Raw genomic sequence first — 44,569 nt, forward strand, 5'->3', positions numbered from 1 at the left:
CAGGCAGCCTGTTGAGGCTTGCCCTGTACCTTGCGAACGTGCGCTCTACACGCATCGCCAAACGCCTGGAAGATCTTGATCGAATCAGGATTCTTGGCAGCTTGCCACTCTGGGTGCCATTGCACGGCAAAGAGGAAGGGCGAAAGGCTCGGGGCATGAATGGCCTCGACGAGCCCGTCTTCGGCGTGGGCAATAGCTTCGATGCCCTGGCCCAGGTTGCGCAGCCCTTGGCCGTGCAGGGAGTTGACGCGAATCTCATCCGTGCCAAGGGTGTCGCGCAGCCAGCTACCGGGCTTGATCTTCACGCTGTGGGCCTGCGCGTACTGCACCTCGACAGGGTCTTCGGGGTTTTCGCGGTGATCATTGAAGCCAGGCTCGGCGTAGACCTTCTGGTAGATGTCCCCGCCCAGCGCCACGTTGATTTCCTGCATGCCCCGGCACACGCCGAAGATGGGCAGGCCGCGCTTGATTGCGGCCTTGACCAGCGGAATGTCGAACAGGTCGCGGTTCTTGTCCTGGCCCTTGCCCGGGGTCTCGTTCTCCTGGCCATACAGCGCTGGGTCGATGTTGCTGCCCGCACCCGTCAAGTACACGCCGTCGGCCATGTCCAGGTAGGTCTCCAGTGCCTCGGAGCCACAGCAGGTGGGCACCAGGACCGGGACGCAATCGGCGAAGTCGACCAGCGGGGTGATGTATTTGTGTGTCATGACCTGGTAGTCATGGCCTTTGCGCTCTTGAGTACCCATGGTCATCAGAACGATGGGTTTGCGCAGGGAAGGTTGCTTGTTGCCAATGTTGCTGTTGGACATATGTCACCTTGGGACAGGTTGAACCTGTCGTTGTTGTGCAGGTGCAAGGCGCGCGGCGCTGGTGCAACCTGGAGCCCCGAGCACTGCCGACTCGTCGGCGTCGACGATGTCGGTCGGGACTTGGTGTTAGATTGCCAGAGCCGTTTGATATGTCAAACGGCTGCAGCCGGCTCCCAGGCCCCAATTACGGGGGCGGGCGGGCTGCAAGGCAGCGCCGGTGCGGGTTTGATTGGGATGGTGGTCAATAATACTTAACGACGCAGTCGACTCATTGCAGCGGCGCAATGATTCAAGGGTTCCATGGGCTGCACGGTCAGGCTTTGCGGCTGACCTGGCCGGATCGCGTGGTCCTGCCCGCATGCGTGGGTTAGTCTGCTGAGCTGTTGCGGCGCAGCTCAACCCTCCATGATCAGAAGAAGGATATTTTTGATGGCCATTCCCACCCGCGAACCCGTCGTGCATGTTCCCTTTGCTGAGCTCAAAGCCTTGCTTGAGTCGATCTTCGAACGTCATGGCTGCACGCCGGCAGTGGCTCGGGTACTGGCCGCCAACTGTGCCAGCGCCGAGCGGGATGGCGCCCATAGCCATGGCGTGTTCCGCATGCCCGGCTACGTCTCGACCTTGGCCAGCGGTTGGGTAGATGGCAAGGCTGCGCCCGAGGTCAGTGATCTGGCGGCCGGCTATATCAGCGTCGATGCGCGGGGTGGTTTTGCGCAGCCTGCACTGGCGGCTGCCCGGGACTTGTTGGTAGCCAAGGTGCGCGCTGCTGGGATCGCAGTGCTGGCCATCCACAATTCCCACCATTTCGCCGCATTGTGGCCGGACGTGGAGCCGTTCGCCGAACAGGGCCTGGTTGCCCTGAGCGTGGTCAACAGCATGACCTGCGTCGTACCGCACGGTGCACGCAAGCCGGTATTCGGGACCAACCCGATCGCCTTCGCTGCGCCCTGCGAAGGGCATCCGCCCATCGTATTCGACATGGCGACCAGCGCGATGGCCCATGGCGATGTGCAGTTGGCAGCCCGCGCCGGGGAGGCAGTGGCCCTGGGGGTAGGCGTGGACGGGCAGGGCCAGGTGACTCAGGACCCGGCCAAGATCCTGGACGGCGGTGCCCTGCTTCCGTTCGGCGGGCACAAGGGCTCAGCCCTGTCGATGATGGTAGAGCTGCTGGCAGCTGCACTCACCGGCGGGCATTTTTCGTGGGAGTTCGACTGGTCCGGCCATCCCGGGGCCAAGACGCCGTGGACGGGGCAGTTGCTGATCGTCATCGACCCGCAGGTTGCACAAGGTCAACGGTTCGCCCAGCGCAGTCGCCTGCTGCTGGAGCAAATGGAGGCGGCCGGTGTCAGCCGCATGCCAGGTGCGCGGCGGCACTTGGAGCGTGAACGGGCGCAGCGCGAAGGGGTGGCGATCACCGCCAGTGCCCTGCAGGCGTTGCGCGATCTGCTCACCTGATCGCGGCCGGGCAGGGTAGGCGGACCCGCGCCCGATCATGCAGTGTTGCATATCCCCCTTGCACGATAGTTGGTGCCCATTCCCAGCCAGTACGGGTATGCTCTTGGCTGCCTTTTTGACTCGTCCTGATCCCAAGGAGCTGCACGCTGTGTTCAAACATGTCGAAGCCTACGCCGGCGACCCGATCCTCTCGTTGATGGAAACCTTCAAGGCCGATCCGCGCGCCGACAAAGTCAACCTGAGCATCGGCCTGTACTACGACGAAGCCGGAGTAGTGCCGCAGCTCGCTGCAGTGGATGCAGTGGAAAAGCGCATCGCAGGTCAGGATCACGATGCTTCGCTGTACCTGCCGATGGAAGGCCTTGCCAGCTACCGCCAGGCCATTCAGGCCCTGCTGTTCGGTGCCGACCATCCGGCGGTTGCTGGCGGTCGCGTGGCGACGGTGCAGACGGTCGGTGGTTCCGGGGCCCTGAAGGTCGGTGCCGACTTCCTCAAGCGTTATTTCCCGCAGGCGCAAGTCTGGGTCAGCAACCCCACCTGGGACAACCATCGCGCCATCTTCGAGGGTGCAGGCTTCACCGTTAACACCTACCCGTACTTCGACCAGGCCACCCGTGGCGTGGACTTCGAGGGCATGCTTGCCACGTTGCACACTTTGCCTGCCAACAGTGTGGTGCTGCTGCACCCCTGCTGCCACAACCCGACGGGTGCCGACCTGGATCAGGGCCAGTGGCAGCAAGTGGTAGAGGTGGTCAAGGCCCGCCAGTTGATCGCCTTCCTGGACATCGCCTACCAAGGGTTTGCCCAGGGTCTGGTCGAAGACGTGTTCGCCATCCGCGAGATGGCCAGCGCAGGCGTGCCATGCCTGGTCAGCAACTCGTTCTCCAAGATCTTCTCCCTGTATGGGGAGCGTGTGGGCGGCCTGTCGGTGGTTTGCGACGATGCAGCCACGGCGCAGAGCGTGCTCGGCCAGCTGAAGGCCACCGTGCGCCGGAATTATTCCAGCCCGCCCAACTTCGGCGCCCAACTGGTCGCAGGCGTGCTCAACGATCCCGCCCTCAATGCCCAGTGGGCTGCGGAAGTAGAGGTGATGCGCACCCGCATCCTGGACATGCGCCAGGCGCTGGTCGATGCGCTGGGTGTGCTGCTGCCGGGGCGTGATTTCCAGTTCCTGCTGCGCCAGCGGGGCATGTTCAGTTACACCGGCTTTAGCGTGGAGCAGGTGCGCCGTTTGCGCGATGAGTTTGGCGTTTACCTGATCGACAGTGGCCGCGTGTGCATGTCAGGCCTGCGGCCGGCGAACCTGCAGCGGGTTGCCGAGGCCTTCGCGGCTGTACATCAGTAAGCACCCCAGGCTTGACGTTTTGCAGCAACCCTCGCCGAGGCCGCCCTGTGGCTTCGGCGATTGCCTTTCCATCTCCCATCCCGTCCCCACGGACGCCTGTGCCAGCCAGGGCCTTCTCCACGCGCAGCGCGCTGGGCCGCCCGGCTGCACCTACCGCTTGTACAGACAAGTGCAACCGCCCCTCCGAAAAAGGCTTCGCAAGTGCAACCTTTCCGTGCACAATCGCGCCCCTCTTTTTCCGGTTGAGTAGGGCGTAGCCAATGCTTCGTCATTCTCAGCCTGTTGCAGTCTTGCGAGTGGAGCGTCACCCGGATGAATGAGCAGGCCTCAAGCGTAGAACAGCGTTACGAACAAACGACCGCCGCCAGCCTCGGCAAATGGGCCCGGCAGGACACCACCTGGATGCTCGGCCTATTTGGCACCGCCATTGGGGCAGGTACGCTTTTCCTGCCGATCAATGCCGGCCTTGGCGGGTTCTGGCCGTTGCTGGTGCTGGCGGTGCTGGCCTTCCCGATGACGTACTACGCCCACCGCGGGCTGACCCGGTTCGTGCTTTCGGGGCGCGAAGGGGCAGACATCACCGACGTGGTCGAACAACACTTCGGCATCAAGGCTGGCGCCTTGATCACAGTCCTGTACTTCTTTGCCATCTTCCCCATCCTGCTCATTTACAGTGTGGCCCTGACCAATACCGTCAGCAGCTTCATGGAGCACCAGCTGCACATCGCGCCTCCATCCCGTGCGCTGCTGTCATTCGTGCTGATCCTGGGCCTGCTCGCGATCGTACGCTGCGGCGAACAGGCCACCGTCAAGGTCATGAGCCTGTTGGTCTATCCATTCATCGTGGCCCTGGCGCTGCTGGGCCTGTACCTGATCCCGCACTGGACCGGTGGTATTCTCGACAGCGCCCACACGGTGCCCAGCGGTTCGGCCTTCCTGCACACGGTATGGCTGGCCATCCCGGTCATGGTGTTCTCGTTCAACCATTCCCCCATCATCTCGGCCTTCGCGGTCGACCAGAAACGCCGCTATGGCGATCATGCCGACGCCCGCAGCGGCCAGATCCTGGCACGTGCGCACCTGCTGATGGTGGCCATGGTGCTGTTTTTCGTCTTCAGCTGCGTGCTGACCCTCGATAGCGCGCAACTGGCCGAAGCCAAGGCGCAGAACCTGTCGATCCTGTCGTACCTGGCCAACCATTTCAGCAACCCGACCATCGCCTTTGCCGCGCCCTTGATCGCCTTCGTCGCTATCGCCAAGTCATTCCTGGGCCATTACATCGGCGCCAGCGAAGGCCTCAAGGGTATCATCGCCAAGACTGGCGCGCGCCCGGGTGCCAAGGCCCTGGACCGCGTGGTGGCGGCGCTGATGCTGGTGGTGTGCTGGATCGTTGCCACGCTCAACCCCAGCATCCTGGGCATGATCGAGTCCCTCGGCGGCCCGATCATCGCAGTATTGCTGTTCCTGATGCCCATGTATGCCATTCGCCGCGTGCCTGCCATGCGCAAGTACAGCGGGGCGCTGTCTAACGTGTTCGTCACCCTGATCGGCCTGGTCGCCCTGACCTCGGTCGTCTACGGCCTGTTCGCATAAGCCCGCAGCAGCAGGCCCGCCCCGGTGCCCGGCAAGTGCGCCAGGGCGGGCCGTTGCCTCACCGGCAACAAATTCACCTTGCCCCATAGGCACATGCTGGCCTTCATGGTTAACTCTTGATCCTTTTCCCAACCCTAGATCAAGGATTTCGTCATGGCTCAAGTGACTCTCAAAGGCAACCCCGTCCAGGTCAATGGCTCGCTGCCACAGGTTGGCGCCCAGGCGCCGGCGTTTTCCCTGGTAGGCGAGGGGCTGGCCGACAAGTCGCTCAAGGACTTCGCCGGCAAGCGCAAGGTGCTGAACATCTTCCCAAGTGTCGATACACCTACCTGCGCCACGTCCGTGCGCAAGTTCAATGCCCAGGCCAATGACCTGGCCAATACTGTCGTACTGTGCGTTTCCGCCGACCTGCCATTTGCCCAGGCTCGCTTCTGCGGTGCCGAAGGCCTGGAAAACGTCAAGAACCTCTCCACCTTGCGTGGCCGTGAATTCCTTGAGCAGTATGGTGTGGCCATCGCCGACGGCCCATTGGCTGGGCTGGCTGCCCGCGCCGTCGTGGTACTGGACGAGCACGACAAGGTGCTGCACAGCGAGCTGGTAGCTGAAATCGGCGACGAGCCCAACTACGAGGCAGCCCTTGCCGCATTGAAGTGACGGCGCCGGGTAGGGATCGAACCTTCCGCCTGCCCATTGCTCCAAGCTATACCCTGTAACGGCCCGGAACGCTTTTCCGGGCCGTTTTCGTTTAAAGTTCAGGGTCTTGGCAACGTCAGGCAAAGGTAAACCTCTGGTAAAGGCGCTTTGCTTGGCCGTCGACAGTGCTTATCGTTCACCCTCCTGAATCGTCAATCCGAACAAGGTTCGTTCAACCCATGCAAGCGCCAAAATCCCGTTCTCCCCGTCGCTGGCTCGTCACGCTGCTGATCGTGTTGCTGGTCGCAGTGCTGGCCTGGTGGCTATGGCCTGCCACGTCAGCCACCGACCAGGCTGCTGGAGGGCCGGGCGGCAAAAGCGGGCGGCCCGGTTTCGGCGGGTCTACCGACCCGGTCCCGGTGAGGGTGGAACCTGCACGGGTGGGTGATTTCCCGCTTTACTACAAGGCGCTTGGCACGGTGACCGCGACCAATACCGTGAATGTGCGCAGCCGTGTAGGCGGTGAGCTGGTCAAGATTCACTTCAAGGAAGGGCAGCAGGTAAAGGCCGGTGACTTGCTTGCCGAAATCGACCCGCGTGCCTACCGCATCGCCCTGCAACAGGCCGAGGGCACCCTGGCCCAGAACCAGGCGCAACTGAAGAATGCCCAGGTCGACGTCGCTCGCTACAAAGGGCTGTATGCCGAGGACAGTATCGCCAAGCAAACCCTGGACACCGCACAGGCGCAGGTCGCGCAGTTCCAGGGGCTGGTCAAGACCAACCAGGCACAGGTCAACGATGCGCGCCTGAACCTTGAATTCACCCAGATCCGCGCACCGATCAGCGGCCGCGTCGGCCTGCGCCAGCTCGACCTGGGCAACCTGGTGGCCGCCAATGACACCACGGCGCTGGTGGTGATCACCCAGACCGAGCCGATCAACGTGGCGTTCACGCTGCCGGAAACCGAACTGGGTACCGTTCTTGAACGCTATCGCACCGGCGCCAGCCTGCCTGTGGAGGCGTGGGATCGGGGCGACAGCAAGCTGCAGGCCACCGGCGTGCTGGGCAGCATCGACAACCAGATCGACACTGCCACCGGCACCCTCAAGTTCAAGGGCCGTTTCGAGAACAAGGACCTGGCGCTGTTCCCCAACCAATTCGTCAACGTGCGTCTGCTTGCCGATACGCTCAAGCAGGTGGTGCTGGCGCCAGCCGCCGCCATTCAGTTCGGTAACGACGGAACGTTCGCCTATGTGATCAACGGCGAAAATACCGTCAACGTGCGCAAGCTGAAGGTCGGCCCCAGCGACGGTGAAAACAGCGTGATCCTCGACGGCCTGGCGGCCGGTGATCGCCTGGTGCTCGAAGGCACCGACCGCCTGCGTGAAGGCACCAAGGTAGAAGTGGTCGATGACAGCGTCCAGGTGCCGACCACGCCAGGCCAGCATTTGCAGGGCCAGGAAAGCAATGCGCCGGGCCAGGCCGATAGCACCGCAGGCAAGGCGGGCGCATGAACCTCTCGCGCCTGTTCATCCTGCGGCCAGTCGCAACGACCTTGACCATGCTGGCCTTGGTGCTGGCCGGTTTGATCGCCTACCGCATGCTGCCTGTCGCCGCGCTGCCGCAGGTCGATTACCCCACGATTCGCGTCATGACCCTGTACCCCGGGGCAAGCCCCCAGGTGATGACCAGTGCCGTCACCGCGCCACTTGAACGTCAGTTCGGCCAGATGCCCGGCCTTGAGCAGATGGCCTCGACCAGTTCAGGGGGCGCGTCGGTCCTGACCCTGCGCTTCAACCTGGACATGAACATGGACGTGGCCGAGCAGCAAGTGCAGGCCGCGATCAACGCCGCCAGCAACCTGCTGCCCAGCGACCTTCCGGCCCCTCCGGTCTATAACAAGGTCAACCCGGCCGATACGCCAGTGCTGACGCTGGCCATCTCCAGCAAGACCATGCCGCTGCCCAAGCTCAACGACCTGGTCGACACCCGCGTGGCCCAGAAGCTGGCCCAGACCAGCGGGGTGGGCATGGTCAGCATCGCCGGGGGCCAGCGCCAGGCTGTGCGCATCAAGGTCAACGTGGATGCACTGGCGGCCAACGGGCTCAACCTGGAGGATGTCCGCACACTGATCGGGGCCTCCAACGTCAACCAGCCCAAGGGCAATTTCGATGGCCCTACACGCGTCTCGATGCTCGACGCCAATGACCAACTGCGCTCGCCCGAGGAATACGCCAACCTCATCCTGGCCTACAACAACGGCGCCCCGCTGCGTTTGAAGGATGTGGCGCAGATCGTCGACGGCGCAGAAAACGAACGGCTGGCGGCCTGGGCCAACCAGAACCACGCAGTGCTTCTGAACATTCAGCGTCAGCCAGGTGCCAACGTCATCGAAGTGGTGGACCGCATCAAGGACATGCTGCCCTCGATCACCGACAACCTGCCCGCCGGCCTGGACGTGTCCGTGCTCACCGACCGTACCCAGACCATCCGCGCCGCCGTGCGCGACGTTCAGCATGAACTGCTGATCGCCATCGCCCTGGTGGTAATGGTCACCTTCCTGTTCCTGCGGCGGGTCAGCGCTACGATCATTCCTTCGATCGCCGTGCCGTTGTCATTGGTCGGCACCTTCGCCGTCATGTACCTGGCAGGGTTTTCCATCAACAACCTCACCCTGATGGCGCTGACCATCGCCACCGGTTTTGTGGTGGACGATGCGATCGTGATGCTGGAGAACATTTCACGGCACATCGAGGAAGGCGAAACGCCGCTGCAGGCGGCGCTCAAAGGCGCCAGGCAGATTGGCTTTACCTTGATCTCGCTGACCTTCTCGCTGATCGCCGTGCTGATCCCGCTGTTGTTCATGGCCGATGTAGTAGGGCGCCTGTTCCGGGAGTTCGCCATCACCCTGGCGGTGGCCATCCTGATTTCCCTGGTGGTCTCGCTGACCCTGACGCCGATGATGTGTGCCCGCCTGCTCAAGCGCGAACCCACCCCTGACGAGCAAGGCCGTTTCTACCGGGCCAGCGGTGCCTGGATCGACTGGTTGATCAAGCACTACGCCAGCGCCCTGCAATGGGTACTCAAGCGCCAGCCCCTGACCCTGCTGGTGGCGGTGGCAAGCCTGGCGTTGACGGTGCTGCTGTACATGGTGGTGCCCAAGGGGTTCTTCCCGGTCCAGGACACGGGCGTCATTCAGGGCATCTCCGAAGCACCCCAGTCCACCTCGTTCGCGGCCATGAGCGACCGGCAGCAGGCCCTGAGCCGCGTCATCCTGCAGGACCCTGCCGTGCAGAGCCTCTCGTCCTACATTGGCGTGGACGGCGACAACGCCACCCTCAACAGCGGCCGTATGCTCATCAACCTCAAGCCTCATGGCGAGCGCGATGTCACTGCAAGCGATGTCATCCAGCGCTTGCAACCCCAGCTCGACAAGCTGGTGGGCATCCGCCTGTTCATGCAGCCGGTGCAGGATTTGAGTATCGAGGACCGGGTCAGCCGCACGCAGTACCAGTTCACATTGTCATCGCCCGATGCCGAACTGCTGGGGCAGTGGAGTGGCAAACTGGTCCAGGCCCTGAACCTGCGCCCCGAGCTTGCCGATGTGGCCAGTGACCTGCAGGAGAATGGCCTGCAGGTGTACCTGGTGATCGACCGGGACATGGCCAGCCGGCTGGGCATCAGCGTGTCGCAGATCACCAACGCGCTCTACGATGCCTTCGGCCAGAGGCAGATTTCGACTATCTACACCCAGGCCAGCCAATACCGGGTGGTGCTGCAGTCGCGAGACGCGGCCGTGATCGGTCCCCAGGCACTGGAGTCGATCCACGTCAAGGCCAGTGATGGCGGGCAGGTGCGTCTGTCGGCGCTGGCGCGCATCGAGCAGCGCCAGGCGCAGCTGGCCATTTCTCACATCGGTCAGTTCCCGGCGGTCACCTTGTCATTCAACCTGGGGCAGGGCGCCTCGCTGGGCAAAGCCGTGCAGGTGATCGAGCAGGTTCAGCAGGACATCGGCATGCCGTTGGGCATCCAGACCCGCTTCCAGGGCGCGGCGCAGGCGTTCCAGGCATCTCTGTCGAGCACCTTGCTGCTGATTCTCGCGGCGGTGGTGACCATGTACATCGTGCTGGGTGTGCTCTATGAGAGCTACATCCACCCGGTGACCATCCTCTCGACGCTGCCTTCGGCTGCCGTGGGCGCCTTGCTGGCGCTGCTGATCAGTGGCAACGACCTGGGCATGATCGCCATCATCGGCATCATCCTGCTGATCGGTATCGTCAAGAAAAACGCCATCATGATGATCGACTTCGCGCTCGAAGCCGAACGCCACCAGGGCATGAACCCGCGCGATGCCATCTACCAGGCCGCGCTGCTGCGGTTCCGGCCAATCCTCATGACCACGCTGGCCGCCCTGTTCGGTGCCGTGCCGTTGATGTTGGCCACCGGGTCCGGCGCCGAACTGCGCCAACCCCTGGGCCTGGTGATGGTGGGTGGGCTGCTCGTGAGCCAGGTGCTGACGCTGTTCACCACGCCGGTCATCTACCTGTACTTCGACCGGCTGGGGCGTCGTTTCGGCAAGCGCGACCTGGCGCAGGAACCAGTATGAATACGCGCAGCGCTTCAGTAGGGGCGGCCCGATGAACCTCTCTGCGCCATTCATCCGCAGGCCCGTGGCAACCATGCTGTTGAGCCTGGCGATCATGCTGCTGGGCGCGGTCAGCTTCGGTCTGCTGCCGGTCTCGCCCCTGCCGCAGATGGATTTCCCGGTGATCGTGGTGTCGGCCAACCTGCCGGGTGCAAGCCCCGAAGTCATGGCCTCGACCGTGGCAACGCCGCTTGAGCGCAAGCTGGGCAGCATTGCCGGGGTTACCACATTGACCAGCAGTTCCAACCAGGGCTCCACGCGGGTCATCATTGGTTTTGAGCTTGGGCGCGACATCGACGGCGCTGCGCGCGAGGTGCAGGCCGCAATCAATGCCACCCGCAACCTGCTGCCCAGCGGCATGCGCAGCATGCCGACCTACAAGAAGATCAACCCGTCCCAGGCGCCGGTCATGGTTTTGTCGCTGACCTCCAGCGTGCTGCAGAAAGGGCAGCTATACGATTTGGCCGATACCATCCTGTCCCAAAGCCTGGCCCAGGTGCCTGGCGTGGGCGAGGTGCAGATCGGTGGCAGCTCGCTGCCGGCCGTGCGCATTTCGGTCGAGCCACAGTTGCTGAACCAATATGGCCTGGCGCTGGACGAGGTGCGTACCGCGGTGGCCAATGCCAACCAGCGCCGGCCCATGGGTTTTGTCGAGGATGCCGAGCGCAACTGGCAGGTGCGGGCCAACGACCAGTTGGAAAGCGCCAAGGATTACGGGCCGGTCGTGATTCGCCAGGAGAACGGCACGGTTCTTCGGCTATCGGATGTGGCAACCATCACCGATGGGGTCGAAAACCGCTACAACAGTGGCTTTTTCAATGACCAGAGCGCGGTATTGCTGGTCGTGAACCGGCAGGCAGGTGCCAACATCATTGCCACCGTGGACCAGATCAAGTCGCAGCTACCTGCCCTGCAATCGCTACTTCCGGCGAGCGTCGAGCTGAACGTGGCCATGGACCGTTCGCCGGTGATCAAGGCCACGCTCAAGGAGGCAGAGCATACCCTGCTGATCGCCGTGGTGCTGGTAATCCTGGTGGTCTACCTGTTCCTCGGCAGCCTGCGTGCTTCACTGATTCCAAGCCTGGCGGTGCCAGTGTCGCTGGTTGGAACCTTCGCGGTCATGTACCTGTGCGGCTTCTCGCTCAACAACTTGTCGCTGATGGCGCTGATCCTGGCGACCGGCCTTGTGGTGGACGATGCCATTGTCGTGCTGGAGAACATCTCCCGGCATATCGAGGACGGGCAGCCACCGATGAAGGCGGCCTTCCTGGGCGCCAAGGAAGTCGGCTTCACCCTCCTGTCGATGAACGTGTCACTGGTGGCCGTGTTCGTGTCGATCCTGTTCATGGGCGGCATCGTGCGCAGCTTGTTCCAGGAATTTTCCATCACCCTGGCGGCCGCCATCATGGTTTCGCTGCTGGTGTCGCTAACCCTTACCCCCATGCTGTGCGCCCGTTGGCTGACGGCGCACCAGGCCGAGCAGACTCGCCTGCAACGGTGGAGCGATGCCGTGCACCGGCGCATGGTGGCCGGCTATGACCGCAGCCTGGGCTGGGCGCTGCGGCATCGGCGCCTGACCCTGATCAGCCTGCTGGTGACCATTGCAGTCAACGTGGCGCTGTATGTCGTGGTGCCCAAGACACTGATGCCCCAGCAGGATACTGGCCAGCTCATGGGTTTCATCCGCGGTGATGACGGTTTGTCGTTCAGCGTCATGCAGCCCAAGATGGAAACCTACCGGCGCGCCTTGCTGGCAGACCCTGCCGTACAGAGTGTTGCAGGCTTCATCGGCGGCAACAGCGGTACCAACAACGCCATGGTGCTGGTCAGGCTCAAGCCCATCGGCGAACGCAAGCTCGATGCCCAGAAGGTGATTGAACGCCTGCGTAAGGAGATGCCCAAGGTGCCTGGCGGGCGGCTGTTCCTGATGGCCGATCAGGACTTGCAACTGGGCGGTGGCGGGCGCGATCAATCGTCCTCGCAGTACCTGTATACCTTGCAGAGCGGCGACCTGGCAGCCTTGCGCCAGTGGTTCCCCAAGGTCGTCGCGGCCATGCGCGCCTTGCCCGAGCTGACCGCCATCGACGCACGCGACGGCGCGGGCACCCAGCAGGTGACGCTGGTGGTGGACCGCGACCAGGCCAAGCGCCTGGGCATCGACATGCAGATGGTCACCACCGTGCTGAACAATGCTTACAGCCAGCGGCAGATCTCCACCATCTATGACAGCCTCAACCAATATCAGGTCGTGCTGGAGATCAACCCGAAGTACGCCTGGGACCCCAGTACCCTGGAGCAGGTGCAGGTGATTACCGCCGAGGGCGCGCGGGTGCCGCTGTCGACCATCGCGCACTATGAGAACAGCCTGGCCAACGACCGGGTCAGCCACGAAGACCAGTTCGCCTCCGAGGACATCGCCTTCGACGTCGCCGAAGGGTACAGCACCGACCAGGCGCTGGCGGCAGTCGAGCGTGCCGTGGCCAAGCTCGGCCTTCCGGAAGGGGTGATCGCCAAGCTTGGCGGCACGGCCGATGCCTTCACCAAGACCGCACAGGGGCAGCCTTTCATGATTCTAGGCGCACTGGTGCTTGTGTACCTGGTGCTCGGGATTCTGTACGAGAGCTACATCCACCCCCTGACCATCTTGTCCACGCTGCCCTCGGCCGGCGTCGGTGCCTTGTTGGCGCTGTATGTGACCGGTGGCGAATTCAGCCTGATCTCCCTGCTGGGGCTGTTCCTGTTGATCGGGGTGGTAAAGAAAAATGCCATCTTGATGATCGACCTGGCCCTGCAACTTGAACGTCAACAGGGGCTGTCGCCTGAGGAATCCATTCGCCGCGCATGCCTGCTGCGCCTGCGCCCGATCCTGATGACGACGCTGGCGGCCATTCTCGGCGCCTTGCCTCTGCTGCTGAGCCAGGCAGAAGGGGCGGAGATGCGTCAGCCGCTGGGGCTGACCATCATCGGCGGCCTGGTCTTCAGCCAGGTCCTGACCCTCTACACGACGCCTGTGGTCTATCTGTACCTGGACCGTTTGCGTCACCGCTACAACCGTTGGCGCGGTGTGCGCACCGACGCGGCCTTGGAAAACCCGCTATGACTTTTGCCCAGACTCCGCTTCATCGTGCCCTGCAAGTGCTCAGCCGTGTTCGCGGCTCGCGTTTGCTGGGGGCAGCCTTGGGGGCCGCCTTGCTCAGCGCCTGTACATTGGCCCCGGACTACCACCGCCCGGAAATGATCGGCACGGCGCAATTCAAGCATGCCGAGGGCTGGACGCAGGCAACGCCTTCTGACGCCATCGCCCGTGGTGCCTGGTGGGAAATCTATGGCGACGCGCAACTCAATGCACTGGTCGATGAGCTCAATCGCAACAACCAGAGTGTGGCGCAAGCCGAGGCGCAGTATCGCCAGGCCCAGGCGCTGGTGCGCAGCAGCCGCGCCGGGCTGTTTCCAAGCCTTGACCTGAGCGTGGCCAAGAACCGGTCGGCCCAGGGCACTGGCAGTTCCAGCTCAAGCCTGTCCAATAACAGCAGCGGCATTCGGGACACTTACAACGCCCAGTTGGGGGTGAGCTGGGAAATCGACTTGTGGGGTAAGTTGCGCGAGACGCTCAATGCCAACCAGGCCAGTGCCCAGGCCAGCCTGGCCGACCTTGCCGCCATGCGCTTGAGCCAGCAGTCGGAGCTGGTGCAGAACTACCTGCAACTGCGCGTCATCGATGAGCAGAAGCGCCTGCTGCAAGCCACGGTGGCCGCATACGAGCGCTCGCTGCGGATGAATCAGAACCAATACCGCGCAGGCATCGCCGGCCCCGACGCGGTGGCCCAGGCGCGCACCCAGCTCAAGAGCACCGAGGCTGACCTGATCGACCTGATCTGGCAGCGCGCCCAGTTCGAGAACGCTATTGCCGTGCTGCTGGGCAAGACGCCTGCGCAATTTGCCCTGGCCGACAGCCAGGCGATTCCCGCATTGCCGCAAATTCCGGTGGCGCTGCCATCGCAACTGCTCGAGCGGCGGCCCGACATCGCCGCTGCCGAGCGCAATGTGATGGCTGCCAACGCCAATATCGGCGTATCGCGCGCGGCCTATTTTCCGGATTTCAGCCTGAGCCTGAACGGCGGTTACTCAAGCAGCAGCTTCAACAACTGGATCGAGTTGCCCAACCGTTACTGGTCGGTCGGCCCACAGCTTGCGCTCACCCTGTTCGATGCGGGCAGGCGCAGCGCCGAGGTGGACCGTACCGTAGCCGTATACGATCAGACGGTCGCCCAGTACCGCCAGACCGTGCTGGATGGTTTCAAGGAGGTGGAGAACCTGCTGGTGCAACTGAAGGTGTACGGGGACGAAGCCGTGGTGCGCCAGGAGGCCCTGGAGGCCGCCCGCGAGTCGCTGCGGCTTACGGAAAATCAATACAAGGCCGGCTTGATCGGCTATCTGGATGTGGTCAATGTTCAGGCCACCGCTCTGAGCAACGAGCGCAGTGTGCTCAACCTGTTGCAGGGACGCTTGGTCGCCAGTGTCCAATTGGTAGCAGCGCTGGGCGGTGGCTGGGATGCACGAGGGGCATTCGCCGATCAGGATTGATGCGTAACCTTGACCCATGTCGGCGCACAGACCTGCTGTCGACATGGCCATTTGATATGCCGAAACACCGTGCGTTTTACCAAAGCTTGAGTACAATGGTCGGCCTTTCGTGCCTACCTCTGCCGGCTCCTGGTACTCCGCAAAATGCTGACCGCTAGCTACTCCTCTTCGCTGGTGTTGATTTCCCTGTGCGTGGCCATCCTTGCGTCCTACACGGCCCTGGACCTTGCCGGACGCATTGCCACCGCCAGGGGGTATGCCGCCTCGCTGTGGATGATCGGCGGGGCGCTGGCCATGGGAACCGGCATCTGGTCCATGCATTTTGTCGGCATGCTCGCCTTGCAGCTGCCTATCGAGCTGGGCTATGACCTGACGTTGACCGCATGCTCGCTGCTGATCGCGGTGCTGTCCTCGGGCTTCGCCCTCTGGCTGGTCAGCCAGCCCAGCTTGCCCGCCCTGCAGCTTGCCCTCGGCGCGCTCATCATGGGAGCCGGTATCGCCAGCATGCATTACACCGGCATGGCAGCGCTGCGCATGACACCCGGCATCGACTACGACCCGAGCCTGTTTCTGGCTTCGCTGCTGATCGCGGTGGGCGCTTCGGCGGCGGCGTTGTGCATCGCGTTCCGGCTACGCAGACAGACCCCCTACGTGCGTCAGATCCGTGGGCTGGCAGCGGTGCTCATGGGGATCGCCATCGTTGGCATGCACTACACCGGTATGGCGGCCGCTGGTTTTCCCCAGGGTAGTTTCTGCGGTGCGCTGCCCGGTGGCCTGGAGGGGGATGGCCTGGTGTCGCTGGTTCTGGTCACGACCTTTGCGGTGCTGCTCGTGACCTTGCTGACCTCCGTGCTGGACGCGCGCCTCGAGGCCCGCACGGCGGCGCTGGCCAGGTCGCTGACCCTGGCCAACCAGGAGCTGACTCAGCTGGCATTGCACGACACGCTCACAGGCCTGCCCAATCGCAGCCTGCTGGCTGACCGCATCGAACTGGCCATCGCCAAGGTAGCCGAGCAGGGCGGTTGCTTTGCGCTGATGTTCATTGATCTGGACGGGTTCAAGCCGGTCAACGATGCCTTTGGCCATCATGCCGGAGACCTGCTGCTCAAAGCTGTGGCAACGCGATTGCGCGGGCACCTGCATAGCCAGGACACACTGGCGCGCATCGGCGGGGATGAGTTTGTGCTGTTGGTCGAGTTACAAGACCCGAGCGACGCCATGAACGTTGCCATCAAACAGGTAAACCTGGTCTCGCGGCCTTTCAAGGTGGCTGAGCATGACCTGCAGCTTTCGGCCAGCCTGGGTATCGTCCTGTACCCCGGCAACGGTCAGGACCAGCACGAACTGCTGCGCAACGCCGACGCTGCCATGTATCACGCCAAGCGGGTAGGCAAGAATGGCTACAGCTTTTTCGACGCCTCGATGAACAGCAATGCCCGGCAGCAGTTGCAGTTGGTGCAGGATTTGCGCCTGGCAGTGGCGGCGGGGCAATTTCGTCTGCATTACCAACCCAAGTTCGACGCCAAACAGTGTCAACCGATCGGCGCCGAGGCGCTGCTGCGTTGGGAGCATCCGCAGCACGGGCTCTTGGCCCCTGACCGTTTCATCAGCCTTGCGGAAAAGACCGGCCTGATCATTTCCATCGGTGACTGGGTACTGGACGAGGCATGTCGCCAGATGCGCCTGTGGCTGGATGAAGGTATCGAGGGTTGGCGGATCGCGGTCAACCTGTCGGCCATCCAGTTTTGCCACGCGGGGCTGCTCGATAGCGTGGCGCGCGCTCTGGAACGCCATGCACTGCCCGCCAACTGCCTGACGTTGGAGATCACCGAAACCACGGCGATGTCGGACGTGGAGATGAGCCTGACTGTCCTTCAGCAACTCTCGGACATGGGCGTGGACCTGTCGATTGACGACTTTGGTACAGGCTATTCCAGCCTGATGTACCTCAAGCGCTTGCCGGCCAACGAGCTAAAAATCGACCGAGGGTTCGTACGCGAGCTGGAGGATGAGGGCGAGGATGCGGCCATCGTGTCGGCCATCGTAGCCTTGGGCCGCGCACTGGGGTTGCGAATCGTTGCAGAAGGGGTCGAGACCTCCGGTCAGCAAGCCTTCCTGACGCGGCTGGGCTGCGATGCGCTTCAGGGCTACCTGCTCGGCCGACCCGTGCCGGCCGAGCAGTTGCTGGGGTCGAGCCCTGGCCCGGCCATGGGTTAACTGGCGTTGCGCAGCAGGGGCGCGGGCTGGAAGGCTTCGAGTTCGGCTTCGACCGCTTCGATGATGCGCTCGACATCGCTGGCGGCCATGATGGCCGTGCAGGGGATGCCTGCTATGGCCAGCAAGGTTTCGCCCGTGCTTCTGTCGAACAGCCGCGCCACCATGCTGCGCGGCGCATCCATGTTGGCTTCGAAGCCCAGAGGATGGAAGTGCCAGCGCATGACCTGGCAGGCGTTGGGGAAGGTCATCTTGTTCATCCGAGCCTCCTTGTACGTGACTGAAAGCTGGTGAAAGGCGGCCGCGTACTGTGGCTGCCGGGAAAGTAACCATAGCACCTGGTTGACGGTATTCTCACTTGCAAATGTGACAAATGTTGCAGGGCATGATCTGCATCACAGCGCAGAGGATTTTCAGAAGCAGGTCAAGGCGCATCTTCACATTTTTTGCCCCCTGGCGAGCGCACCGAGCGCCCTGATCCAGGCCCGGCGTGGGTACGCGCGACGGGCTCTTGGAACCTATAGGGCCGAGTAAGGCTTGAATTCGTGAAATCCGATCGGCGGAAGGTCACCCAAGCAATCCAGCCGCGATATTGATGGTGAAACCGAGGATGGCGGTGTTGAACACGAACCCCACGAGCGAGTGGGCCAGTACCACCCGCCGCATCGCTCTACCGGCTACGCCTACGTCGGATGTCTGGACGGCCACGCTGATGGTGAACGACACGTAGTGAAAGTCCCAGTAGTCCGGCTGGGTTTCTCCATCGGCGAAGCGTAAAGGCGGCGCCGTGGCGGTCTCTGCATAGAACAGCCGCGCATAATGGAGGCTGAAGATGCAGCCGATCAGCAGCCAGGAACCTGCGACGGTGAACCCGGTGTACAAGTAGTGAGCCGTCAATGCGCTGCCATGCAGCCCGCGGCTGGACACCAGCTGCAGTGTCACGGCAACCAGGCTGGCGATTGCCGCGATGCAGACGGTAAGCAGCACCAGGCCTGCGTTTTCGTCTTCGCTGTGGGCCACCCTGCGAACCTTTGCAGGGCTTGCGGCGCAGCTGAGCCAGAGTACCAGCATCAGGTACAACCAAACGCCAATGTTCCAACCCGCCAGCAGGCGTTGCACAGGGTCAGTGACAGGGACCAGCCAGGCGCCCAGCAACCCTACGCCTGTGGCCAGGCTCAATCTAGGATGGGTGCGCGTTAGACGATAGAAAGCCATGGTGCCTCACAGCAGGGGTGTGCTCGACAAGGTTTCTGACCGCTTGGCGTGTGCCAAGATCCGCATGGACAGTGCCTTGATACGCTCCTTGGGCAGCGACGGCGGTAGGCGTCGAATTCCCCTTGAGCGATACCCACGGTTTCTTTCGTGCACTGCATCGCGCGCACTTGCAACTCTCAGTACACTGCACGCTCTAACCCCCACATTTCGCTGAACTCGAGGTTAATGCATGACGCTCAGTCCTTTGGCAGGCAAGCCGGCTCCAGCCAGCGTGCTGGTCGATATTCCCCGCCTGCTCACGGCCTACTACACCGGCCGGCCCGATGCTGGCGTGGCGAGCCAGCGTGTCGCTTTCGGCACATCGGGGCACCGGGGTACTTCGCTCGAGTTGAGCTTCAACGAACACCATGTGCTGGCCATCACCCAGGCCATCTGCCTGTACCGCCAGGAAAAGGGCATCGATGGCCCGCTGTTCGTCGGTGCTGATACCCATGCGCTGTCGGCGCCTGCCGCGGCGAGTGCATTGGAAGTGCTGGCTGCCAACGGTGTACAGGTGATGTTGTCCAAGGACGACGAATACACCCCGACACCGGCGGTTTCCCACGCCATCCTCTGCTACAACCGTGGGCGCCAGGACGGCCTGGCCGACGGCGTGGTGATCACGCCCTCGCACAACCCGCCGCAAAGTGGTGGCTTCAAGTACAACCCGCCCAACGGCGGCCCGGCCGACAGCGACGTCACCAAGTGGATCGAAGCCAAGGCCAACGAATTGCTGGCAGCCGGGCTGGCGGGGGTCAAGCGCATCGACCACGCCCAGGCCCTGCAGGCTCCTACCACCCATCGTCACGATTACATCAGCCACTATGTGGCAGACCTGGAAAACGTCATCGACTTCGAGGTCATCCGTGCAGCCAAGCTGCGCTTGGGCGTGGACCCGCTGGGTGGGGCAGGGGTGCGCTATTGGTCGGCCATTGCCCAGCACTATCAACTGGACCTGGAAGTGGTGAACACCGAGGTCGACCCGACGTTCCGTTTCATGAGCGTCGACTGGGATGGCCAGATTCGCATGGACCCTTCGTCACCCTACGCCATGCAGGGCTTGATCGGCCTGCGCGAGCGCTTCGACGTGGCCTTTGCCTGCGACCCGGACCATGATCGCCATGGCATCGTCACGCCCGACGGCTTGCTGCAACCTAACAATTACCTGGCCGTTGCCATCGACTACCTGTACCGCAACCGTCCACAGTGGCGCACCGACGCGGCCGTCGGCAAGACGGTCGTGTCCAGCGGCCTGATTGATCGGGTGACCGAGCGGTTGGGCCGCGAGCTCTACGAAGTACCCGTGGGCTTCAAGTTCTTCGCTCAAGGCCTGTTCGATGGCTCGCTGGGCTTTGGTGGCGAAGAAAGTGCGGGCGCCTCGTTCCTGCGCCGCGACGGCTCGGTATGGGCAACCGACAAGGATGGCCTCATCCCGGCCTTGCTGGCTGCGGAGATGACCGCCCGGACGGGACGCAACCCGAGCCAGGCGTACGCCGAGCTGACCCAGGCGCTGGGCAAGCCGTTCGCCACCCGCGTCGAGGCCAAGGCCGATGCCCGCCAGAAAGGGTTGTTGAGCAAGCTTGCGCCTGAGCAGGTGACCTCTACCGAGCTTGCTGGCGAGCCGATCCTGCAGATCCTGAGCCACGCGCCGGGTAATGGGCAGGCGATCGGTGGTCTTAAGGTCATCACCGCCAATGGCTGGTTCGCGGCCCGCCCGTCTGGCACCGAGGACATCTACAAGATCTACGCGGAAAGTTTTGTCGACGAAGCCCACTTGCAACGATTGGTGCAGGGAGCCCAGGTGCTGGTGGATGCGGCCATTGCTTAAGCCGTGATAAAGGGCTTGGCCCTGCGATGAGATGTAAATTAGAATTAATCCTATTTACATCATCGCAGGGACTTGTCCATGTTCGAAGCCGCGCCGCCGCCCACGCAAAGCTTCCCTGACCTTTACCGGGAGCACCGTGGTTGGCTCGAAGGCTGGCTACGACGGCGCATGGGCAATGCCTGGGATGCGGCCGACCTGAGTCAGGATACCTTCCTTCGCGTGATGGCCAGCGCCCAGCCGTTGACCGACATCCGCGAGCCACGCGCCTACCTGCTGACGGTCGGCAAGCGGCTTCTAAGCAACCTTCATCAACGCCGCAGCCTCGAGAAAGCCTACCTTGAGGCCCTGATGCACCTGCCCGAACAGCACGCGCCTTCGCCCGAACAGCGCTGGTTGTTGCTCGAAACGCTGCAAGCGCTCGATCAATTGCTGGACGGTTTGAAGCCGGTCGTGCGCAAGGCTTTTCTGCTAAGCCAGCTCGAAGGGCTGAGCTACGCCGAAATCGCCAGCCGGCTTGGTGTTTGTGAGCGTTCGGTCAAGCGCTACATGGCGCAGGCCTACGAGCACTGCCTGTTGGCCGAACTTCAGTGAGCCCACCTGTGCACCAACGGGAGGCGTTGCGCGAGGCCGCCCAGTGGCTGGCGCTCATCGATTCAGGCGATACCCGCGAGGCGGACTTGATCGGGCTTGAGCAGTGGCGGGGGCAAAGCGCTGTGCATGAGGCTGCCTGGCAGCAGGCGCTGCGCTTGCGTGAGCGCTTTACCGGGTTGCCTGCCAGTTTGGCCATGGCCTCGCTTGACCGTCCCGATCACGGCCGACGTGCCGCGCTTGTTCAAATGCTCGGTTTGGCAGCGCTGGTGCCTACGGCTTGGTGGTTGAGCCGCGAATTGCCCCTTGAGGCCTGGGCTGCTGATCTGCGTACGGGTGTGGGTGAACGGCGGCTCATGACGCTGGGGGATGGCACTAAGGTGCAGTTGAACACCGACAGCGCAGTCGACGTGGACGCTGCCAATCACAGGCTGTGGTTGCGACGCGGCGAAGTTTCAGTCGACACGCCTGGCCTTCAACCCCTGACCATCCAGGTGCCTTCAGGCCAGGTGACAGTGGGTGGTGCAACCCTTGGCCCGGGGCAGGTGTGCATCCGCCTGGTCGAACCAGGGTGTCAGGTTGCAGTTGTCCAGGGCCGGGCAGACGTTCAGCCGCTGAAAGGAAATCGCCTGCGCCTCAACGCCGGCCAGCAAGCTGCCGTTCTGGCGTCAGGTCTGCGAAATGTCGGTCCTCTTCAAGCTTGGCGACTGGGGTGGCGAGATGGCTTGTTGCGCCTGGACGATCAACGCCTAGGCGACCTGCTGGTGGAGTTGAGCCGCTATCGCCCAGGCGTGCTGCGCTGGGATCCGGCGCTGGACAGGCTCAGGGTGACCGGCACCTTCCGCCTGGATGACACCGACCGGGTATTGGCGCTGCTCGCGGCGAGCCTGCCGGTGCAGGTGGTGGCCCGTACCCGCTATTGGATCACGCTGGTGCCGCGAGCAACGACTGCCTGAGGCTCGAACCCGAGCGCTGCGTTGCGGCGCATTGCACGTGATATCAACGCGATGCTGTCCCCTTTTTCGTGCTCGCCTGTCATTACCCATAGAACACCATAAAGGGGAGCCTCATCGATGCCTGCAGTAAAGTCCATTCACTTGCGCCCATGGGTGCGCGCAGCACGCCCATTGTTCGCCATGAGCCTGCTACTGGGCATTCCCGCCTGGGCCGACGAGCCAGCCCGGCGCACGTACCAAGTGCCAGCGGCGAGCCTGGGGGCGGCCTTGACTCGCTTCGCCGATCAAGCAGGGGTCAGCTTGTCGCTGGACCCGGCGCTGGTCAAAGGCCTGCGTAGTGAAGGGCTGGCCGGCCAGTACAGCGTCGATGAAGGCTTCAGGCAATTACTACGCGGCAGCGGCCTGCAATGGGTACCTGTGGGCCACGATGCCTTTACGCTCGTGCCGTCGCCGCAGCAAGGCGGCGCGCTGGAAATAGCCCCTACCAGCATCGTCGGCGGCCCATCGACGACCGACGAGGCGCTCCCTTATGCAGGTGGGCAAGTCGCTCGCCAGGGCGCACAAGGCTTGCTGGGCGCGCGCGATTTCATGGAAACGCCGTTCAGCATCACCAGCTACACCAGCGATCTCGTGAAGAACCAACAGGCGCGCACCCTGAGCGAACTGGTCGCCAGTGACCCTTCGGTTCGTGCCACCAACCCGGCCGGTGGGCGTTTCGAGCAGTTCACCATTCGCGGTTTCAGCTTGTATAACAGTGATGTGTCCTACAACGGCCTTTATGGCTTGCTGCCTACCTACTCGATCGATATGGAGATGGCCGAACGGGTCGACATCATCAAGGGCCCCAGCCAACTGATCAACGGCATCGCACCACGGGGCAGCGTCGGCGGCGGCATCAACGTCCAACCCAAACGCGCCGGTGATACGCCGATCACCGAGTTCACCGGCAGCTACGCCTCGGCGGGCCAGGTAGGCGGGGCCGTTGACCTAGGGCGAAGGTTCGGCGACCAGCAGCAGTTCGGCATGCGTCTGAATGCGGTGAAACAGTCCGGCGATACCGAGTGGGACCACCAGCAAGTGGACCGCGAAATGGCCGTGCTGGGGCTGGATTTTCGCGGCGAGCGCCTGCGGCTTTCGGCCGACCTCGGGCATACCGAGCGTGATACTGATGCCCCCCAGGAACGTGTGCTGGTTGGGCCCCGCGCCCAGGTACCGCGTGCTGGCGATGTGCACCGCAACTACGCCCAGGCGTGGAGCAAGGCGCGCACCAACGATACCTTCGGCGCAGTGCACGCCGAATATGATCTCAGCGATTCCGTGCTGGCCTATGGCGCAGTGGGTGCCAGGGAGAGCCGGCACGATTTCCTGCGCCATAACGTTTCTGTGATCAACAATGCTGGCGACTTCACCATCCAGCCCCGCGATTTCAGCAGGGACGAATCGGTGCGCACCGCCTTGGCGGGCTTGAGAACCTGGTTACACACTGGGCCGGTCAGCCACGAGGTCAACCTGGCTGCAACGTATTACTACATGGACTTCACCAATGGGGGGGCTCGTTACGCTTCCTCACCCGGCAACCTCTACCATCCTACGGCTACGCCGACGCCAGGTACCCCAACGCGGCTCGATTCGAAGGATTACACCGAGAACCGGTTCTCCGGATTGGCGTTGTCCGACACCCTCGGCTTTTTCGATGACCGATTGCTGTTGACCCTAGGGCTGCGCTGGCAGCGGGTGCAGGTGGACGATTGGAGTGATGGGGTCAAAGGCGACACGGCGTATGACGAGAAGAAGGTCTCGCCCTCCGGTGGCGTGCTGTACAAGGTCACGGACGAGCTGTCGGTGTATGCCAACTACATGGAGGGCTTGAGCCAAGGCAAGATCGCACCGTCCACGTCGATCAACGAGGACCAGATATTCCCACCTTTCACCAGCCGCCAGGTGGAAGTGGGTGCCAAGTATGACCTGGGTAAAGTGGCGTTTACGGCCAGCGCCTTCAGAATCCGTCAGCCTGCCTATGAAACCAACCCCGGCTCCCGGGTCTTCGGCCCCAATGGCAAGCGCAACAACCGCGGTGTGGAGCTGACCGTGTTCGGTGAGCCCACCACAGGGGTGCGTGTGCTGGGCGGGGTGATGTACATCGACAGCGAACTGACCGATACCGTCGCAGGTGCCTACGATGGCAACCGTGCGCCTGCAACGCCCGCGTACAACGTCAACCTGGGTGCCGAATGGGATGTGCCGGGGGTGCAGGGGCTGACCCTGACGGCACGTGGCACGCACTCGAGCTCCCAGTACCTGGACCAGAACAACAGCAAGAAAATCGACGGCTGGGAGCGCTATGACGTGGGGGCACGGTATGCGTTCAAGCTGGACGACACGCAGGTGACCCTGCGCGCCAGCGTCGAAAACGTACTCGATGATCGTTACTGGAGCTCAGCAGGCGCGCCGGATGACGCCGAGCCAGGGCTGACCTTGTCGACGCCACGCACCTACCTGCTGTCCGCCACCCTGGGTTTCTGATCCGGCCTGCAAGAAGCCCGGGGCCAACACTGCGGGTGTTGGCAGTTGCTGGTGAAAGCTGGCGCTACTGCGGCGAGCCGAACAGGGCCGTCCAGTAGATGCCGGCATCGCTCTTCGGGTCTACGGCATAGGCTGCGCCGAGCTCCCGGAAGTCGCCGCTCATCAGGATTGCGCAGTGGCCTGGGCTGTCCAGCCAGCCTTGAACCACCTTGTGCGGCGTGTCGCGCCCGGCGGCGATGTTCTCGCCAATCTGCTGGTACAGATAACCGGCAAGCTCGGCTCGGTCGCCTGGGGTGCGGCCCTCTTTGTCGATATGATCGAAGAAATTCTGGTTGGCCATGGCCCGTGTGTGGCTGGCTGCCACCCCGGCCAGCACCGTGTTCCAGCCAAGCGCAGGGGCGGCGGCGTAGGGCTGGCCGCCGCACTGGCGGGGCTGCTGACGCGCGGCGTTGATTTCCTGGAGCATCTTTTGCCCTTCCGCTTCCCAGTCGCCCAAGCGGCCAGAGAGCAGGGGGCGAGCCAGCACAACGCGCCAGTCCCGTCCTTCCTGGCTGACGCCGATGTCGACGAACTGAGGGTCGAGCACCACCTGGCAGAAGCTTTCTTCGATGGCATGCATGGCTGCGCGTGCATCACGGGGACCAGAGAGGCTGATCGCCTGCACGTTGACCATCGGGTAACCGGCGCGGGTCATGGCCTGCTGAAGGTCACGGGTGCCTTCGGGAGACAGCGCCAGGCGAGTGTCGCTGTTAAGCGGCGGTAGTTCCAGCGAAGCTTGCTCGCCGCAGGGCTGCGCCTGGCTGCGGTATGCGTTGATCGACGCGATCAGCTGTGCTTCTTCGCCCGTGACAGCCAGCGCCTGGGACGAAACGATCAGCCCAAGCGTGAAGGCAGCGACAGATGACAGGACGCGCATATGGTTCTCCCTGAGGCTGGCAGCGGCGAGTAGGCGCTGCCTATCCTACACAAGCCCGATGGTTTTGACCCGAGCTGTGCAACGCATTGAAAACGCCTGCAAATATTGTCGGTCGTAAGGGGGAGTAGACCGCAGGCCGGACAAAAAGTGCGGCGATGTCCAGGCCAAACGTTGGTGGTAAGCGCGTGGTGGGCCTGGGCCCGACGTGTACCCAGCATGACGTGGGCCATGCTGGGTTTGCGCGGCGGTTAGCCCAGTAGCAATGAAAGGACCAGAGGAAGCGTGGCCGCCGCCACCACCGTCTGTACCGCGATGATGGTCGCCATGAGGGGCGCGTTGCCGCCCATTTGCCTGGCCATGACGTAGGAAGACGATGCCGTTGGCAGCGCCTGGAAAATCACCGCCACCACAGCGGCCTGGCCATTGAGACCGAGCAGGCGGCAGAGCCCCCACGTCGTCACTGGCATCACCAGGAACTTGAACACAGAAGCGGCTATCAATGGCTGGGCCTGATCACCGATACGTGCACCACCCAGTGCCGCACCAACGCACAGCAACCCCAGCGGCAACGCGGCATGGCCCAGCGCGCCGAGGGTAGGTTCGATGCCAGCTGGCAGGCCCAGCCCCGTCACCCGCAACAGCATGCCCCCCGCGCACCCCAGAATCAGTGGGTTGGCAAGGATTGCCCGCAGTACCGTCAACGGCGAGCTGTGCCGGGCGCTGAAGCGCGCGAAGACCAGCACGCAGAGCAGATTGACCAGTGGCACGATGGCTGCGTTGGCCACTGCTGCCAAGGCGATACCCGCACTGCCATAGATGCCCGCGGCCAGGGTCGCGCCGATGTAGTTGTTGAACCGGATACCACCCTGAAACAGCGAGGTGAAGTCGGCGCCGTCGTGCTGGCGAACGCCTTGATACAGCACCAGCAGCAATGCCCCGGACAGGGTCGAGAGCATCAGCACCGCGACCATGCCCAGCACCGGCACCCCGTCCAGGTTGGCAGTGGCCAGGCCGTGGAGGAACAACGAGGGCAGCAGCACGTAGTAGCTCAGGCGCTCGGCACCTGGCCAGAAGCTCTGCGCGACGAAGCCACGCACCCGCAGCAGCGTGCCCAGGGCGATCAACAGGATGATCGGAAGCAGGGTGGTCAACAGCACATGCAGCATGGAGACAGATCCGTGGCCGGGTACGTTGCACAGACTACCGGCCCCACACCCGCTTTGCCATGCCCGTCCCACCGGCCTTGCTAGAGCCTTTCAACGCCGTCCACGCCCATACGCCTGACTGATCCGGTCGATGACCATGGCCAGTGCCACGATGGCCAGCCCTGCCTCGACGCCCTGGCCGACGTTCAGCGTCTGGATCCCTGCCAGTACATCTTCACCCAGCCCTCGCGCCCCAATCATCGACGCGACCACGACCATCGACAGGGCCATCATCACCGACTGGTTGAGCCCGGCCATGATACTGGGCAGCGCCAGGGGCAGGGCGATGCGCCTGAGTCGCTGAGCCCGGGTCGCGCCAAGGCCTTGGGCTGCCTTGAGCAACGATGGGTCTATCTGGCTCAACCCAAGCTCGGTGAGCCGCACTAAAGGTGGCAGGGCATAGATCAAGGTCGCGAAAACCGCAGGCACCTTGCCCAGGCCGAAGAGCATCAACACGGGGATCAGGTAGACGAAGGCGGGTAGGGTCTGCATCACGTCGAGCACCGGCATTATCAGGCGTCTTGCCAACGGGCGAGCTGCCAGCACGACGCCCAACGGTATGCCCACCAGCACGCACAGCCCGGTACTGACCAGCACCAGCGCCAGGGTTTGCAGCAGTTTGTCCCACAACCCCAGCATGCCGATGAGTGCCAGCAGCCCTACCAGAACACAACTTCGCAGCAGGCTTCGGCAAGCATGCCAGGCCAGCGCACCGACCACCGCCAGCAGTAGCCACCACGGCATAAGCCTCAATAGGTTTTCCAGGCCAACGAGCACGTGCAGCAACTGGTCGGAGACGCTGCGCAAGTGATCCCCGTAGTGGAGTACCAACCAGTCGACCATGCGGTTGACCTGGTCGGCGAAGGAAAACTGCAAAGCCTGGGGAAAACCATTGCTCACAGACCGCCCTCGACCTTGGTGGCCACGTGCTCGGGAAGCCAAGCCTTCCACACTTGCGGGTGCTGGCGCATGAACGCCAAGGCGGCGTCACGGGGAGGGGTCCGTTTTTCGCTCATCTGCGCCAGTGCCTGGTTGAGCGGGTCGATAGGCAGGTCCACCCGCTCGAACACCTGGACCAAGTCCGGATATTGCTCACGAAAGGCTTTGGACACGCCAACCGACAGTTTCGCTGGCAGTGAACTGCTGCCTTTTGGGGCTGGGTTGGCAGGGTCGGTCAAGGTCGCCCAGGCCTTGGCATCGAATGCAGGTTCCTGCAGCCGCACGAGCTTGTAGCGGCCCATGAGCGGCGTAGGGTTCCAATAGTAGAAAAGCACGGGTTGGCCCCGGCGAATGGACGACCCGATCTCGGCGTCCATTGCAGCCCCCGACCCTGTGCGGAAGTTCGTGTACAGTTCGTCGAGGCCATAGGCCTTGAGCTTCTGGCTGTTCACGGTTTCGGACGTCCAGCCACTGGGGCTGTTCAGGAAACGGCCTTTGTCGGGTGATTCGGGGTCGCGGAACACCGGGGCGTAGCGCTTTAAGTCCTCGACGCTGCGCAACTCAGGCGCCAAGGGCTTGAGGTTACGCGACGCATCGCCTTCGATGACATATGCCGGCACCCACCAGCCTTCTTCGGCCTGCTTGACCGTGTCGCCCAGTGCAAACACCTGGCCTGCCTGCTCGGCCTTGACCCAGGCAGGGCTGCGGCCCGCCCACTCTTCGGCGATTACCTGCAGGTCGTTACGGGCCAGGGCGACTTCCAGGCTGACCGTGCTCCCAGGCAATGTTTCGGTGGCGTAGCCGTAGCCACGCTCGACGATCACGCGCAGGAGTTCGGTGGTGAAGGCACCGCTTTCCCAGGTAAGGGCGCCAAAGCGAATGGGCGATTGCTGATCGGCAGCGCCAGCGCTGTCGGCAGTGGCCAGACCCAGGGCGAACAGCACCCCGAACAGCAGCGATGAACCTCGTTTCATGCCTAACCTCGTCGTCTACGGCCCTTCGGGGATGGGGCAAGTGTAGACGACGCGGCGCAGGCGGCAGACTTAGACGCGGAACTGGTCCATCAATGCCTGCTGCTGGTTGGCCAAGGCATTGAGCGACTGACTGACCCTCGCCGATTCGTTGGCCTGGCCGGACAGCGACTCGGTGACATCGCGAATGGTCGCCACGTTGCTGTTGATTTCCTCGGCCACCGCGCTTTGTTCCTCGGCTGCCGAGGCGATCTGCAGGTTCATGTCGGTGATGACCGTCACCGCCTGGCCAATGCGCTGCAAGGCGGTCACGGCCTGGCCCACCTGCTGCACGCCGCTTTGGGCCTGACGATGGCTGTTGTCCATCGCGCCCACCACTTCGCGGGTACCGTCCTGCAAGGCTTCGATGACCTGGCGGGTTTCTTCGACCGACTCCTGGGTGCGCTGGGCCAGGTTGCGGACTTCGTCGGCGACCACCGCAAAGCCGCGCCCGGCCTCACCGGCTCGGGCTGCTTCGATGGCAGCGTTGAGCGCCAGCAAGTTGGTCTGCTCGGCAATCGAGCGGATGACTTCCAGTACGGAGCCAATTTTCTCGCTGTTCTGCGACAGGCCCTGCACCTCGGCCATGGCCGTGCTCATGTCAGCGGCCAGTGAGTCGATGCTGTGGGTGGTGCGATCGATCACCGCCAACCCTTCACGGGTGGCCTGGTCGGCGTCGCGGGCCGCCTGCGCGGCTTGCGCAGCGCTTCGGGCGACGTCCTGGGCGGTCGCGCTCATCTCATGGGAGGCGGTGGCTACCTGGTCTACCTGGCGGTATTGCTGTTCCATGCCGGCGCTGGTCTGGGTAGCGATGGCCGATGACTGATCGGCCGTTGAGCGGGCGGCCTGTACCGACTGTTTTACCTCGGCGATGGTGGGCTGCAGTTTGTCCAGAAAACGGTTGAACCAGCCCGCCAGTTCGCCCAGTTCATCCTGCTTGTCGTAGGTCAAACGGCGGGTCAGGTCACCTTCGCCACTGGCGATGTCCTTGAGCATGGCCGCCACGCCCAGGATCGGGCGGGTAACGCCACGGGCCATCAGCCACACCATCAGCAGGCCGAAGATGGCTGCTGCCAGGCCAAGGCCCAGTTCGAGGAGGGTACCGCTGGTGTTGAGGGCGTCCAGTTCCTGCTTCAGTGCCTCGGCAGGCCCGGTCAGGGCGTTTTCAGGGACGTCCAGCAACACGCCCCATGGCTTGGCGTCCGGAATCGGACGGAAGGCCGCGAGCACTTTCAGGCGCTGGCGATCATTGATGATGGTCATTTTGCCGTCGGCCATCTTGGCCACCAGCTCTGCGCCCTTGATCGTGTCGATCTGGTCGAAGCGCTGGGAGAGCTTGCTGGCATCGGCACTGTAACCTGCCAGCAAGCCCACTGGGCTCAGAATGCCCACGGTGGTGCGACCTTCATAGAGGCTGCGGCTGGCCTGTTCGCTCAGTGCCTGCAAGCTGTTGAGCTTGATGTCCACCGACAGCGTGGCGATCGCCTTGCCGTCCACCACCAGCGGGAAGACGATGCTGGTCATCAGCACCTGCTGGCCATCGATGGCATAGAAGTAGGGTTCGACCACGCAGACCTTGCCCGACGTACGCGGGCATACCCACCAGGTATTGGCAGGTTGGCCGCTAGGCCCGATGGAAGTGTCGGCCATGTCGCGCTCGGGCAGGGCCATCGAGGTCAGCTGGCCCACGTGCGGTTGCGACCAGTACAGGGCGAAGCGGCCGGTTTCGTTGCTGCCAAGCTGTGCCTGGCCGGCGAACAGGCTGTCCTTGCTGTCCAGCGCATTGGGTTCGAACACCAGCGACAGGCCCAGCAGATCGGGGTTGGCCTGAAGCGCGGCACGCACCTGCCGGGTCATGTCCTCGCGCAGGTCGAACGCATCGAGAAAGCGCTTTTCGGCCTGTTCGCGCAGGAACAGTACCTGCCTGGCAAAGCCCGCGCCGTACTGGTAGGCATCCATGAATTGGCGGCGGATGTTCAGGGCCTGCACCTCGCCCTGGGATTCGATGCGCGACTGGGCCGATTCGGTCAGCATCTGCATGCTGCTGGCCTTGACCAGGTCCGAGCTGTGGTCCATCCGGTACAGGGACAACCCAATGAGCAGGGTGACGATGCCGGCCAGGCACAGGCCGGCCAGCAATGTGATTTTCCATTGGATGGAAAGTTGTCGCAGAGGCATGGGGCAGATCCCTTTTTTTGACAAGTAAGGGTTAGGGCACGGGCGAGGCGATTTCCAGCCCCAGGTGGGTATCGGCGCCTACAGACTTTTCTTTATTCAAACATTCAATTTAATCCGCCCGGTTGCGAGCAAACCGCCCCTGCGTGGCAGTTTTGACATCTGCCGTGCACTGCGTCAGAGTGCGCGCTTTTTTGTTCCCAGTGAGGTAAGCCCCCCATGAATGCAGTGATTGCCGCGGTTGGCATCATGCTGATACTGAGCCTGTCCCGCGTACATGTGGTCATCGCCCTGATCGTCGGTGCCCTGGCAGGTGGGCTGGTCGGCGGTCTGGGCGTGCAAGGCACGCTTGAGGCCTTCAATGGCGGGCTCGGCGGGGGGGCTACCGTGGCGCTGTCCTACGCGCTGCTAGGTGCCTTTGCCGTGGCCATCGCCAAATCCGGCCTGGCGCATGCGTTGGCCGACCGGGCTTTGGCCATGATCGACCGGCAAGGCCACGACCAGGGTGGCAGGGTGAAATGGTTGATGATCGGCCTGATGCTGGTGGTGGCCGTCTCGTCTCAGAATATTCTGCCCATTCACATCGCCTTCATTCCATTGCTGGTACCGCCGCTGCTCTATGTGCTGACCCGCCTGCGCATCGACCGGCGCCTGATCGCTTGCGTCATTACATTCGGCTTGATCACGCCCTACATTTTCCTGCCAGTGGGTTTCGGCAATATCTTTCTCAATCAGATTCTGCTGGCCAACGTAGCGCGTGCAGGGGTCGATATCACTGGGGTCAACGTCACCCACGCCATGGCCCTTCCCGCCGCTGGCATGCTGGTAGGCCTGCTGTTGGCCGTGTTTGTCAGCTACCGGAAAAAACGCGACTACGATCTGGCGCGCATCGAGCAGGTCGAACAGGTGAGCGTGCGCTACAACCCGATGACACTGTTGGTGGCCGGCATTGCGATCGTTGCCGCGTTCGTCGTCCAACTGCTGGTGGACTCGATGATCATCGGCGCAATGGTCGGCTTTCTGATCTTCTCGCTGTCGGGCATCGTTAAGTGGCGCGACACCGATGACCTGTTCACCGAAGGCATGAAGATGATGGCCATGATTGGTTTCATCATGATCACCGCCTCTGGCTTTGCAGACGTCATGAAAGCCACTGGTGATGTACAAAGCCTCGTCGAAACGTCGGCGCATTGGATCAACCACAGCAAAGGGGTAGGGGCCTTGCTGATGCTGTTGGTGGGCCTGCTGGTCACCATGGGCATCGGCTCGTCGTTTTCCACCGTACCGATTCTGGCTGCGATTTTCGTACCGCTGTGCGTCCAGCTCGGCTTCGACCCTTTGGCGACCGTGTGTATCGTGGGTACGGCAGGCGCGTTGGGTGACGCAGGCTCGCCAGCCTCGGATTCCACCCTGGGCCCAACTTCCGGGCTCAATGTGGACGGGCAGCACCATCACATCTGGGACACGGTGGTGCCGACGTTCATTCACTACAACCTGCCGCTGCTGGCCTTCGGGTGGCTGGCCGCGATGACGCTCTAGCAGCAGGCGGCTCAGCGCTTGGCGGGCGGCGGCGAGATACGGTTGAGCACCGTGCTGCCGTCGTTGCTGCGGGTCAGGTAGATCGGCAGCACCTTGGGCAGGTTGTTGACCAGCTGGCCTACCTCCCGGGTGTTGTAGATGCCGCTGATACGAATCTGACCGGTACCGGAATCGGCAAGCCTGAGCGGCTTGTCGAGGTAGCGGTTTATGGCCGGCAGTGCTTGTTCAAGGGTCAAGTTGTCGAGCACCAGTTTGCCGCTGCGCCAGGCCAGCGCGTCGGCAAAGTTGCTGTTTTCCAGCAGTTGAGGCTCGAAATCGCCCTTGCGGTAGATGGCCTGCATGCCAGGGCCAAGCCGATAGCCCGTCTTGCCCTCGCTGGAGACCAGCACCGATCCCTCGACCAGGGTCACTTTGACCCTGTCCTGGTATTTCCAGACGTTGAAGCGGGTACCTGTCACGCGGGTCTGGCCATTGCCGGCACGGACCACGAACGGGTGGGTGCTGTCGTGGTGCACCGTGAAGAATGCCTCGCCATGCTTGAGTGTGACACGGCGCTGGTGCTTGAAGTTGAGGTAGGTCAGGTCGGTGTTCAGGTTGAGCTGCACCGTACTGCCGTCACTCAACTGCACAGTCTGCATGTGGTCCGTGGTCTCGAAGTGCTGGTAGCGGTTGGGAACCCAGCCTTGCTCCCAGCCGATCCATCCCACCAACGGCAGTGCCGCCAATGCGATGACGGCAGCGTAAGCCTGGGCGCGCCATCTGCGACCGCTGCGCCTGGCCGGGCCAGCGTGCCCGATCGCTTGAGCGGGCCGCGGCAGCAGGTCAGCCGTGTGCCAGATAGCCAGCATGGCTTGGTATTCCTCGGCATGACGCGGATCGGCTGCCAGCCACCGGGCAAAGGCCTCACGCTCTGCAGTCGTGCAATCGCCTTCATGCAGGCGCATGCACCAGTGCGCAGCGGCATCGGCCATGCTGTCATCGATGTGGATAGTAGGGCGGTCTTGATTCATCGCGGCTCCGGGTTTTGCGCATTCTAACGTTCCACCGATGCGTCGAGGAACACGCCAAGCCGCTAATCCCTTTCATTTCCCGGTCTTTTCCGGCGAAAGCCTTCAGATTTTTCGCTTTTGAGAACGCTTCGCGCCATGACGCCAGGCCCTCGTGACGCGTACATAGCAAGCTAATTAAGTCTTTGACATTCACTGCCTAGGCAGTAATATTTGCACACACTTGTTCGAGCAATCATTCATGCCCCATTTCTCGCCTGACAATTTCGAGACGTGCGCCATCGGCATGTTGCTGGGCCGTGCGGCGCTTCTGAAGGACCGGATTCTCGACTGGCATCTGGAGTCCGAGGGCGTCACGGCTGCGCAGTTCAAGGTGTTGATCATCGTGACGCAGTACCAGGTCGATACACCTGCTGAGGTCTGCCGCTACCTGGGACTGGACAGCGGATCGATGACGCGCATGCTCGATCGCCTGGAGCACAAGGATCTGCTTGTACGCACCCGATGCCCCACGGACCGCCGCGTGGTGCGCCTGGCGTTGACCGCCGATGGCCAGCGGCTGGCCGACCGTTTGCCCGAGATCGGCGCTGCCGCCATGAACGAGCTGTGTGGCGCACTGGCAGCCGATGAGCTCAAAGACCTGGAGCGTCTGCTGGCCAAGGTACTGCTTGGCGCTGGCGATCCGCTGACGATCCGTCGTTTTGGTGATCGTTGAACCCCGTTTCCTTTATTCCAAGGTATTGTCATGGACACTTCCTCAGACACCCCTGCACCTACCGAGGCACCTACCTCCTCGCGCAAGCGCAAGCTCTGGCTGATTGGCCTGCTGGTGCTGCTGATCCTCGGCGGGTTGGGCACCTGGGCCTGGTACAGCCTGGTTGGGCGTTGGTACGAGAGCACCGATGACGCCTACGTCAACGGCAACGTGGTCGAAATCACGCCGTTGGTGACCGGGACGGTCACCAGCATTGGCGCCGACGATGGCGACCTGGTACATGCCGGCCAGGTCTTGCTGCAGTTCGACCCGGCCGACAGCCAGGTGGCCCTGCAATCGGCTCAAGCCAACCTTGCGCGTACCGTAAGGCAGGTGCGTGGTCTGTACAGCAACGTCGATTCGCTCAAGGCACAGTTGCAGACGCGCCAGGCCGAACTGCGCAAGGCTCAGCAGGACTTCAACCGGCGCAAGGTGCTGGCCGAAAGCGGCGCCATTGCCGGCGAAGAGCTTTCCCATGCGCGCGATGACCTGAGTGTCGCTCAGGCGGCTGTCAACAGTGCCCGCCAGCAACTGAGTACCAGTGCTGCTTTGGTCGACGACACCGTGGTGGCTTCGCACCCAGAGGTCATGGCCGCGGCGGCCGACCTGCGTCAGGCCTACCTGGCTCATGCCCGCACCACGCTGGTCGCGCCCGTGACCGGCTACGTTGCCAAGCGCAGCGTGCAGCTCGGGCAGCGCCTGCAACCCGGTACTGCCACCATGGCAGTGATCCCGCTCGACCAGGTGTGGATCGACGCCAACTTCAAGGAAACCCAGTTGCGCCAGATGCGCATCGGCCAACCGGTGGAGATCACTGCCGACCTGTATGGCAGCGACGTCACCTACAGCGGCACGGTGGACAGCCTGGGTGCCGGCACCGGTAGCGCCTTCGCCTTGCTGCCTGCGCAGAACGCGACCGGCAACTGGATCAAGATCGTGCAGCGGGTGCCGGTGCGGATTCACCTGAACCCCGACCAGTTGAAGGACCATCCCTTGCGAATCGGCCTGTCCACGGTTGTGGATGTGGACCTGCACGACCAGAGTGGCCCGGCCCTGGCCCAGCAACCGCCGCAACAGGCGAGCTACACCACCGACGTCTACGATCGCCAGTTGGTCGAGGCGGACAAGCTGATCGAGCAACTGATCCGTGACAACAGCGCGCCTGGCAAGACGGCTCAGCGATGAGCAATAACGCCACTGCCCAGTTCACCCCGCCAAGCCTGCTGCTTACCACCATCGGCTTGTCGCTTGCCACGTTCATGCAGGTGCTGGACACCACCATTGCCAACGTGGCCTTGCCGACCATCTCGGGCAACCTGGGGGTCAGTTACGAGCAAGGGACATGGGTCATCACCTCGTTCGCCGTGAGCAATGCCATCGCCTTGCCGCTGACGGGCTGGTTGAGCCGGCGCTTTGGCGAAGTGAAGTTGTTCCTGTGGGCGACCTTGCTGTTCGTGCTGGCATCGTTCTTGTGTGGGATCGCCCAATCGATGCCGGAGCTTGTAGGCTTTCGGGTGTTGCAAGGGGTGGTAGCCGGTCCGTTGTATCCCATGACCCAGACGCTGCTGATTGCGGTCTACCCCCCTGCCAAGCGGGGTATGGCGCTCGCGCTACTGGCCATGGTGACGGTTGTGGCGCCTATTGCCGGGCCCATCCTTGGGGGGTGGATCACGGACAGTTACAGCTGGCCATGGATCTTCTTCATCAACGTGCCTATCGGCCTGTTCGCCGCTGCGGTGGTGCGCCAGCAGATGCGCGATCGTCCGGTGGTGACCAGCCGGCAGCCGATGGACTACATAGGGCTGCTGACCTTGATCGTTGGGGTAGGGGCGTTGCAGGTGGTGCTGGACAAAGGCAATGACCTTGACTGGTTCGAGTCCTCGTTCATCATCATCGGCACGCTGATCTCCGTCGTGTTTTTGGCCGTGTTCGTCATCTGGGAACTCACCGACCGGCACCCGGTGGTAAACCTGCGGTTGTTCGCCCACCGCAATTTCCGCGTGGGGACCATCGTCCTGGTGGGTGGCTATGCAGGGTTCTTCGGCATTAACCTGATCCTACCGCAATGGCTGCAGACACAGATGGGCTACACCGCCACCTGGGCGGGCCTGGCGGTGGCGCCTATCGGGATATTGCCGGTAATCATGTCGCCATTCGTGGGCAAGTACGCGCATCGCTTCGATTTGCGGATTCTGGCAGGGCTTGCGTTCCTGGCCATCGGCAGCAGCTGCTACATGCGGGCGGGGTTCACCAGCCAGGTGGATTTCCAGCATGTGGCATTGGTGCAGTTGTTCATGGGGATTGGGGTTGCGCTGTTCTTCATGCCCACACTGAGCATCCTGTTGTCGGACCTGCCGCCCCAGCAGATAGCCGACGGATCAGGCTTGGCAACGTTCCTGCGCACATTGGGTGGGAGCTTCGCGGCTTCGTTGACGACGTGGATCTGGATTCGACGGGCTGACCAGCACCATGCCTACTTGAGTGAGCACATCAGTCAGTACGAGCCGGCGACGCGGCATACGCTTGAGCAGATGGGTGGGGCGAACCTGCACAACTATGCGCAGCTGGAGCAGGTGCTCAACGGGCAGGCTTACATGATGTCGACGGTGGACTACTTCATGTTGATGACGTGGGTATTTGCGGGGTTGATTTTGTTGGTCTGGTTCGCGAAGCCGCCGTTTACGGCCAAGGCAGGGCCGGGGGGTGGGCATTGAGTTTGATTTGGGGTACACGACCGGTGTCTTTGCTAAGTACTGGGGCTTTTGTAGAAGCGGTCTTGCCGGGGCGCCGGACCGACCGCGATGGGCTGCGCAGCAGCCCCAAGTGAGTTTGATGGGGAACCGTGAATTTCGAGTCCTCGCTGCTGAACATCGCCGCATCGGCGCGGTAACCTTGGAAAGACGTTTGTGCATGCACGTCCGGATCAGGGGCGGATCTTCCTACCCCCACCCCTGGCTTGGCCATCGCGTCGAAGAGGCCCATGTGGCCATCCTGACGGTTGTCACTGGCATCCCTCATCTCATTACGTTGCGTTCGGGTTCGTTCCATGGCAATGGCTCGGTGTCGCCGCTCATCCGTGCAGTGGCGAGTGGGTAATCAGGACAGTGTTCCATTTGCCATCTTTTATATTCTTAATTGCTGATGTCATCGCGCAGGGGGGGTTCCAAATTCTCGTAGGAAGTTTCGTTGTGAAACGCGCTTTCTATAAGTATTCTCGGACTTCGGTGCAGTATTTACCGACAACAAATCACTATCTTAGATAGGGTTTAGCCGATTAATTCACGAACTCACGCCTAACTGAAAGTTTGCGTGTTCAGCCCATCTTGGCCCGCTTAACTGGCAACCGCCTTTCATTTCCTCTATCGTCAAACCACCACCTCAACATCTCCGGCACCTCATGAACCCCGTCATCCTCATCACCGGTGCCAGCCGCGGCATAGGCGCTGCCACCGCCCTGCTCGCCGCCCGGCATGGCTACCATCTGTGCATCAACTACCGCAGCAACGATGAAGCTGCCGATGCCATCCTTAGCCAGGTCCGTACCTTGGGCGCAAAGGCTATCGCCGTGCGCGCCGACGTCAGCAGCGAAGCCGACATCATCGCGATGTTCCAACGTGTAGATGAAGATCTGGGGCCGATCTCGGCCCTGGTGAACAATGCCGCCACCATCGCTCCCCAAACCTGCCTCGAACATATGACCGAGGCGCGATTGCTCAGCATGATGAAGACCAACATCGTCGGCCCCATGCTCTGCGCCAAGCACGCTGTATTGCGCATGGCCGCACGTCACGGCGGAAATGGCGGGGGCATCGTCAACGTCTCATCCCTGGCCGCCCGCCTCGGGTCACCGAACGAGTACATTGATTACGCCGCCTCCAAAGGCGCGCTCGACACGTTCACGGTGGGCCTGGCCAAAGAGCTGGCTGCTGAAGGTGTAAGGGTCAACGGGGTCAGGCCCGGCTACATCCACACCGGCTTTCATGCTCTATCGGGAGATCCGGATCGCGTCAGCAAACTCGAGCCTGGGTTGCCCATGGGCCGAGGCGGGCGGCCTGAGGAGGTGGCCGAGGCGATCCTCTGGCTGCTGTCTGACAAAGCTTCCTATTCGACAGGTACATTCATCGACCTGAGTGGCGGAAGATGACCGGCTGTCCGCATCGTCAACTGCGCCTGTTCGAGTCGGCGGCGGCGCTCGCCAGCAGCAGGCCCACCTTTTCGACCAGCGCGGCCAATGCGAAGGGCTTGCACATCACCGCCCCCCTGCGCGACAAGGCGATGCCCTGTTGATCAGCGTAGCCAGTGATGTAGAGCAGGGCTGCCGAGTCGGGCAGGGCGGTTTCCAGCTGCTTGCCACTGACTCTTCCTGGCAAACCGATGTCGGTAATCAACAGCGATGGCTGCAGGCCGCCCCTTAACGCTTCCAAGGCCTGCGAGCCCTCGGTGAAGACGCGCACCTCCATCCCTTGATCAATGAGCAGTTCCTCTATCACCAGCCGCAACGTGTCTTCGTCCTCCACCAGCATGACCAGATGCTTGCCCTGCCGGGGAGGACAGAAGAGCGTTGATACCTTGTCAATGCTCGCAGCGACCTGGCCTGTGTCCTTGGGTAGATAGAGGTCTACGCAGGTTCCTTGCCCCGGCGTACTGGTGATCTTTACCTGCCCCTCGGATTGACGGATGAAGCCGTAGACCATGGGGAGCCCCAGTCCCGATCCCTGGCCAAGCGGCTTGGTGGTGAAAAACGGTTCCATGGCACGTTCTGCCACATCGCCGCTCATTCCTACGCCATTGTCACTGACAGAAATCCTGACGTAGTCGCCGACAGGCAAATGCAGTCGTTCGGCCAGTGAAGGGTATACCCGCACGTCACTGTTGCGAATGATCAGCGTGCCGCCTACCGGCATGGCGTCGCGTGCATTGATGCACAGGTTGAGCAATGCGTTTTCCAGCTGGGAAGGGTCAATCTGGACAAGCCAGTGCCCAGACTTGGTGAGGTCCTGGAACTCGATGCTGGCGTGCAACGAGCTCTTGATGAGATCGTGCATGCTGGTCACCAACTCATGGACGTCGACGGTCTGCGGGCTCAGTTTCTGTTGCCGAGCGAACGCCAGCAGTCGTTGCACCAGCGTGGCCGCTCGCTTCGTATCCTGCCTGGCCAACCCCATGAGCCTGGCAGCATCCGGATAGCGACCTTCGGTTTGTCGCTGAACGGCAACCTCCAGCGCCCCCATTATGCTGCCGAGCAAATTGTTGAAGTCATGGGAGATACCGCCGGTCAGCTGTCCGATAGCCTCCATTTTCTGGGACTGGCGTAGGGTTTCTTCCACTTGCTCAAGGCGCTGCTGTTCAGCGACGCGCTCAGTGATGTCGTAGGCGAACATGAAACCGCCCTGCACGACCTGATCGGCATCGAGCAGCGGGTTATAGCGTACCTCGTAGTGACGGACATTCCCTTCCAGGCCAACGGCAACGGTGTCCACGAAAGACTCACCCGTCATGATTCTTGGCCACAGCCCGCTCAGTTGCTTGACGATATCCGGCTGGTCGGCGATGAAGTCGGGGATGTACTCACCGACCTTGGGCACCAGGCCGCGCCAGCGCTTGAAGGTTTCCTGCGCGGTGCGGTTGATCGCCAGCAGCCTGAAGTTGCAATCGGCCGCGAATACGTTGGCAACGCTGTGATCGACCAGCTTGCCCAGCAGCTTTCGACTGGCAAGCTCCCTGTCCACTTGCTGCGCCAGTTCCTGGTTGAGCGCCTGCAACTGATGGATGTCAGCGTTTTCGTCGGGCCTGCCGGTGAACAGAACCAGCAATATCCGCTCGCAGGCGGGCTCGAGGCGGCTGACTTTCAAGGTCAGCCACCGGTTCGAGACTGCCAGCCGCTGCTCGAAGTGCAGGGGCACACCCGTACGCGCCACCTCGGCGAAATGTGGGAGCCATTGGTCCACCTCGTCGGGGATGGTCTGCCTTGCGGTCAAACCTACCTCTTTGAAATGGAGGGTGTGGCGGGCGCAGGCCTCGTTGTACATCAGGTAGCGATAGTCATTGAGTTGGCCGTGCTCATCCTCGAGCACTTGCAGGATGCACAGGCCTTCATCGATTTGCTCGACGACGGCGTCATAGGCAGCAGCTTTCAGGCGCAGCTGCTCGTGCTCGGCCTCGAGCTCAAGCAGCCTGGCCTGCAGCGCTGCGCGGCCATCCAGGGGCGTTTTTGATGTCATGCGGGCGATTCGGTTTGGAAATTTCGACAACTATAGCCGTGTGTGCATGAAGGGTTGAACGCAGACCTCAGAAAGAACGAATTATCCGCCCCAGGGTGGCCATTGCCTGCTCGGCAGCTTCGTTCCAAGGGCTGCCATAGTTGAGCCGGATGCAGTTGCCGAAGCGCCGGGTGGGCGAGAAGATCGGTCCCGGGGCAATGCTGATGCCTTGCGCCAGGGCCATGTGGAACAGCTTCAGCGCATCCATCTGTTGCGGTAGCTCCAGCCAGAGGAAATACCCGCCTGACGGTTGACTGACCCGTGTCTGTGCCGGGAAGTGACGCCCGATCGCCGCCAGCATATTGGCTTGCTGGCCTTCGAGTGCATAACGCAATTTGCGCAGGTGCCGATCGTAGCCACCGTGCTGGAGGTAGTCGGCGATAGCGGCCTGGGCGGGCATCGAGGCGCAGAGCGAGGTCATGAGCTTCAACCGCTCGACCTTCTGCGCAAACCGCCCAGCGGCGACCCAGCCGATGCGGTAGCCCGGGGCGAGGCTCTTGGCGAAGGAGCCGCAATGCATGACCAGGCCCTGGGTATCGAATGCCTTCGCAGGCTTGGGGGCCTGCTGGGCGTAGTAGAGCTCGGCGTAGACATCGTCTTCAATAAGGGGCACTTGGTGGCGTGTCACCAGCTCGACCAACGCCTGCTTCTTGGCCTCCGGCATACTGGCGCCGACCGGGTTCTGGAACGTGGTCATGCACCACACCGCCTTGACCGGGTGCTTTTGCAGCGTTTGGGCCAGCACTTCCAGGTCCATGCCCTCGCGGGGATGCACGGGAATTTCCACGGCTTTGAGTTTGAGCCGCTCCAGTATCTGCAGGCAGGCATAGAACGCGGGCGCTTCGATTGCGACCAGGTCACCTGGCTGGGTGACAGCCTGAAGACAGAGGTTCAGGGCCTCAAGTGCGCCGTTGGTGATCAGCAGTTCTTCCATCGGCAGCATCAGCCCGCCGACCATGTAGCGCAGGGCAATCTGCCGGCGCAGTTGCGGGTTGCCGGGCGACAGGTCGGTGACCGCCACCCGAGGGTCCATGGCACGGCTGGCGCTGGCCAGTGACCGGGACAGGCGCTGCAGAGGGAATAGCGAGGGGCTGGGGAAGGCCGAACCGAAGGGTACCGTGTTGGGGTCCTTGATCGAATCGAGGATGGAAAAGACCAGGGCACTGACGTCCACATCGGTGGACTCGCTGATCGGGTGCAGCGCTTGGGGCTCGCTGAATTGGCGAGTGGCGTGGGCATTGACGAAGTAGCCCGAGCGCGGCCGGGCGCGAATCAGGCCACGTCGCTCCAGCAGGTAATACGCCTGGAAAACCGTGGAGGGGCTGACCCCATGGGTCTGGCTGGCGTACCGCACGGAGGGCACGCGTTCACCAGGGCCAAGTACGCCGGAGCGGATGAGTTCGGCGATGTCGTCGGCGAAGCGTTCGTAACGTTTCATTGTGGCCTTCTGTCGAAGCCTGGCAGGCAAGGGAAGAGGAGTGTAGGCGTCATCGGTTCATGGGCGCCACGAAGCGGCTGTGCGCCACGCTGCGCACCGACGCGTCGTCGCGTTCGCTGATTTCGAATGCAAGCGGCACCGAGCTGCTTTCGGGTCGGTCGGCCAGCATCGCCACCGACACCGGAATTTCGCTCATTTCGCCGGCCGATACGGTAAGCGCCGTCTGCCCCTGAAGGGTAAAGCCCTCGGCATCGAACAACCGCAGCGCGTAGTGTTGAGTGCGCTCGGTCTTGTTGATCACCTTGAGCAGGTAGATGTTCTCGATCTGACCCAGCGCATTTTCGCGGAACAGACCACGGTCCTTGATCACATCCAGCGATACCATCGGCCGCAGGTACAACGCCACGCACAAGGCACCGATCATCACCAGCAGTGCTGCGGCGTAACCGAGCAGGCGTGGTCGTAGCCAATGCCTAGTACCCCCTTGCAGGCTGTGTTCTGACTTGTACCCGATCAGCCCACGTCTGTAGCCCATCTTGTCCATCACCCCGTCGCAGGCATCGATACAGGCGGCGCAGCCGATGCAGGCCATTTGCAAACCGTCGCGAATGTCGATGCCGGTAGGGCATACCTGCACGCACAAGGTGCAGTCGATACAGTCACCCAGGCCCTGGGCGCGGGCGTCGCTGCCTTTCTTGCGCGCGCCACGTGCCTCGCCACGGCGCGGATCGTAAGCCACGGCCAGGGTGTCCTTGTCGAACATCACGCTCTGGAACCGGGCATAGGGGCACATGTGCAGGCAGACCGCTTCGCGCAGCAAGCCGGCATTGAAGTAGGTGGCGGCGGTGAAGAACAACACCCAGAACAGCGCAACGCCGCCCAGTTGAAGTGTGAGCAGTTCGGCTGCCAGCGGGCGAATGGGTGTGAAGTAACCAACGAAGGTCACGCCAGTGACCAGGCCTATGGCCAGCCACAGCGAATGCTTGGTGAGGCGTCGGGCAGCCTTGTCGAGGCTCCAGGGCGCTGCGGCCAGCTTGATGCGTTGGTTGCGGTCGCCTTCGGTGATTTTTTCGCACCACATGAATAACCAGGTCCAGGTGCTTTGCGGGCAGCTGTAACCGCACCAGACCCGCCCGGCGTAGACAGTGATGGCGAACAAGCCGAACGCACAGATGATCAGCAGCGCCGAGAGCAGAATGAAGTCCTGTGGCCAGAAGGTCGCGCCAAAGATGTGGAACTTGCTGTTGCCCAGGTCCCACAGTACCGCCTGCCGACCGTTCCAGTTCAGCCAAGCAGTGCCGAAGAACAGGGCAAACAGGGCCCCGGCGAAACCGATGCGCAGCGTGCGGTACACCCCGCTGAAACTGCGCGTGTGGATGGCGGCGTCGCCGATACGGCGGGAAGGGTTGGCAGGGACAGCGGCAATCACTGAATAAGGCGTTCTATCGGTCATGGCTCCGTGCTCATCTAGCCTGGATCAGGCATGTGCACTATGGCCGTCAGTCTGCTATCAGCACAGGCTCAGCCTTGGCGATAAAAACCATATCAGTTGAGGTGCAGGCCGTGTAGCCCCTTATATGATCGAGCCTGGCGCGGTGTTCTTCAGATGCCTGCGGCTATCGACCGCACCGGCCACCGTAAGCGCATCGGCCTCGATTTCGGTGATCGGCGTGTGCATTGCACCCAGTACCGCCACTGACATGCGCAGTCGCTCGTCGGTCACGATTTCGACGTCACAAGCGGCGCCTTCGAGACGCTGCTGATCGTTGATGAGCGTGCAGTGTTGGGTTTGAGCATCGATTTCGATGGGCATGACACGTCTCCTGATGTGAGTTCGAACGGTTGACCGCAGGGTATTGAGCATCGTTGCACCCCCTTGGCTCAACGGCACTTTGCAGAGGCTCTTGGGGTCCATGAAGGTGAACAGGGAATGCAGGGCCCGGTGGTGTGGGCAGCTGTGCAGCCCATCGCCGGCAACCAGGGTTGCACAAGGGCCGTGGTTGATGTGTTGGCACTTGGGGCAAGCATGGCCCCACGACCTAGGCACCTGACGTTTGCCAAGCATTCAGCTTTTGGAGAGAACGTACAGGATGGAAACTATCTGGCACGCCATCCAGATCGAATTCGCAGATGTGACCGATGCGCACGAGGTCACACGCATTCTAATTCGCTTGTTGATGGCAGCGCTGCTCGGCGCGGTTTTGGGGTTCGAACGCGAACACCGGGGCAAATCCGCCGGGGTGCGCACGCACATGCTGGTGTCGCTCGGTGCTGCCCTGTTCGTGCTGGCGCCCAGCATGGCAGGCGCCGACGAACAGGCTCTTAGCCGCGTGATCCAGGGTATCGTCGCCGGCATCGGTTTTCTCGGAGCAGGCACCATCTTGAAAGGCAACGGACGGGACACCAGCCACGTGAAAGGGTTGACCACCGCCGCAGGCCTTTGGATGACCGCTGCCATAGGCACTGCCGCTGGGATGGGCAGGGAAGCCACCGCACTGATAAGCACAGTGCTCGCGCTGCTGGTATTGGGCACGATGCCGCTGCTGGTGGAGAAGGCCGAGGGCAAGCACGAGGAAAAACAGAAGGAGGAGGGGTAAGCACTAAGGGGAGCCGAAGCTCCCCCCAAAGCGTTGCTGCTTGCTCTTTTTATTATTGGGGCTGGCCTGTTGTTGTTTTTGTCAGCCTGCCCTAGTGGTGCAAGGCCCCCATGCGGGGCCAAGAGCAAACGTATTTTTTTGAGCGCTGACCGACCTTCATCACGCATGATCCGAGTTGGCTGCTGCTACCTTGAGGTAGTTTTATTGTTATGTGCCAATTCGCGGGGCTTGCCCCAGGAATGCGGGTCGACTCCAAAAAAATCTGCTTGCTACGCCTCTGCCGTGTTGTTCTTGTTCTGTCA

32 protein-coding genes and 1 pseudogene (1 of these 33 cut by a window edge) are annotated in these 44,569 nt (G+C 62.4%); 19 read left to right on the forward strand and 14 right to left on the reverse strand.

Going from position 1 to position 44,569, the window contains the following annotated elements; all coding sequences use genetic code 11:
• Window positions 1-809, reverse strand: the 5' portion of a protein-coding gene (locus ACK59L_RS06050) for a gamma-glutamyl-gamma-aminobutyrate hydrolase family protein (protein ID WP_409272446.1). Its footprint begins 1 nt before the window's first position; 809 of the gene's 810 nt are visible here — the first part of the coding sequence; its start codon is at window positions 807-809; its stop codon straddles the left edge of the window (only 2 of its three bases are visible, at window positions 1-2).
• A gap of 429 nt (window positions 810-1,238) precedes the next feature.
• Between ACK59L_RS06050 and ACK59L_RS06055 the strand changes: the two genes are divergently transcribed.
• The 9 genes from ACK59L_RS06055 to ACK59L_RS06095 all read left to right on the forward strand — a co-directional run bounded on the left by ACK59L_RS06055 (window position 1,239) and on the right by ACK59L_RS06095 (window position 17,281).
• The gene (locus tag ACK59L_RS06055) at window positions 1,239-2,264 is read left to right on the forward strand and encodes an Ldh family oxidoreductase (protein WP_409272448.1); all 1,026 of its coding nucleotides are present in this window, start codon (window positions 1,239-1,241) and stop codon (window positions 2,262-2,264) included.
• A gap of 148 nt (window positions 2,265-2,412) precedes the next feature.
• Window positions 2,413-3,609 (forward strand): amino acid aminotransferase, encoded by a 1,197-nt coding sequence (locus ACK59L_RS06060; RefSeq protein ID WP_078478532.1) that lies wholly within the window; start codon window positions 2,413-2,415, stop codon window positions 3,607-3,609.
• A gap of 312 nt (window positions 3,610-3,921) precedes the next feature.
• Window positions 3,922-5,202 (forward strand): serine/threonine transporter, encoded by a 1,281-nt coding sequence (locus tag ACK59L_RS06065; RefSeq protein ID WP_409272450.1) that lies wholly within the window; start codon window positions 3,922-3,924, stop codon window positions 5,200-5,202.
• Window positions 5,203-5,355: 153 nt separating this feature from the next.
• Window positions 5,356-5,856: a thiol peroxidase gene (gene tpx, locus ACK59L_RS06070; RefSeq protein ID WP_409272453.1), complete on the forward strand. Its 501-nt coding sequence runs from the start codon at window positions 5,356-5,358 to the stop codon at window positions 5,854-5,856.
• A gap of 218 nt (window positions 5,857-6,074) precedes the next feature.
• On the forward strand, window positions 6,075-7,349 hold the full coding sequence (locus tag ACK59L_RS06075) for an MdtA/MuxA family multidrug efflux RND transporter periplasmic adaptor subunit (protein WP_409272455.1): 1,275 nt from the start codon (window positions 6,075-6,077) through the stop codon (window positions 7,347-7,349).
• Window positions 7,346-10,441 carry an MdtB/MuxB family multidrug efflux RND transporter permease subunit gene (locus ACK59L_RS06080; RefSeq protein ID WP_409272457.1) on the forward strand — a complete coding sequence of 1,032 codons (3,096 nt, stop codon included), beginning with the start codon at window positions 7,346-7,348 and terminating at the stop codon, window positions 10,439-10,441. The genes ACK59L_RS06075 and ACK59L_RS06080 overlap by 4 nt, the downstream gene beginning before the upstream one ends.
• Before the next feature lie 31 nt (window positions 10,442-10,472).
• The gene (locus tag ACK59L_RS06085; RefSeq protein ID WP_409272459.1) at window positions 10,473-13,580 is read left to right on the forward strand and encodes an efflux RND transporter permease subunit; all 3,108 of its coding nucleotides are present in this window, start codon (window positions 10,473-10,475) and stop codon (window positions 13,578-13,580) included.
• Window positions 13,577-15,064 (forward strand): efflux transporter outer membrane subunit, encoded by a 1,488-nt coding sequence (locus tag ACK59L_RS06090; RefSeq protein ID WP_409272460.1) that lies wholly within the window; start codon window positions 13,577-13,579, stop codon window positions 15,062-15,064. The genes ACK59L_RS06085 and ACK59L_RS06090 overlap by 4 nt, the downstream gene beginning before the upstream one ends.
• A 144-nt stretch (window positions 15,065-15,208) precedes the next feature.
• Window positions 15,209-17,281 carry a putative bifunctional diguanylate cyclase/phosphodiesterase gene (locus ACK59L_RS06095; protein WP_409272462.1) on the forward strand — a complete coding sequence of 691 codons (2,073 nt, stop codon included), beginning with the start codon at window positions 15,209-15,211 and terminating at the stop codon, window positions 17,279-17,281.
• Here ACK59L_RS06095 and ACK59L_RS06100 read toward each other — a convergent pair.
• Both ACK59L_RS06100 and ACK59L_RS06105 read right to left on the reverse strand, forming a co-directional pair.
• Window positions 17,278-17,538, reverse strand: a complete 261-nt coding sequence (locus ACK59L_RS06100) for a DUF1652 domain-containing protein (RefSeq protein WP_409272464.1) — start codon at window positions 17,536-17,538, stop codon at window positions 17,278-17,280. The genes ACK59L_RS06095 and ACK59L_RS06100 overlap by 4 nt on opposite strands.
• Before the next feature lie 307 nt (window positions 17,539-17,845).
• Entirely contained in the window at window positions 17,846-18,493 is a 648-nt protein-coding gene (locus tag ACK59L_RS06105) for a DUF1345 domain-containing protein (RefSeq protein ID WP_409272466.1), read from the reverse strand.
• Window positions 18,494-18,722: 229 nt separating this feature from the next.
• On the opposite strand from ACK59L_RS06105, the gene pgm reads away from it, so the two are divergent.
• The 4 genes from pgm (at window position 18,723) to ACK59L_RS06125 (ending at window position 24,427) form a co-directional block, all read left to right on the forward strand.
• Entirely contained in the window at window positions 18,723-20,360 is a 1,638-nt protein-coding gene (pgm, locus tag ACK59L_RS06110) for a phosphoglucomutase (alpha-D-glucose-1,6-bisphosphate-dependent) (protein WP_409272468.1), read from the forward strand.
• Between the two features lie 78 nt (window positions 20,361-20,438).
• Window positions 20,439-20,951: a sigma-70 family RNA polymerase sigma factor gene (locus tag ACK59L_RS06115; RefSeq protein ID WP_409272470.1), complete on the forward strand. Its 513-nt coding sequence runs from the start codon at window positions 20,439-20,441 to the stop codon at window positions 20,949-20,951.
• Complete coding sequence (locus tag ACK59L_RS06120) at window positions 20,948-21,904, forward strand: FecR domain-containing protein (protein ID WP_409272472.1); 957 nt, start codon at window positions 20,948-20,950, stop codon at window positions 21,902-21,904. Before ACK59L_RS06115 ends, ACK59L_RS06120 begins: the two co-directional genes overlap by 4 nt.
• Before the next feature lie 117 nt (window positions 21,905-22,021).
• Entirely contained in the window at window positions 22,022-24,427 is a 2,406-nt protein-coding gene (locus ACK59L_RS06125; protein ID WP_409272474.1) for a TonB-dependent siderophore receptor, read from the forward strand.
• Window positions 24,428-24,491: 64 nt separating this feature from the next.
• Here ACK59L_RS06125 and ACK59L_RS06130 read toward each other — a convergent pair whose 3' ends face one another.
• From ACK59L_RS06130 to ACK59L_RS06155, 6 genes and pseudogenes are all read right to left on the reverse strand, one after another.
• Window positions 24,492-25,343: a CAP domain-containing protein gene (locus ACK59L_RS06130; protein WP_409272476.1), complete on the reverse strand. Its 852-nt coding sequence runs from the start codon at window positions 25,341-25,343 to the stop codon at window positions 24,492-24,494.
• Window positions 25,344-25,591: 248 nt separating this feature from the next.
• On the reverse strand, window positions 25,592-26,509 hold the full coding sequence (locus ACK59L_RS06135; protein WP_196135400.1) for an AEC family transporter: 918 nt from the start codon (window positions 26,507-26,509) through the stop codon (window positions 25,592-25,594).
• 90 nt (window positions 26,510-26,599) lie between these two features.
• Window positions 26,600-27,448 (reverse strand): proline/glycine betaine ABC transporter permease, encoded by an 849-nt coding sequence (locus tag ACK59L_RS06140; protein WP_058605410.1) that lies wholly within the window; start codon window positions 27,446-27,448, stop codon window positions 26,600-26,602.
• The gene (locus tag ACK59L_RS06145) at window positions 27,445-28,461 is read right to left on the reverse strand and encodes an ABC transporter substrate-binding protein (RefSeq protein WP_409272479.1); all 1,017 of its coding nucleotides are present in this window, start codon (window positions 28,459-28,461) and stop codon (window positions 27,445-27,447) included. Before ACK59L_RS06145 ends, ACK59L_RS06140 begins: the two co-directional genes overlap by 4 nt.
• A 69-nt stretch (window positions 28,462-28,530) precedes the next feature.
• Window positions 28,531-29,286, reverse strand: coding sequence for a methyl-accepting chemotaxis protein (locus ACK59L_RS06150; protein WP_371259672.1), 756 nt, complete (start codon window positions 29,284-29,286; stop codon window positions 28,531-28,533).
• Window positions 29,287-29,388: 102 nt separating this feature from the next.
• Window positions 29,389-30,675, reverse strand: a pseudogene (locus ACK59L_RS06155) (HAMP domain-containing protein); the annotation flags it as partial.
• 216 nt (window positions 30,676-30,891) lie between these two features.
• Between ACK59L_RS06155 and ACK59L_RS06160 the strand changes: the two are divergent.
• A complete protein-coding gene (locus tag ACK59L_RS06160) occupies window positions 30,892-32,211 on the forward strand; it encodes a Na+/H+ antiporter family protein (protein ID WP_409272481.1) in 1,320 nt (439 codons plus the stop codon).
• Between the two features lie 11 nt (window positions 32,212-32,222).
• On the opposite strand, the gene ACK59L_RS06165 is transcribed toward ACK59L_RS06160, so the two are convergent.
• On the reverse strand, window positions 32,223-33,221 hold the full coding sequence (locus ACK59L_RS06165; RefSeq protein WP_409272483.1) for a FecR family protein: 999 nt from the start codon (window positions 33,219-33,221) through the stop codon (window positions 32,223-32,225).
• A gap of 238 nt (window positions 33,222-33,459) precedes the next feature.
• Here ACK59L_RS06165 and ACK59L_RS06170 point away from each other — a divergent pair, with 238 nt between their 5' ends.
• From ACK59L_RS06170 to ACK59L_RS06185, 4 genes are all read left to right on the forward strand, one after another.
• Window positions 33,460-33,933: a MarR family winged helix-turn-helix transcriptional regulator gene (locus tag ACK59L_RS06170; RefSeq protein ID WP_058605415.1), complete on the forward strand. Its 474-nt coding sequence runs from the start codon at window positions 33,460-33,462 to the stop codon at window positions 33,931-33,933.
• 30 nt (window positions 33,934-33,963) lie between these two features.
• Window positions 33,964-35,157: an efflux RND transporter periplasmic adaptor subunit gene (locus ACK59L_RS06175; RefSeq protein WP_058605416.1), complete on the forward strand. Its 1,194-nt coding sequence runs from the start codon at window positions 33,964-33,966 to the stop codon at window positions 35,155-35,157.
• Window positions 35,154-36,686 (forward strand): DHA2 family efflux MFS transporter permease subunit, encoded by a 1,533-nt coding sequence (locus ACK59L_RS06180; RefSeq protein ID WP_058638313.1) that lies wholly within the window; start codon window positions 35,154-35,156, stop codon window positions 36,684-36,686. Before ACK59L_RS06175 ends, ACK59L_RS06180 begins: the two co-directional genes overlap by 4 nt.
• Before the next feature lie 683 nt (window positions 36,687-37,369).
• Window positions 37,370-38,116, forward strand: coding sequence for an SDR family oxidoreductase (locus ACK59L_RS06185; RefSeq protein WP_196135394.1), 747 nt, complete (start codon window positions 37,370-37,372; stop codon window positions 38,114-38,116).
• Window positions 38,117-38,132: 16 nt separating this feature from the next.
• Here the strand turns inward: ACK59L_RS06185 and ACK59L_RS06190 are convergent, their stop codons facing one another.
• The 4 genes from ACK59L_RS06190 to ACK59L_RS06205 form a co-directional block, all read right to left on the reverse strand.
• A complete protein-coding gene (locus ACK59L_RS06190) occupies window positions 38,133-39,776 on the reverse strand; it encodes an ATP-binding protein (protein WP_409272492.1) in 1,644 nt (547 codons plus the stop codon).
• Between the two features lie 484 nt (window positions 39,777-40,260).
• Complete coding sequence (gene mapR / locus ACK59L_RS06195; protein ID WP_058605418.1) at window positions 40,261-41,670, reverse strand: GntR family transcriptional regulator MpaR; 1,410 nt, start codon at window positions 41,668-41,670, stop codon at window positions 40,261-40,263.
• A 49-nt stretch (window positions 41,671-41,719) separates the two neighbouring features.
• Window positions 41,720-43,123, reverse strand: a complete 1,404-nt coding sequence (ccoG, locus tag ACK59L_RS06200; RefSeq protein ID WP_409272487.1) for a cytochrome c oxidase accessory protein CcoG — start codon at window positions 43,121-43,123, stop codon at window positions 41,720-41,722.
• A 120-nt stretch (window positions 43,124-43,243) separates the two neighbouring features.
• On the reverse strand, window positions 43,244-43,483 hold the full coding sequence (locus ACK59L_RS06205; protein ID WP_409272489.1) for a DUF3203 family protein: 240 nt from the start codon (window positions 43,481-43,483) through the stop codon (window positions 43,244-43,246).
• A gap of 277 nt (window positions 43,484-43,760) precedes the next feature.
• On the opposite strand from ACK59L_RS06205, the gene ACK59L_RS06210 reads away from it, so the two are divergent.
• Window positions 43,761-44,267 (forward strand): MgtC/SapB family protein, encoded by a 507-nt coding sequence (locus tag ACK59L_RS06210; RefSeq protein ID WP_058605421.1) that lies wholly within the window; start codon window positions 43,761-43,763, stop codon window positions 44,265-44,267.
• Window positions 44,268-44,569 lie beyond the last annotated feature (302 nt).

It is taken from the genome of Pseudomonas sp. KCJK9111 (genome assembly GCF_046231935.1).
Lineage (GTDB): Bacteria > Pseudomonadota > Gammaproteobacteria > Pseudomonadales > Pseudomonadaceae > Aquipseudomonas > Aquipseudomonas parafulva_B.

Coding starts and splice junctions, on each gene's coding strand:
- ACK59L_RS06055 (WP_409272448.1), top strand. CDS start 1,239: ATGGCCATTCCCACCCGCGAACCCGTCGTGCATGTTCCCTTTGCTGAG.
- ACK59L_RS06065 (WP_409272450.1), top strand. CDS start 3,922: ATGAATGAGCAGGCCTCAAGCGTAGAACAGCGTTACGAACAAACGACC.
- tpx (WP_409272453.1), top strand. CDS start 5,356: ATGGCTCAAGTGACTCTCAAAGGCAACCCCGTCCAGGTCAATGGCTCG.
- ACK59L_RS06075 (WP_409272455.1), top strand. CDS start 6,075: ATGCAAGCGCCAAAATCCCGTTCTCCCCGTCGCTGGCTCGTCACGCTG.
- ACK59L_RS06080 (WP_409272457.1), top strand. CDS start 7,346: ATGAACCTCTCGCGCCTGTTCATCCTGCGGCCAGTCGCAACGACCTTG.
- ACK59L_RS06085 (WP_409272459.1), top strand. CDS start 10,473: ATGAACCTCTCTGCGCCATTCATCCGCAGGCCCGTGGCAACCATGCTG.
- ACK59L_RS06090 (WP_409272460.1), top strand. CDS start 13,577: ATGACTTTTGCCCAGACTCCGCTTCATCGTGCCCTGCAAGTGCTCAGC.
- ACK59L_RS06095 (WP_409272462.1), top strand. CDS start 15,209: ATGCTGACCGCTAGCTACTCCTCTTCGCTGGTGTTGATTTCCCTGTGC.
- ACK59L_RS06100 (WP_409272464.1), bottom strand. CDS start 17,538: ATGAACAAGATGACCTTCCCCAACGCCTGCCAGGTCATGCGCTGGCAC.
- ACK59L_RS06105 (WP_409272466.1), bottom strand. CDS start 18,493: ATGGCTTTCTATCGTCTAACGCGCACCCATCCTAGATTGAGCCTGGCC.
- pgm (WP_409272468.1), top strand. CDS start 18,723: ATGACGCTCAGTCCTTTGGCAGGCAAGCCGGCTCCAGCCAGCGTGCTG.
- ACK59L_RS06115 (WP_409272470.1), top strand. CDS start 20,439: ATGTTCGAAGCCGCGCCGCCGCCCACGCAAAGCTTCCCTGACCTTTAC.
- ACK59L_RS06125 (WP_409272474.1), top strand. CDS start 22,022: ATGCCTGCAGTAAAGTCCATTCACTTGCGCCCATGGGTGCGCGCAGCA.
- ACK59L_RS06130 (WP_409272476.1), bottom strand. CDS start 25,343: ATGCGCGTCCTGTCATCTGTCGCTGCCTTCACGCTTGGGCTGATCGTT.
- ACK59L_RS06135 (WP_196135400.1), bottom strand. CDS start 26,509: ATGCTGCATGTGCTGTTGACCACCCTGCTTCCGATCATCCTGTTGATC.
- ACK59L_RS06145 (WP_409272479.1), bottom strand. CDS start 28,461: ATGAAACGAGGTTCATCGCTGCTGTTCGGGGTGCTGTTCGCCCTGGGT.
- ACK59L_RS06150 (WP_371259672.1), bottom strand. CDS start 29,286: ATGGAACAGCAATACCGCCAGGTAGACCAGGTAGCCACCGCCTCCCAT.
- ACK59L_RS06160 (WP_409272481.1), top strand. CDS start 30,892: ATGAATGCAGTGATTGCCGCGGTTGGCATCATGCTGATACTGAGCCTG.
- ACK59L_RS06165 (WP_409272483.1), bottom strand. CDS start 33,221: ATGAATCAAGACCGCCCTACTATCCACATCGATGACAGCATGGCCGAT.
- ACK59L_RS06170 (WP_058605415.1), top strand. CDS start 33,460: ATGCCCCATTTCTCGCCTGACAATTTCGAGACGTGCGCCATCGGCATG.
- ACK59L_RS06175 (WP_058605416.1), top strand. CDS start 33,964: ATGGACACTTCCTCAGACACCCCTGCACCTACCGAGGCACCTACCTCC.
- ACK59L_RS06180 (WP_058638313.1), top strand. CDS start 35,154: ATGAGCAATAACGCCACTGCCCAGTTCACCCCGCCAAGCCTGCTGCTT.
- ACK59L_RS06185 (WP_196135394.1), top strand. CDS start 37,370: ATGAACCCCGTCATCCTCATCACCGGTGCCAGCCGCGGCATAGGCGCT.
- mapR (WP_058605418.1), bottom strand. CDS start 41,670: ATGAAACGTTACGAACGCTTCGCCGACGACATCGCCGAACTCATCCGC.
- ccoG (WP_409272487.1), bottom strand. CDS start 43,123: ATGACCGATAGAACGCCTTATTCAGTGATTGCCGCTGTCCCTGCCAAC.
- ACK59L_RS06205 (WP_409272489.1), bottom strand. CDS start 43,483: ATGCCCATCGAAATCGATGCTCAAACCCAACACTGCACGCTCATCAAC.
- ACK59L_RS06210 (WP_058605421.1), top strand. CDS start 43,761: ATGGAAACTATCTGGCACGCCATCCAGATCGAATTCGCAGATGTGACC.